The sequence below is a fragment of the Bradyrhizobium tropiciagri genome, from assembly GCF_001189845.1.
GTDB classification, from domain to species: Bacteria; Pseudomonadota; Alphaproteobacteria; order Rhizobiales; family Xanthobacteraceae; genus Bradyrhizobium; species Bradyrhizobium tropiciagri.
In genome coordinates, this window is sequence record NZ_LFLZ01000025.1 from 1 (window position 1) to 57,671 (window position 57,671).

Sequence of the window (57,671 nt, forward strand, 5' to 3'; positions counted from 1 at the left end):
AATGGCCGGACCGCCATTTGAAAACGAGATGAGGGGAGGGTCGGAGATATAGGGATTCCATAAAGATGGAACCGGCGCCGTTCTTACCCTCCCCTGGAGGGGGAGGGTCGCTTCACATCGCGTCAGCGATGCGAAGCGGGGTGGGGTGACGGTCCCTCCGCGTCCAACAGTGCCCGTGTTAAGAGATCACCCCACCCCGTTTCGCATTCCGCTTCGCTGCATGCGAACCGACCCTCCCCCTCCAGGGGAGGGTGGAAGCAAGCGAAAGCGTTTGCACAACCTATCGGGATTCGTTGCCACGTCAGGACGACAGCGCAGAGCGGCTCGGCACTTATACGATTCCTATAACGTCCTTATGCGCCACCTCTCGAAAACCTATGCCCCGGATGGCACCTCACGGCGATCCGGTGCGGAGCGCTTATACGGTCGCCCGCGCCCCTCGGATGCAAAGGAGTCTCTCATGATGGACATTCTTATGGCGGCGCTGGCGATCGGCTTCTTCGCGGCCGGCATCGGCTACGCCTACGCCTGCGAACGGCTGTAACGGAGGCGGCGATGATCTTCGATTACTCGCTCGCCGGCCTCGTTTCGCTCGGCCTGTTGTTCTACCTCACTTACGCATTGCTGCGGCCCGAACGCTTCTAGGCGGCCCGCGATGTCTGCGCTTTGCACGATTCTGTTGGCCGACGCGGCGCTGACCGGGCTGTTGCTCGGCATGTTCGCGTCGCTGCTGCGCTTCGCTCCCATTCGAAAGGTTTGACGCGATGACCGTCATCGGCTGGATTCAAATACTTCTGTTTTGCGCTGTTGTGATCGCGCTGGTCAAACCGCTCGGCTGGTACATGACCCGCGTGTTCAACGGCGAGCGCACCTTCCTCTCCCCGGTGCTGCGCCCGGTCGAGCGCGGCATCTACTGGGTTGGCGGCGTCGACGAACGGCGCGAACAGCACTGGCTGACCTATACCGTCGCCATGCTGCTGTTCCATGTCGGCGGCTTCGCCCTGATCTACGGCCTGATGCGGCTGCAGGCAGTGCTGCCGTTCAACCCGGCCGGACAGACGGCGGTTGCCGAGGATCTCTCCTTCAACACCGCGATCTCCTTCATCACCAACACCAACTGGCAGAACTACGGCGGCGAGAGCACGCTGTCCTATCTGGTCCAGATGCTGGGCCTGACCCACCAGAACTTCCTGTCGGCGGCGACCGGCATCGCGCTCGCGATGGCGCTGATCCGCGGCTTCACCCGTTCGTCGATGCGCACGGTCGGCAATTTCTGGGTCGATGTGACGCGCTGCACGCTCTATGTGCTGCTGCCGATCTGCATCGTCTACACGCTGTTCCTGGTCTGGCAGGGCATGCCGCAGGCGCTCGGCGCTTATGTCGATGCCGCCACGCTGGAAGGCGGCAAGCAGACCATCGCGCTCGGGCCTGTCGCCTCGCAGGTCGCGATCAAGATGCTCGGCACCAATGGCGGCGGCTTCTTCAACGCCAACGCCGCGCATCCGTTCGAGAACCCGACCGCGCTGTCGAACCTCGTGCAGATGATCTCGATCTTCGCGCTGGGCGCCGCGCTGACCAATGTGTTCGGTCGTATGGTCGGCAATCAACGCCAGGGCTGGGCGATCTTCGCCGTGATGGGCGTGCTGTTCGTCGCCGGCGTCGCCGTCACCTATTGGGCGGAAGCCAACGGCACTTCCATCCTGCATGCCTTCGATCTGACCGGCGGCAACATGGAGGGCAAGGAGGTCCGCTTCGGCATCGTCGCGTCCTCGCTGTTCGCCGTCGTCACCACCGCCGCATCGTGTGGTGCGGTCAACGCCATGCATGACAGCTTCACCGCGCTCGGCGGCATGATCCCGCTGATCAACATGCAGCTCGGCGAAGTCATCATCGGCGGCGTCGGTGCAGGTTTCTACGGCATGCTGCTGTTCGTCGTGCTGGCGATCTTCGTCGCCGGCCTGATGGTCGGCCGCACCCCGGAATATGTCGGCAAGAAGATCGAGGCGCGCGAGGTCAAGATGGCGATGCTCGCGATCCTGGTGCTGCCGCTGATGTATCTCGGCTGGACCGCGGTCGGCGTGGTGCTGCCATCGGCGGTGGCCTCGATGGCCAATGCCGGCCCGCACGGCTTCACCGAAGTGCTCTATGCCTTCACCTCGGCGACCGGCAACAACGGTTCGGCCTTCGCGGGCCTCACCGGCAACACCCTGTTCTACAATCTGACGCTCGCGATGGCGATGTTCGTCGGCCGCTTCTTCATGATCGTGCCGGCGATGGCGATCGCAGGCTCGCTGGTCGAGAAGAAGTCGATCCCGGCCTCGGCGGGCACCTTCCCGACCACCGGCGGGCTGTTCGTCGGCCTCGTCATCGGCGTGATCCTGATCATCGGCGGTCTGACCTTCTTCCCGGCGCTGGCGCTCGGGCCGATCGTCGAGCACCTCGCGATGAACGCCAGCACCCTGTTTTGATCAGATATGTCCGGAGTGACATCCATGGAAACCACAAGACTGCAGAAGCAGGTGACGGCGTCGACCATGCTCGACCCGAAGATCCTGGTGCCGGCGATCAAGTCGGCGTTCGTCAAGCTCGATCCGCGGTTGATGGCGAAGAACCCGGTGATGTTCGTGGTCGAGGTCGTGGCGGCGCTGACCACCCTGATCTTCGTGCGCGACCTCGTCACCGGCAACGCCAATCTCGGCTTCACCTTCCAGATCATCCTTTGGCTCTGGTTCACGGTGCTGTTCGCCAACTTCGCCGAGGCGGTCGCCGAAGGCCGCGGCAAGGCGCAAGCGGAGTCGCTGAAGAAGACCCGCACCGAGAGCCAGGCCAAGCTCCTGACCGGCACCGACCGGACCTATCGCATGGTGCCCGGCACCTCGCTGAAGGTCGGCGACATCGTGCTGGTCGAGGCCGGCGACAACATCCCGTCCGACGGCGAGGTGATCGAAGGCGTCGCGTCGGTCAACGAGGCCGCCATCACCGGCGAGTCTGCGCCCGTGATCCGCGAATCCGGCGGCGACCGGTCGGCGGTCACCGGCGGCACCCAGGTGCTGTCGGACTGGATCCGTGTCCGTATCACCGCAGCTCAAGGCTCGACCTTCATCGACCGCATGATCAAGCTGGTCGAGGGCGCCGAGCGGCAGAAGACGCCGAACGAGATTGCGCTCAACATCCTGCTGGCGGGCCTCACCATCATCTTCGTGTTCGCGACCGTGACGATCCCGAGCTATGCGGCCTACGCCGGCGGCTCGATCTCCGTCGTGGTGCTGGTGGCGCTGTTCGTCACGCTGATCCCGACCACGATCGGCGCGCTGCTGTCGGCGATCGGTATCGCCGGCATGGACCGTCTGGTGCGTTTCAACGTGCTGGCGATGTCCGGCCGCGCGGTCGAAGCCGCCGGCGACGTCGATACGCTGCTGCTCGACAAGACCGGCACCATCACGCTCGGTAACCGCCAGGCCACCGCGTTCCGCCCGATCCGCGGCGTCTCCGAGCAGGACCTCGCCGACGCGGCGCAGCTCGCCTCGCTGGCCGACGAAACGCCGGAGGGGCGTTCGATCGTGGTGCTCGCCAAGGAGAAGTACGGCATCCGCGGCCGCGACATGCACGAGCTTGCCGCGACCTTCGTGCCGTTCACCGCGCAGACCCGGATGAGCGGCATCGATGCCGGCGCGTCCTCAGTCCGCAAGGGCGCGGTGGACGCTATCCTTGCCTATGTCGACGGCGGCGCGCCGCGTGCGGTTGCTTCCGGCAATACCGTCCGCGCCGTCGCGGCGACGATGAGCGCCGAAGCGCGCGAGATCCAGGCCATTGCCGACGAGATCGCCAAGGCCGGCGGCACGCCGCTGGCGGTGGCCAAGGACGGCAAGCTGCTCGGCGTCGTGCACCTCAAGGACATCGTCAAGGGCGGCATCCGCGAGCGCTTTGCCGAATTGCGCCGGATGGGCATCCGCACCGTGATGATCACCGGCGACAACCCGATGACCGCGGCCGCGATCGCGGCCGAGGCGGGCGTCGACGACTTCCTGGCCCAGGCAACCCCCGAGGACAAGCTCAAGCTGATCCGCGACGAGCAGTCCAAGGGCAAGCTGGTCGCGATGTGCGGCGACGGCACCAATGATGCGCCGGCGCTCGCGCAGGCCGACGTCGGTGTCGCCATGAACACCGGCACCCAGGCCGCCCGCGAGGCCGGCAACATGGTCGACCTCGATTCCAACCCGACCAAGCTGATCGAGGTGGTCGAGATCGGCAAGCAGCTGTTGATGACCCGCGGCGCGCTGACCACGTTCTCGATCGCCAACGACGTCGCAAAATACTTTGCGATCATCCCGGCGATGTTCCTCGCGTTCTATCCGCAGCTTCAGGTGCTGAACGTCATGCATCTGGCCAGCCCGCAGAGCGCGATCTTGTCGGCGATCATCTTCAACGCGCTGATCATCATCGCGCTGATTCCCCTGGCGCTGAAGGGCGTCAAGTATCGCGCAGTCGGCGCCGGCGCGCTGCTCGGCCGTAACCTGATGATCTATGGGCTCGGCGGCATCATCATCCCGTTCATCGGCATCAAGGCGATCGACCTCATCGTCGCCGCCTTGGGCCTGGCTTAACCCCGTAACCGTCATTGCGAGGAGCAAAGCGACGAAGCAATCCATCCATCCTTTGTGCCGATCCATGGATTGCTTCGCTTCGCTCGCAATGACGAAGGAGACTTAGGAGAGTTATCATGCTGAGAGAAATTCGTCCCGCCATCCTCGTGCTGGTCCTGCTGACCGCGATCACGGGCTTTGCCTATCCGCTCGCCATGACGGCGATCGCCGGCGTCATCTTTCCGAAGCAGGCGCAAGGCAGCCTGATCGAGCAGGACGGCAAGGTGGTCGGCTCCGCCCTGATCGGGCAGGAGTTCAAGGAGGAGAAATATTTCCACGGCCGGCGTCGGCGACGGTCGCGCCCGATCCGAACGATTCCACGAAGACCGTTCCGGCCCCCTATAACGCGGCGAATTCCGGCGGCTCCAATCTCGGCCCGACCAGCAAGGCGTTGAACGACCGGGTCAAGGAGGATGTCGAGAAGCTGAAGGCGGAAAACCCGACCGCCAGCGTGCCGGTCGATCTCGTCACCACCTCGGCAAGCGGGCTCGATCCGGACATCTCGCCGGACGCAGCGCTGTTCCAGGTGCCGCGAGTGGCCAAGGCGCGCAGCATGTCCGAAGATGCGGTGCGTGAGCTGGTGACACGGAACACGCAGGGCCGCTTCGCCGGCGTGATCGGCGAGCCCCGCGTTAACGTTCTTGCGCTCAACCTGGCGCTCGACGCAGCCAAGGCGAAATAGGGGAGTAGGCCCGCTCTCGCAGGATGACTATATTGCGGTATGGCCAATCAGCGTGACCCCCATAAACGACCCTCGCCGGATGCGCTGCTGGAAGCGGCGCGCCGGGAGACCGATCGCTCGGGGCGGCTGAAGATCTTCATCGGCGCCGCCCCCGGCGTCGGCAAGACCTATGAGATGCTCTCGAGCGCCCACGCCCGCCTCAAGGCGGGCGTCGACGTCGTGGTCGGTGTCGTCGAAACCCACGGCCGGATGGAGACCGAGGCGCTGCTGAAAGGCCTCGAGGTGATACCGCGCAAGCGGCTGGCCTATCGCGACCAGACGCTGGAGGAGATGGACCTCGACGCCGTGATCGCGCGGCGGCCCCAGCTCGCGCTGGTCGACGAGCTTGCCCATACCAATGCGCCGGGCAGCCGGCACCCGAAGCGCTATCTCGATGTCGAGGAGCTGCTGTCGCACGGCATCGACGTCTACACCGCGATCAACATCCAGCACATCGAGAGCCTCAACGACGTCGTCGCGCAGATCACCCATGTGCGGGTGCGGGAGACTGTCCCCGACTCGGTGGTCGATCGCGCCGATGCCATCGAGCTGATCGACCTCACGCCCGACGACCTGATCCAGCGGCTGAAGGAGGGCAAGGTCTATGTGCCCAAGCAGGCCGAGCGGGCGCTGGAGCACTATTTCTCGCCCGGCAACCTGACCGCGCTGCGCGAGCTGGCGTTGCGCCGCACCGCCGAGCGGGTCGACGAGCAGCTGCTCAATCACATGCAGGCCAACGCGATCCAGGGGCCCTGGGCCGCAGGCGAGCGCATCCTCGTTTGCCTGAGCGAGGACCCTCGCGCGGCCGGCCTCGTGCGCTACACCAAGCGCCTGGCCGACCGGCTGCATGCGCAATGGACCGCCGTCAGCATCGAGACGCGGCGCAGCCTGCAACTGAGCGACGAGCAGCGCGACCGGCTTGCCGACACCATGCGGCTTGCCGAATCGCTCGGCGGCGAGGCGCTGACCCTTCCCGGCGTCGGCCGCCGCATCGCCGACGACGTCATCAATTTCGCCCAGGCCAACAACGTCACCCAGATCATCATCGGCAAGTCGACGCGCTCGCGCTGGTTCGAGCTGACCCACGGCTCCGTGGTGCACGATCTGGTGCGCCGCGCCGGCAATATCAGTGTCAACGTGATCGCCGGCGACGAGCTGCCGGTCGGCAAGGCCGCAGTGCAGACCGCGCAGCGGCAGGAGCCGTTCAATCCGCGGCCCTACCTGATGGCGCTGCTGCTGACGGCGATCGGGCTCGGCGCGGCCAAGCTGATCCAGCCGGTCTTCGGCATCGAGAATGTCGACCTCGTCTTCATCACCGTAGTGGTCGGCGCGGCGGCGCGCTACGGCCTGTGGCCGTCGCTGCTGGCCAGCGTCGCCGCCTCGCTGTGCTACAATTTCTTCTTCCTGCCGCCGGTCTACACCTTCACGATCACCGACCCGACCAATGTCGCGGCGTTCTTCTTCTTCATGCTGATCGCGCTCCTGGTCTCCAACGTCGCGGCGCGGGTGCGCACCCAGGCCGACACCGCGATCGGCCGCGTCCGCACCACCGAATCGCTCTACGCTTTCAGCCGCAAGCTCGCCGGCACCGCGACGCTCGACGACGTGCTCTGGGCGACAGCCTACCAGATCGCGCTGATGCTCAAGGTGCGCGTGGTGCTGCTGCTGCCGGAGGACGGGATGCTGACCGTCAAGAGCGGCTATCCGCCCGAGGATCAGCTCGATCAGGCCGATCTTGCCGCTGCCAATTGGGCCTGGGGCAACGACCGCCCGGCCGGCCGCGGCTCCGACACGCTGCCCGGTGGCAAAAGGCTGTTCCTGCCGATGCGCACCGGCCGCGGCCCGATCGGCGTCATCGGCATCGACGACGACCGCACCGGACCGTTGCTGACGCCCGACCAGCGCCGGCTGCTCGATGCGCTGGTCGACCAGGGGGCGCTCGCGATCGAGCGCGTGCTGCTGGTCGAGGACATGGACCGCGTCAAGCGCACGGTGGAATCCGACCGGCTGCGCGGCGCGCTGTTGACCTCGATCTCGCACGACCTCAAGACGCCGCTGGCCTCGGTGCTCGGGTCGGCCTCGGCGCTGCGCGATCTCGGGACGAACCTCAGCGACGCCCAGAAGCACGATCTGCTTGCCACCGTGATCGACGAGTCCGAGCGGCTCAATCGCTTCATCGCCAATCTCCTTGATATGACCAAGCTGGAATCCGGCGCCATCGTGCCGAACACGGCGCGGCACGATGTCGGCGAAATCGTCGGCAGCGCGCTGCGCCGTGCCGCCAAGATCCTGGTGCATCACCGGGTGTCGCTTGAGCTTGCGGCCGATTTGCCGATGCTGGAGCTCGACGCCGTGCTGTTCGAGCAGGTGCTGTTCAACCTGCTCGACAACGCCGCCAAATACGCCCCCTCGGATACCACGATCTCGATCCGTGGCGCGCGCGACCGCGACACCATCGCGCTGCAGATCCTCGATGAAGGCAACGGCATTCCGGCCGCCGAGCTCGAAAGCGTGTTCGACAAGTTCTATCGCGCCGAGAAGGGCGATCATGTTCGCCCCGGCACCGGCCTCGGCCTGGCGATCTCGCGCGGCTTCGTCGAGGCGATGCGCGGCACGATCGCGGCGGCCAACCGCTCCGACCGGAGCGGCGCCGTCATCACCATCCGCCTGCCGATCCCGGCCGACACCAACGCGCTGGACACTGCTGCATGAACGCGACGCCGATCAAGGTCCTGGTCATCGACGACGAGCCGCCGATCCGCAAGCTGCTGCGGATGGGACTGAGCACGCAGGGCTACGACATCCTCGAAGCGTCAAACGGCAAGATCGCGCTGGAGATGCTTGGCGAGGAGCCGGCGCTGATCATCCTCGATCTCGGACTGCCCGACATCCAGGGCCATGACCTCCTGCGCATGATCCGCGGCCGCAACGAGAGCGTTCCGGTCGTGGTGCTGTCGAGCCGCGGCGACGAGGCCGGCAAGGTGCAGGCGCTCGATCTCGGCGCCGACGACTATCTGACAAAACCGTTCGGCATGGATGAATTGCTGGCGCGGCTGCGCGCGGCGCTGCGCCACCAGCTGCAGGTGCAGGGCGAGCGGCCGGTGTTCCGCTCCGGCGATCTCTCGGTCGATCTGGTGCGCCGGATCGTCAAGGTCGCTGACCGCGAGATCAAGCTGTCGCCGAAGGAGTATGACCTGCTGCGCGTGCTGGTGCAGCATGCCGGCAAGGTGCTGACCCACCGCTTCCTCTTGAAGGAATTGTGGGACGAATTGACCGACGCGCAATATCTGCGCGTCTATGTGCGCCAGCTCCGTCAGAAGATCGAGGCCGATCCCGAGCGCCCGCAATTCGTGCTGACCGAGACCGGCATCGGCTATCGGCTGCGCGCGGCGGATTAGCTTCGGAACCTTCGCTCAGATCGAGGCTTGTTCTCCCTTACCGGGAGAGAAGCCATGGCAAGAAAATACTCGCGGAAGGCATCAAGCGATGTCGAGCGTGTGATGAAGAAGCGCAAGGCCGGGACGCTGCGCAGCGGCCGCTCGAAGAAGAAGGTGAAGAGCCGCAAGCAGGCGATCGCGATCGGCCTGTCGGAGGCGCGCGCCAAGGGCCGCAAGGTGCCGAAGAAGGCGTCCAAGAAGACGGCGAAGAAGAGGAAGACGGCCAAGAAGCGCAAGGCTGCGAAGAAGCGGTAACATCTATCGCCCCGTCATTGCGAGGAGCGAAGCGACGAAGCAATCCATCCCTCCAAGCGCGCGGAGAGATGGATTGCTTCGCGGAGCCTGTCATCCGGCGGCGCTGCGCGCCGACCGGGTGGCTCGCAATGACGTGGAGAGGGATTAGCCCGCCTTCCGCGACCGCGCGCTCGACCTGTGCGCCTTCTTGGCAGCACGACGATGCGAGGTCGGCCGGCGCGCCGTGGAACGCCGCGCGCCACCTTTCCGGTCCTTCAAGCTCTGCTTCAAGGCGTCCATCAGGCTCACCACATTGCTCGGCTTCTCCTCGCGCTCGGCCGCCTTGATCGGCTTGCCGGCGGCCTTGCGGCGGACCAGGGCCTTGAGCGCGGTCTCATACTCGTCCTTGAATTTCGACGGATCGAAATGCGCGGCCTTGCTGTCGAGGATGTGGCCGGCGAGCTCGATCATGTCCTTGGTCACCTTCGGGCTCTTGATGTCGTCGAAATAATCGTCGGCATCGCGCACCTCGTAGGGGTAGCGCAGGGTGGTGCCGAGCATGCCCTTGTCGAGCGGTTCGATCGCGATCACGTGCTCGCGGTTGGTCAGGACGATGCGCGCCAGCGCGACGCGGTCCTGGTCCTTCATGGCGTCGCGGATCACGGCGAAGGCATCGACGCCGGCCTTGCCATCGGGCCGGATGTAATAGGGATGGTCGAGATAGCGCTTGTCGATCTCGCCCTCGGGCACGAAACTGTCGATATCGATGGTATGGTTGCTCTCGATCTGCACCGCCTCGAGCTCGTCCTTCTCGATCTCGACATATTTGCCCTTGCTCACCTCGTAGCCACGGCCCTTCTGGTCGCCGTCGACGATATCGCCGGTCTCGGTATCGACCATCTGCTGCTTCAGCCGGTTGCCGGTCTCCCGGTTGATCATGTGGAAGCGGGTTTTCTCGACCGTGGTCGAGGCCGGATAGAGCGCCACCGGGCAAGACACCAGCGAGAGTTTGAGCGTGCCTTTCCAGTAGGCGCGGGGAGCGGCCATGATCGTCTCCAAACAGCTTGAGTTTGGAACTTGAACGGATACCGTAGGTTTTGGTTCCTGACGGCCGCGCGCCCGCGGCGGCCGCCATTTGCGCCGAGGCCTGCACGTGTCGCTGAGAAATCTCACCACCTATCGCAAGAAGCGCGACTTCGAGAAGACCAATGAGCCGTCGGGCGACGTCAAGGTCGCACCAGCGAAGCAGCGGCGCTTCGTGATCCAGAAGCACGACGCGACCCGGCTGCATTATGATTTCAGGCTGGAGTTCGACGGCGTCTTCAAGTCCTGGGCGGTGACGCGCGGGCCCTCGCTCGATCCGCATGACAAGCGCCTCGCGGTCGAGGTCGAGGATCATCCGCTCGACTATGGCGATTTCGAAGGCACCATTCCCGAGGCCAGTATGGCGGCGGCACCGTGCAGCTGTGGGATCGCGGCACCTGGGAGTCTGACGATCCCGAGCGCGGCTTCAAGAAGGGCGACCTGAAATTCACGCTGCATGGCGACAAGCTGCACGGCAGTTGGGTGCTGGTGCGGATGAAGAGCGACCGCTTCGGAGGCAAGCGCACCAACTGGCTGTTGATCAAGCACCGCGACGAGTACGCCGTCGAGGGCAATGGCGAGGCGATCCTCGACGAGGACCGCTCGGTCGCCTCCGGCCGCTCGATGGCAGAGATCGCGGCCGGCAAGGGCCGGGCGCCGAAGCCGTTCATGCTGGCCAAGGGGAACGGCAGGGCCAAGGCGGATGCGGTCTGGCAGTCCAATCACGGCGTGACCGCGGACGCGCGCGCGAAGACCAAGGCGCCGGCGCCCAAAGAAAAACTGAAGGCAAAGTTGAAGGCGCCGCCGAACGCGAAGCCGAAGCCGGTGTCCGACATGCCGAACTTCGTCTCGCCGCAGCTTTGCGCCGCGGTCGAGAGTCCGCCGAATGCTGCGGGCTGGTGCCACGAGATCAAGTTCGACGGCTACCGCGTGCAGCTGCGGATCGAGGATGGCGAGGCTGTGCTGAAGACCCGCAAGGGGCTCGACTGGTCCGACAAGTTCGGCGCCATCGTGAAGGAGGCCGGCAAGCTGCCGGATGCCCTGATCGACGGCGAGATCGTCGCGCTCGACAAGAACGGCACGCCGCATTTCTCGACGCTGCAGGCAGCGTTGTCGGACGGCAAGACGGACCAGCTGATCTTCTTCGCGTTCGACCTGCTGTTTGCCGGCAAGGAGGATCTCCGCCTGCTGCCGCTCACCGAGCGCAAGGTGCGGCTGAAGGCGCTGCTCGCGGCGCGCAAGGGCAGCAATCCCCTGGTCCGCTATGTCGAGCATTTCGAGGAGCGCGGCGATGCCGTGCTGGATTCGGCGCGCAAGCTCGGCCTGGAAGGCATCGTCTCCAAGCGGCTCGACGGCGCCTATCGCTCCGGCCGCTCCGACGACTGGACCAAGACGAAAATCCGCGCCGGCCAGGAGGTCGTGATCGGCGGCTGGAAGACCACCAACGGCAAATTCCGCTCGCTGATAGCCGGGGTCTATCGCGACGATCATCTCGCCTTCGTCGGCATCGTCGGCACCGGCTTCGGCCAGGACACCGTCCGCCGCATCATGCCGGCGCTGAAGGCGGCGGCATCAGACACCAGCCCGTTCGGCGGCAAGAATGCGCCGAAGAAGACCCGCGACGTGCACTGGCTGAAGCCCGAACTGGTCGCCGAGATCGAGTTCGCCGGCTGGACCGACGCTCAGAATATCCGCCAGGCGGCGTTCAAAGGCCTGCGCCGGGACAAGCCGGCGCATGAGGTCGAGGCCGAGCGGCCGGTCGTAACCAACGTGGTGAAGCCGATGGCGAAAGGGCGATCAGCAGGGAAACCATCCGGCGAGGTGATGGGTGTCACCATCTCCCATCCCGACAAGGCATTGTGGCCCGACGCCGGCGACGGCGCGCCGGTGACCAAGCTCGACCTCGCCAACTATTTCGCGGCGGTCGGCGAATGGATGATCGGCTATCTCAGGGGCCGGCCGTGCTCGATCGTGCGCGCGCCCGACGGCATCAAGGGCGAGACCTTCTTCCAGCGTCACGCGATGGCCGGCACGTCGAAGCTGCTGAAGCTCGCCAAGGTGTCCGGGGATCGCAAGCCGTATCTGCAGATCGACCAGATCGAGGGGCTTGCTGCGGTCGCGCAGCTCGGCGGCCTCGAGCTACATCCCTGGAATTGCGCGCCCGATGCCTACGACACGCCGGGCCGGCTGGTGTTCGATCTAGATCCGGCGCCCGACGTCGCATTCTCCGACGTGATCGACGCCGCCAAGGACATGCGGCAGCGGCTGACCGCGGTCGGCCTCGAGAGTTTCTGCAAGACCACCGGCGGCAAGGGCCTTCACGTCGTGGCGCCGCTGCTGTCAGGCGCGAAGGACAAGGTGACCTGGAAGGAGGCAAAGGCGTTCGCGCAAGGCATCTGCCAGTGGATGGCGCAGGATGATCCCGAGCGCTATCTGATCAACATGTCGAAAGCCAAGCGCACCGGAAAGATCTTCCTCGACTATCTGCGCAACGACCGGCTCTCGACCGCGGTCGCGGTGCTGTCGCCGCGGGCGCGTCCGGGCGCCACCGTGTCGATGCCGCTGACCTGGACCCAGGTGCGCGGCGATCTCGATCCGAAGAAATACACGGTGCGGTCGGTGCCGGGGCTGCTCGTGAAGACCAAGGCCTGGGACGGCTATGACGAGGCTGCGTCCTCGATCAAGGCGGCGATGAAGCAGCTCGCAGCACAGTGAGCGATTTCTCTTCGTCATACCCCGCGACCCGTCTTCGCCAAGCTTCGCCGGGGTAAAGGGGCTGGGCCCGCCGAACCTTTAGCGAAGGCGGCAAGCGGGGTATCCAGTACGCTGCGGCTGATCGATTCAATCGTTGGCGCCTCTGGAATACTGGATCACCCGCTTTCGCGCGGGTGATGACAGGTGTCGATGCGGATAGTCCGCGGTACGCGCGACGCTATAGCCGCCCGAGCAGCAGCAGGATCAGGAGGATCACGATCACGAGGCCGAGGCCGCCGCCGCCGTAATAGCCGGTGCCATAGAACGGTCCGCCGCCGATGCCGCTGAAGCCGCCGAGCAGTGCGATGATCAGAATAATAAGAATGATCGTTCCAAGTGACATCTCAATCCTCCTCAGCCCCGCGGGCCTGTCGTCTCTGCCTTCGGGGGAGGAAACAACCCGCAACTATGAAGGTTCCGGATTGAGCGGCGCGATAAAACTGTGTGATCTTCCATTTGCGGTGGAACGGAACTACATGAACGGAATCCATGGAGGAGTGCACCGCGATGTCGGCTCCGCTGATCGTCTCGATTCCCCACAGCCTCGGCCGCGACGAGGCCATGCGTCGCTTGAAAGCCGGTTTGTCGCGCGCAGCGGCGAACGTGCCGGTCATGAGCGTCGACGAGGAGCGCTGGGAGAACAACCGCATGATTTTTCGCGTCCGCGCGCTGGGGCAGGTCGCGGCCGGACATCTCGATGTCGAGGATACCAATGTGCGGCTGGAGGTGACGTTGCCGTGGCTGCTGCAACGCTTCGCCGAGGTTGCGCAGGCCGCCATTCAGAAGAGCGGGCAGTTGCTGCTGACCAAGCGCTGATGCGCTGCGCTAGCTGTGCAGGCGCGCACGCCTTGCGGCTTGCTTCGCTCCCGCCGCGGCCTTCGCTTTCAGCACCGCGACCGGCAGCTCGGCGAACAGCGTCGCGAGCTGAATCCTGCTGTTTCCGCCCGGGAGCGTGTATCCAGTCAGGTCGATCTCGCCTTCAAAGGCGTCCGCGCGCGGCCAGCTGCGTCCGCCCTGCGTGAACGGCGCAAATGATTTCGCCACTGCGACGATGACCGCTTCGCGGCCATGCCGCCTTGCGAAGGCGACGACATGATCGCGATGCGCGCCGCTGACGGTGAGCGGTTCGTAGGCGCCGCTGGTGAAGACTTCGCGAAGCTCGTTGCGCAGTCTCAGCAGATGCCGCGTCCACGCGAATTTCAGGCGGCCGTCGCGCCAGGTCTCTGTCAACGCGTCCCAATCCGGCGCTTCCAGCGCGGCGAGCAGCTCCGCACGTTCGGCAAAGTCGACCGGACGGCGGTTGTCGGGGTCGACGAGCGAAAGGTCCCAGCTTTCGGTGCCTGGTAGAAATCCGGCACGCCCGGCATCGTCGCCTTCAGCGTGATCTGGCTGAGCGAGTTCAGCGCGCCGATCAGCGCGGTACGCTCGGCCAGCGTATTCAGCGCGTCGAGGAATTCGGGCGAGGCCTTGCGATCGAGGATCCGGTCGATGAAGGTCTTCACGCCGGCTTCATAAGGTTCGTGCGGATTGAGCCAGCTGGTTTCCTGCTTGCCTTCGCGCGCCGCCTTCAGCGCATAGGCCTGGATGCGTCCGACCAACGATGGATCGTCCGGGTTCCAGGCGCCGAGCAGGGCCTGATACAGCATGTATTCGAACGTCGCCGACGGCGCCCGCATCTCGCCGTCCAGCACCAGATGCGGGGCGTTCAGCACCTTCCAGCGCGCCACCGCGCTGGTCCATTCGCCGGGGATTTCCGCAAGCGCCATGATCCTTGCGCGGGCGTCCTCGCCGCGCTTGGTGTCGTGGGTCGCCGTCGAAGTCATGCCGTGCGGCCATTCGCGGACGCGAGCCTGCATCATACTGTGGAAGGTCCCGGGCGCGATCGCGCTCGCCGCGGGATCGCCGCCGACCTCGTTGAGCGCGAGCAGGCGGTGGTAGCGGTAGAACGTCGTGTCCTCCAGCGACTTCGCCATCATCGGCCCGGTGAATTGCTGCACCTTCAGCGCGAAACGCCGCACCCGCGGCGCGCTGTGTGGCGGTCGGCCGGGATTCAGCAGGTCCATGGTCAAGGCATCGCGCAGGAAGTCGAAGATGCCTTCGTCGGCGGCGAACCAGTCGGCGCGGGCGCGCTCGATGGTCTCGCTGATCAGCGCGCGATCGTGCACTGTCGGGCCGGAGGCAGTGAGATAGGTGCGGTAGACCGGGAAGTGCAGCACATAGAGCTCGAGCGCCTGCCGCAGGCTGTCGGCGGAGAAGTCGCGGCTCGAATAGTGCCCGCTGGCGATGCGCGCCACGAGCCGTGCCAACACGGTGAACTCGCTGGTCAGCAAGGTCTCCAGCACGCGGCGTTTGGCCGCGCGCAGCACCGGCGTCAGGTTCGGCGACTGGTTGCTGATCTGGCGCCAGATCTCGCTCAGCGGATCGAGGCCGCTGCCATCGACCAGCACCTGGCTGATCGTGTTCATCCATTCATAGCCGGTGGTGCCGTGCACGCCGGCAAACTTGGTCAGCCTCTCATCCTCGCCGAGGATCTTCTCGATCACCATGTAGAACGGCTTGGCCTTGGCAGCCTGCGCTGATCGGATCAGGCGGCGCAGCCGCTGGAAATACTGGGCGGGATCGCGCAGGCCGTCGATATGGTCGAGCCGCAGGCCCTGCAGCCGGTCTTCCGCGATCAGCCGCTTGACGAGGCTGTGGCTCGCCTCGAAGGTTGAGGCGTCCTCGACCCTGAGGCCGGCCAGCGTGTTGACGTCGAAGAAGCGGCGATAGTTGATGTCGCTGGAGGCAAGCCGCCAGTGGCCGAGCTTGTAGTGCTGGCGTTCCAGGAGATGATGCAGCGCCAGCGTCTGGGTTGGCCGATCCTCGCCGGCGCGGTAGGCATCGAGCCCGCGCGCGACGGTCTCGGCACTGCCCTCGATCGCCTTGATCGCGGCCTTCAGGACCGGCGCTTCCTTGCGGTTCGGGTGACGCAGCCCGCGATACCTGGCGGCGAGCTCAAGCAGAGCGCGCCCGGCCGGGCTGTCTTCTGCGGCGGCCTCGCGGACGATAGTCCGCAGCACCTCGCCATAGCGCTCCGGCGCGATCGGCAGGCGATGCTCGAAATACCAGGCGGAGAAGCTGCCTTCGTTTGCGTCGAAGCGCAGTACGATCTCGCCGCGCTCCAGCGCCTGGCCATAGGACGAGCCGAGGATCGGCAGCAGCACGCCGCCGCGCGCGCGATAGGGCAGCTGGTCCCAGTCGATGTCGAAGGACACCGCGTGCGGCGACACCGGTCCCCATTCCAGCACGTCGAGCCACCACGGATTATCGGCGAAATGCACGCCGACATGGTTCGGTACGAAATCAAGGATCAGGCCGAGGCCGTTGCGCTTCAGTGCGGCGCTGAACCGCGCAAAGCCCTCCTCGCCGCCGAGCTCCGGATTGAACTTGGTGTGGTCGACGACGTCATAGCCATGGGTCGAGCCCTTGCGCGCCTTCATGAAGGGCGAGGCGTAGACATGGCTGATGCCGAGCGCCTTCAGATAGGGCGCCACATTGGCGGCGGCATCGAAGTCGAAATCGGTAGTGAGTTGCAGTCGGTAGGTCGCGATCGGGATCGCCGGAGGCATTGTGCTATCCGATGTGCCAGCGCACCGCCCAGCCGGGGAGGTCGCTCGACAACGCGCCGCCCCAGATCACGGTTCCCTTCGGTTCCGCCGCGCCGCTGATATCCCGATCCGACAAATTGGCCGTGAGCCACAGCGTGCGGCCGTCGCCCATCTGCCAATGCGCGGTCAGGAGATCGCCCGTGACACGGTCGCCGCCGAAGCGCGCCCCGGTCAGCCGCGGCGTGATCTCGCGCCGACGCACGGCGAGAAGGTTGCGCACCAGTACCAGCCGTGTGCGCGCCGGATCGTGGCCGAGTGCAGCCCAGTCGAGCACGGCCGACCGTGCCGTCTCCTCGGCAAGCGGATCGGGAATGTCGTTGCCATATTTGGCATAGGCCCAGGCGAACTCCTTGCGCCGCCCGGCGCGGACCGCGTTGGCGAGGTCGCCCTTGAAATTGCAGAAGAACGGAAACGGCGTCGTCGCGCCCCATTCCTCGCCCATGAACAGCATCGGTGTGTTTGGTGCGATCAACGTCACTGCCAGCGCAGCCTCGATCGCCTGCGGCTTTGCGATGCTCTCGAGCCTATCGCCGAGCGGCCGGTTGCCGATCTGGTCGTGATTTTGCAGGAAGTTGATGAAGCAGGTCGGCGGGAGCATGCCGCTCGGCTCGCCGCGGGCCTTGCCGCCCCAGAACTCCGAGACTTCGCCCTGGTAGATGTAGCCGGACGACAGCGCGCGTGCGAGATCCTGCTTCGGCGTCCGGTAGTCGCCGTAATAGCCCTGCTTTTCTCCGGTCAACAGCACGTGCCAGGCGTGATGATAATCGTCGTTCCACTGGCCGCGGAATTTGCCGTGCGGCGGGTCCTCGGCGGCATCGAGCAGGCTTGCGATGTTGTCGCCGTTCTCCAGCACGAGGTTGATCTGCCGGCCGGTCTCGGTGGCGAGCTGGCCGGCGGCCTTGCTGAAGTCGTGCAGGATGGAGACCTCGCCGGCTTCGACGATGGTGTTGACCGCGTCGAACCGCAGCCCGTCGAAGCGATAGTCGCGCAGCCAGGACACCACGCTGCCGATCGCAAACGCGCGCACTTCAGGCACGCGATAATCGATCGCGCTGCCCCACGGCGTATGCGCGTCGCTGAAGAACGTCGGTGCATAGCGGCCGAGATAATTCCCCTCTGGCCCAAAATGATTGTAGACCACGTCGAGCATCACCATCAGCCCGCGCAGATGCGCCTCGTCGATCAGGGTCTTGAGGTCTTCGGGCCGGCCATAGGCGCTGTCGGGCGCGTACCACAGCACGCCGTCATAGCCCCAGTTGCGCTTGCCTGCGAAATCCGCCAACGGCATCAGTTCGAGCGCGGTGATGCCGGCTTCAACGAGATGATCGAGCTTGTCGATCATGGCGCGGTAGGTGCCTTCCGGCGTGAAGGTGCCGACATGCGCTTCGAGAATTACGGCTTCATGCCACGGACGTCCACGCCACTCGGTTGCGCGCCATTTGAGGGCGGTGTGATCGATCACCTCGCTTGGGCCGAACACGTCGTCCGGCTGGAAGGCGGAGGCGGGGTCGGGGACATCGACGTCGTCATCGATGCGGAATTTGTAACGTGTACCGGCGCGCGCGCCCGGGATTTCGCCGACGTACCAGCCGGCCGCATCGCGCGTCAGCCTATGCGGCTTGTCGAGCAGGAGGTCGACGCGCTTTGCCGCCGGCGCCCAGAGCCGGAAGCGCGTGCCATCAGCGGTGAGTTCGGGTCCGAAATGCTGCGCGCTCATGCGGAGCCTGCAAATGCGAGTACCGAGCGCGGCGGTGCCGTGGTGTCAGCACCGGATGCGAATTGCTCGGCGGTCTGCTCCGCCTTGGTCGTGTTCAAGACCTGCTGCCAGCTGCTGTATTCCGCCATCCTCGGCATCCTGAACACGATCTCCTGCGGCGCGGCATTGAGCACGATAAAGATCGGCGCCTGCCCTTGTTCCATCGGCCCCAGCACGTAGGCGAGGAACCGGCTTTCCGGGAATTTCCAGTCGGACTCCTTCATCTCCTCCGCTGCCGGCGTCAGCCAGAGCACGCCATAGCTGCCGTCGGTGCGGCGGCCGTCGAGCCAGCTCTGGCAGCGGATCTGGCCGAAGCGCTGGCGCAGCGCCGTGAGGTGGCCGATGAAATCGATGGCGTCATCGTCGGTGCCGAGGTTCTCCCAGCCGATCCAGCCGGTCTCGTTGTCCTGGCAATAGGCGTTGTTGTTGCCGGTTTGGGTGTTGGCGACCTCGTCGCCGGCGAGGATCAGCGGTGTGCCCTGCGCGAGCAGCAGGCAGGCCAGCGCATTCTTTCTGAGCTGCCGGCGCAGCGCGATGATCGTGGGATCGTCGGTCGGGCCTTCATGGCCGCAATTGTTGCTGTGATTGTCGTTGGAGCCGTCGCGATTGTCCTCGCCATTGGCCTCGTTGTGCTTCTCGTTGTAGCTGAAGAGGTCGGCGAGCGTGAAGCCGTCATGCACCGTGATGTGGTTGATGCTGGCGCGGGTTGCGCGGTTGTCGTGGTGGAACAGATCCGATGACGCGGTCATGCGGCCGGAGATGTCGCCGATCAGGCTGCCTTCGCCGCTCCAGTAGCGCCGCATCGCGCTGCGATAGCGGTCATTCCACTCCGACCATTGCGACGGAAACGCGCCGACCTGGTAGCCGCCGAGACCGAGGTCCCAGGGCTCGGCGACCATCTTGGCGGTCGCCAGCACCGGGTCCTGGCGGATCGCGGTGAGGAGGGGATGGTTGCGGTCGAACCCGTTCGGCCCGCGCGCCAGCGTGGTCGCGAGATCGAAGCGGAAGCCGTCGACATGGCAGACCTCGACCCAGTAGCGCAGCGAATCCATCACCATCTGCAGCACGCGCGGATGGGTGAGATTGACCGAGCTGCCGCAGCCGGTGAAGTCGTCATAGAAGCGCGGGTTCTCGCGGTTCAGCCAATAATAGGAGGCGTTGTCGATGCCGCGGAAGCACAGCGTCGGGCCCATATGGTTGCCCTCGGCGGTGTGGTTGTAGACGACGTCGAGCAGCACCTCGATGCCGGCATCGTGCAACCGTGCGACTGTTGTACGAAACGAGTCCAGCGCATTGTCCTGGGCGTAGCGCGCCTCGGGTGCAAAGAAGGCGATGCTGTTGTAGCCCCAGTAATTCGACAGCTTCTTCTCGACCAGCACACGGTCGTCGATCAGGCCGTGGATCGGCAGCAGCTCGATGGTGGTGACGCCGAGCCGCTTGAGGTGGTCGATCATCGCTGGCGACGACAGCCCGCCATAGGTGCCGCGCAAATTCGGCGGCACGTCCTCGCGCTTCTGCGTCACGCCCTTGACGTGGGCCTCGTAGATGATGGTGTCGGCCCAAGGAATATGCGGCCGGATCTCGCGGCGGCCCCAGTTGAAGGTCTCGTCGACCACGACGGCCTTCGGCATGCCGCGGGCATTGTCGCGCCGGTCGAAGGAGAGATCCTCGCGCGCGCTGCCGGTGCGATAGGCGAAGTGGGCATCGCTCCACACCAGCCGGCCGGCGAGCCGCTTGGCGTAGGGATCGAGCAGCAGCTTGTTGGCGTTGAAGCGGTGGCCGCGCTCCGGCGCGTAGGGCCCGTAGACGCGGTAGCCGTAAAGCTGGCCCGGCGAGACGTCGTTGAGATAGCAGTGCCAGACGTCCTCGGTGCGCTCCGGCATCTCGATCCGCTCGAGCTCGCGGCGGCCCTGGCCGTCGAACAGGCACAGCTCCACCTTCTCCGCATTGGCCGAGAACAGCGCAAAATTGGTGCCTCTGCCGTCCCAGCTTGCACCGAGCCGTGCGGAGGTTCCCCCGGTCAGTCGCATGAATCAGCTTTCCGGTACGAGGAAGATCGCAGCCAGCGGCGGGATGGTCAGGCTCAGTTCCGGCGTGGCGCCTTCCGGGGCGCGCACTTCGCCGATATTGCCGACATTGGTGCCGCCGTAATGCGCGGAGTCCGAGTTGAACACCTCGTGCCACTTGCCCGCGAACGGCACGCGGACGCGATAGTTGCGATAGACGTTGGGCGAGAAGTTCGTGACCACGAGGCAGCGCGCGCGGGCATCATTGCCCTTGCGGATCCAGGCGAACACGTTGTTGTTGGCGTCGTCGGTGACGACCCATTCGAAGCCGGCCTGGTCGCAGTCGAGCTCATGCAGCGCCGGCAGCGCGCGATAGAGACGGTTGAGGTCGCGGACCAGGTTCTGGATGCCGCTGTGCCGCGGTTGCTGCAATAGATGCCAGTCGATCGAGTAGTCGTGATTCCACTCGCGCTCCTGGCCGAACTCGCAGCCCATGAACATCAGCTTCTTGCCGGGGTGCCCGAACATGAAGCTGTAATAGGCGCGTAAGTTCGCAAAGCGCTGCCAATCATCGCCGGGCATGCGGCCGAGGATCGAGCGCTTGCCGTGCACGACCTCGTCGTGGGACAGCGGCAGGATGAAGTTCTCCGAGAAGGCGTAGTGCAGGCCGAACAGGATGTCGCCGTGATGGAATTTGCGGTGGATCGGATCCTTGCCGATGTATTTCAGCGTGTCGTGCATCCAGCCCATATTCCACTTGTAGCCGAAGCCGAGCCCGCCATATTCGACCGGGCGCGATACCTGCGGCCACGCGGTGGATTCCTCCGCCGCGGTCGTCGCCTGCGGGAAGTGCGCGAACAGCTCGGTGTTGAAGCGGCGCAGGAAGTCGATCGCCTCGATGTTCTCGCGCGCCGCCATATTTGTTCGGGATCCAGCCGCCCGCGGGCCGGCTGTAGTCGAGATAGAGCATCGAGGCGACGGCATCGACGCGCAGCCCGTCGATGCCATAGCGATCGAGCCAGAACAGCGCGTTCGACACCAGGAAGTTGGTGACCTCGGTGCGCCCGTAATTGTAGATCAGCGTGCCCCAATCGAGGTGCCGGCCCTGCAGCGGATTGGCGTGCTCGTAGAGCGCGGTGCCGTCGAAATTGCCGAGACCATGCGGATCGTCGGGGAAATGTCCGGGCACCCAGTCCAGCAGCACGGCGAGACCGGCGCCGTGGCAGGCGTCGATCAGCGCGGCGAAATCATCTGGCGAGCCGAAGCGGCTGGTCGGGGCGAACATGCCGGTCGGCTGGTAGCCCCAGGAGCCGTCGAACGGATGCTCTGATATGGGCAGGAATTCGACATGGGTAAAGCCCATGTCGCTGGCATAGGCCGGCAGCTGCTCGGCCATCTCACGATAGGTCAGCCACTCATTGCGGCCCTTGCGCCGCCACGAGCCGAGATGGACCTCGTAGATCGACATCGGCGAGCTCAGCGCGTTGACGCGATCGGGCGCTGGGCGCGGGTGCGGGATCTTGCGCTCGTCGATCACGATCGAGGCGGTCTTCGGGCGCACCTCGGCGGCGAACGCCAGCGGATCGGACTTCAGCGGCAGATGCTGGCCGTTGCGCCCGATGATCTCGAACTTGTAGTGGTCGCCGACCCGCGCACGCGGGATGAACAGCTCCCAATAGCCGGGGCCGCGCACCCGCATCGGATGCCGCCGTCCGTCCCAGAAATTGAAGTCGCCGACCACGCTGACCCGCCGCGCATTCGGCGCCAGCACCACGAAGCCGATGCCGTCGACGCCGTCGAGCGTCATCGGATGCGCACCCAGCGTGTCATAGACGCGCTGATGCGTGCCTTCGCCGAGCAGGTAGAGATCGAAATCGCTCAGGATCGGCGGAAAGCGGTAGGCGTCCTCCAGTTCGACGACATTGTCGCCGAAGCGGGCGCGGAGCTGGTAGCGCCTCGAGCCGTTCGGCAGGGGACCTGCGAACAGGCCGGCGTCGTGGATCCGCGCCAGCGGTGCCGTCTCGCCGTGCTCGCCGATCGCCTCGACATTGGCGGCATCGGGCAGGAAGGCGCGCACCACGTTGCGATCCCCCTCGGTGTGGAGGCCGAGATAGTGGAACGGATCGGAGTGGCGGCCCTCGATGATGGCATAGGCCTCGGCGGGCAGTTTGCTCATGCAACCTCATGCGACTGTTGCGCCAAAATCCTTAACAGGCCGGTCAGCGGCACCCGCAGCCAATCCGGCCGGTTGGCCAGCTCATACTCGATCTCGTAGAAGGCTTTCTCAAGCAGGAAAAAGCTGAGCAGGCGATCGGCCGCCTTGGCGTCGGTGGGCCACAGGCGCTGGCCCGTGATGGTCTCGCGATAGGCGGCCAGCAGGGCGTCCGTGGCCTGGTCCCGCCATTCGGCCAAAGCGAGGCTCAACCTGCCGCTCTCATCGGGCGAAACCTTGAGCGCGCGTTCCAGCGCCGCCATGGCGGCATAGTCGATCGAGCGGATCAGGCCGGCGACGTCGCGTGCCGCCGGCGCCTTGCGGCGCCGCTCGGCGATGGTGCGGCCCGGCCCACCGTCGAAATCGATGATAAAGACGTCGTCCTTGACCACCAGCAGCTGGCCGAGATGCAGGTCGCCATGGTGGCGGATGTTGAGCCCGTCGCTCTCGCGCGGCAGCAGCGCCTTCAGCCGCTCCGGCAGCATGTCGTGCTGGGCCTGCAACTGATCGGCCAGCAGCCGGTCGGCCTCCTTCAGGGAGCCGCGCCGTTGCTTCAGCGTGTCGAACACGCGCTCGGCGCGCGCCATGATCTCGTCGTTCCAGCGTTGCAGATCCTCGGGCCTGGTCGGCTCGGGTGCGAAGTCCGGCAGGTCGCGGTTGCTGGCGAGCGCGACGTGCAGCTCGGCGAGACGCTTTCCGCCATGCGACAGGTGGCGCAGATAGGTGGCGTGATCGCCGTTCTCCTCCGGATGTTCGCTCGCCGCAAGCAGGCGCTGCCGCTCGATGAGGCGGTCGAGGTGCGAGGCGCCGACGTTCCAGAGGTCACCCTGGTTGACCACCATGGTGTGCAGCACCGCGATCGCGCTGCGATTGTCGCCGTCCACCAGTTCCGAGGTGCCGAGCAACGCGGGCGTGTTGGGGAAATTGACCACTTCCGTGAGGAAGCGGCCCATCTCGATTTCCGGATTGATGCCGACCTCGAGCTTCCGGTAGATCTTGGTGACATATTCGTTGTCGACCAGCGCGGTCGAATGCGGCTGATCGTTCTCGAAGACGCGGATGCGCTCGGGCTGCCGCACCGGGCGGTCGGAGAAGCGGCTGGTCGGCCGGAATTCGAGCTTCAGGCCTTGCTCGCTTTCGTTGACCGTGAGGTTTTCCCGCAAGTTGCGCAGGAACAGGCCGGTGAAGATCTGGTCGGTGGCGACATCGAGCAGCGTGCCCTCGCGCGCGCCCTGGCGGACGGCGGCGAAGGCGCGCGGGTTGTAGCGCTCGCGGTCGAAGCGCACCCACTCGATCTGCATCGGCAGCACGTAGCGGCTGGTATTGCCGCGCTCGGTGGTTTCGAAGAAGATCAGCCAGGGCCGGTTGTCGCCGATGTCGCAGAACGGGATCGCGGCCACCAGCGCCGGCTGGATCGCCTTGGCGGAATGCTCCGGGTACCAGCGCGTGCGGGCGAGATGGCCGGGCAGCACGTCGTGCTCGAACACGCCGCGCTCGCGCGCCAGCGACGTCCAGGTCGAATTGAGCGGCACCACCAGGGTCTCGAATTCCGGCACCGCCCGCGGCTTCACCGGCTCGGACTTGTCGCGCTCCTGCAACTGGAACCAGTAGAAGCCGTAGGGTGCCAGCGTGATCATGTAGGGCAGTTCGCCGATCGCGGGGAAGCGCGTGCGTCCCAGCATCTCGAGCGGGATGCGGTCCTTGAAGGCGGAGAGGTCGAGCTCGGTCGCCTGCGCCGAGCGTGACAGATTGGCGACGCACAGGATGACCTCGCCCTGGTACTGCCTGACATAGGCGAGCACCGAGCGGTTCTCGGGGCGGATGAAGGTCATGGTGCCGCGCCCGAACGCCAGCGTCGACTTGCGCACCGCGATCAGCCGCTTGGTCGCCGACAGCAGCGACGACAGGCTGCGCGACTGTGCCTCGACATTGACGGCCTCGTAGCCGTAGACCGGGTCCATGATCATCGGCGCGTAGAGCCGCGCCGGGTCGGCGCGCGAGAAGCCGCCGTTGCGGTCCGGCGACCACTGCATCGGCGTCCGCACCCCGTTGCGGTCGCCGAGATAGATGTTGTCGCCCATGCCGATCTCGTCGCCGTAATAGATGATCGGCGTGCCGGGGAACGAGAGCAGCAGCGAGTTCATCAGCTCGATCTTGCGCCGGTCATTGTCCATCAGCGGTGCAAGGCGGCGGCGGATGCCGACATTGATGCGGGCGCGCGGGTCGTTGGCGTAGGTCGACCACAGATAGTCGCGCTCGACGTCGGTGACCATTTCAAGGGTCAGCTCGTCGTGATTGCGCAGGAACAGCGCCCATTGGCACGCCGACGGGATGTCGGGCGTCTGCCGCAGGATGTCGGTGATCGGAAAGCGGTCTTCCTGGGCGATCGCCATGTAGATGCGCGGCATCAGCGGGAAGTGATAGGCCATGTGGCATTCGTCGCCATGGCCGAAATATTCCTGCACGTCCTCCGGCCATTGGTTGGCCTCGGCCAGCAGGACCTTGCCCTTGGCATAGGCGTCGAGCTCCTGGCGCAGCCGCTTGATGATGGCATGCGTCTCCGGCAGGTTCTCGTTGTTGGTGCCGTCGCGCTCGCACAGATAGGGAATGGCGTCGAGCCGGAAGCCGTCGACACCGGTGTCGAGCCAGCGCTTCATCACCTGCACGATGGCGCGCACCACGCGCGGATTGTCGAAGTTCAGATCCGGCTGGTGCGAGAAGAAGCGGTGCCAGTAGAATTGGCCGGCTTCCGGATCCCAGGTCCAGTTCGACTTTTCCGTATCGGTGAAGATGATCCGCGTATCGAGGTATTTCTGGTCGGTGTCGCTCCAGACGTACCAGCTGCGCGCGCTCGAATTCGGCGGGCTGCGGCGCGCGCGCTTGAACCAGGCATGCTGGTCCGAGGTGTGGTTGACGACGAGCTCGGTGATGACGCGCAGGCCGCGCTTCTTGGCTTCCTGGATGAAGCGCTTGAAGTCCTTCATCGTCCCGAAATCGGGATTGATGTCGCCATAGTCGCCGATGTCGTAGCCGTCGTCGCGGCCGGGCGAGGGATAGAACGGCAACAGCCACAGCGCGGTGACGCCGAGCTCCTGCAGATAGCCGAGCTTCTCCGTCAGCCCCGCGAAGTCGCCGATGCCGTCATTGTTGCTGTCGGAAAACGCCTTGACGTGCAGCTGGTAGATGATCGCGTCCTTGTACCACAGCTGGTCGGTGGTCTCGGTCGCGACCTTCGCCTCGGTATTGACGGAGGAGAATACGTTCATGACGGCTCCTTCAGGCGACACAGCGCAACAGCAACGCGGGATCGCGCGCAGGATCGAGACGCAGGCGGATGCCTCCCCATTCGAGCGCGTGGCGCTCGCCGGTGACAAGGTCTTCCAGTTCCGTGACGGGGCGGCGGGCATCGCCGCGGCCGACCATGACATCGCCGAGCGGAAGCCAGACCTCGCGCGGCTCGGGCGACAATGCAATCGCGACCGCAATCACATTGCCCTGATCGGCCGCCTCCTTGACGAAACCGATCACGCCGCCGTCATCGACATTGATAAAGCGCAGATCGGCGAATTGTTGCAGGGCCGGATTGCCGCGCCTGATCTGGTTGAGCGTCGCGATGTAAGGCTTGATGTTCCCGTGCTCGTTCCAGTCGCGCACCCTGATCTCGTACTTCTCGGAGTTGAGATACTCCTCGCGGCCGGGCACCGGCGTGTGCTCGAGCAGCTCGAAGCCGCTATAGATGCCATAGCTGCTTGAAAGCGCCGCGGCGAGCGCGAGACGCGACTTGAACATCCAGGATTCGCCGCTTTGCAGGTGGAAGGGCAGGATGTCCGGTGTGTTGACGAGGAAATTCGGCCGAAAGAAGTCACGCTCGGGATACGAGGTCAACTCGCCGAGATACTGTTCGAGCTCGGCGCGCTGCGTGCGCCAGGTGAAGTATGTATAGGATTGCGTGAAGCCGAGCTTGGCGAGGCCCTTCATCAGTTTCGGCCGGGCGAAAGCTTCGGACAGGAACAGCACATCGGCATCGCGATCCTGCACCTCGCGGATCAGCCATTCCCAGAATGCCAGCGGCTTGGTGTGTGGGTTATCGACCCGGAAGATTTTGACGCCCTGCTCGACCCAGAACACCATGACGTCGCGCAGCGCGCGCCATAGCGCAGCCGCGTCCTCGGATCCGAAATCCGGATTGACGACGTCATCCCAGCGCTGCGGCGGATGTTCGGCGCTGCGCATCGAGCCGTCCGGGCGCCGCTTGAACCACTGTGGATGCGCGGTCAGCCAGGGATGATCGGGCGAGCACTGCACGGCGAAATCGAGCGCGACCTCCATGCCGTGCGCCCGGCATGCCGCCACTAAGGCACGAAAATCGTCGAGCGTGCCGAGCTGCGGATGCACTGCGTCGTGGCCGCCCTCGGCCGCGCCGATCGCGTAGGGGCTGCCGGGATCGGCGGCCAGCGCGATGGCGGCGTTGTTGCGGCCCTTGCGATGCGTCCGCCCGATTGGATGGATCGGCGCCAGCAGCACGACGTCAAAGCCCATCGCGGCGATGTCGGGGAGCCGCGCGATGCAATCGTTGAACGTCGCGTGCACGCCTGGCGTCTTGCCCTGGCTGCGCGGAAACATCTGGTACCAGGCGCCGCTGCGTGCCCGCGGCCGGTCGGCGGTGAGGGGATAGAGCTGCGATCGCATCAGGTCGCGGCGAAACTGGCTGCCGGCCATCGCCTCGCGCAATTCGGGCGCCAGCAGCGCGCCCGGCTCGCCGCTCTGCAGAAAGATCTCGCACTGCCTGATGATGACGGCAGCCGCGGCAGGTCCGCCGGCCTGCGCCTGGGTCAGCATGCCGGCGCCTTCGAGCGCGTCCAGAGCGTGATCGCCGCCGTCGCGCTGCTTCTGCTCGAAGCGCTGCCGCCAGCTGGCGAATTCGTCGGTCCAGGCCTCGATCGCGAAGCTGTAGCGGCCGGGCCGGTCGGGCACGAAGGCGCCGCCCCAGCGGTCGTCGCTGTGCGGCGTCATCGGCGCGGATTGCCACGCATCGTCGCCTTCGCGCCGCCACACCAATGCCGCTGATATCACATCATGTCCGTCCCGGTAGATGTCGGCCCACACCTCGACCGGTTCACCCGCGATGCGCTTGACCGGAAAGCGGCCGCCATCAACCGACGGATAAACATCGGTGATATGAAAAGTGCCATGGGCGCTCTCGACAGGCCGGAGGGTTTTGTTCACGGTGATGCCGCCATTGAAAAAGCAAATGACGTCCCGGCGCCGGGAAGGAGGCGCGCCGGACCCATATAGAAAGCCGCTCGCCGGGCAATGGTTCCCGGTGGGAACGCCGGATAGGGTAGAGCGTTGAACATCAACTATCCCTTTCCCGTATCTGTACAATTTAGCAACGATCCCAATACCGTTGCGAGCAGGCAGCGTGCGAATGGACCTTTACGCCAAAGCCCAGACCCTGGGAATCCAGACCGAGTATATCGATGGTAGCCGTCACCGCCGTGTGACAACCCCCGAGGCGCTGACGGCGATCCTCGCCGCGCTGCCGCCCCAAACGCCGCGGCGGATCGTCATCGATCCCGTGGTCGTCAGAGGCGGCCATGGCGGGCAAACGCAGCTCTCGGAAGCGGCCCAGCTTCCGGTGCAGTGGAAGCTCACCGACGGCACCGCGGTGCTCGCGCAAGGCGAGGCGCATGCGCGGAGCGTGACGTGGCCGGCCGGCCTGCCCAAAGGCGTGCACCGGTTGCGGCTTTCGGACGCATCGGGCAGCGAGGAACTGCCACTGTTGGTGGCGCCGGACGGCGCGTTCGGTGGCGCGTTCGACCGCTGCTGGGTGATCGCGGTCCAGCTCTACGGCGTGCGGTCCGCGCGCAACTGGGGCATCGGCGACTTCACCGATCTGGAGGGCCTGCTCGAATTCGCGCATCGGTTCGGCGCCGACGGCGTCGGGCTCAATCCGCTGCATGCGCTGTTCGACGATCGGCCCGGCGATTGCAGCCCGTATTCGCCGAACAGCCGGCTGTTCCTCAACGCGCTCTATATCGACGTCGAGAAGATTCCCGAATTCCGCATCGATGCGGCGACGCAGGCCGCGCTTGCGCATCTGCGCAGCAACGACATGGTCGACTATGTCGGCGTTGCGGCGCTGAAGTGGCCGGCGCTGCGCGCGGCCTTCGCCGCCTTCAAGGCCAATCCAGGCCTCGGCCGCTGGCAGGATTTCGAGGCCTATCGCAAGGAGCAGGGCACGTTGCTGTCGCGCTTCGCCTGCTTCGAGGTGATGCGGCACAAGTTCAATACGCCGTGGTGGCAATGGCCGGATGAATGGCGGCAGCCCGACGATACGGCCTGCGCGAAATTACACCGGGCGCGCGACACCGCCGCCGAGGTCGAGTTCGTCGAGTTCGTGCAATGGACCGCGGACCGTCAGCTCGGTGCCTGCCAGGCACGCGCGCACAAGCTCGGCATGCGGGTCGGTCTCTATCTTGACGTCGCTGTCGGCGTGCAGTCCGACGGTTTCGACGCCTGGAATGAGCAGACCGCGATCTCGCGCCATCTCGGCGTCGGTGCGCCGCCGGATCCGCTCAACACCGCGGGCCAGGATTGGGGACTGGCCGGCTTCAATGCTGCGGGTCTCGAGCAGCGCTCGTTCGAGCCGTTCAGGCAGATGCTGCGCGCCTCGATGCGCCATGCCGGCGCGATCCGGCTCGATCACGCCTTCGGGCTGAAGCGGCTTTATCTCGTGCCGCGCGGCTTCGGCCCGGCCAACGGCGCCTATGTGCTGATGCCGTTCGAAGCGCTGCTGGCGGCGACCGCGCAGGAGAGCACGGCGAGCCGCTGCGTCGTGATCGGCGAGGACCTCGGCACCGTGCCGCCGGGATTCCGCGAGCAGATGAACGGCTGGGGCATCTGGTCTTATTTGGTGATGATGTTCGAGACCGACGACCAGGGCGTGTTCCGCAACGCCGACTATTATCTGCCGGACGCGCTGGTCACCTTCAACACCCACGACCTCTCGACCTATGCCGGCTGGCGCTCGTTCAGCGACCTCAAGACCAAGCGCGCGCTCGGGATCGATCCCGGCGAGACCGACGAGGGGCGCTGGCACGCGCTCGGCCAGCTCGACGACGTGCTGCGCCGCCACGACATCCACCACAACGATTTCTACTCGGTGGCGAGCTTCCTGGCCCGAACCCGATCGCGGATGATGGCAGTCTCGATGGAGGACCTGCTCTGCATCGTCGAGCAGCCGAACATCCCCGGCACCGTCTACGAGCATCCGAACTGGAAACGGCGGCTGCCGGTCTCGATCGAGCATCTCGCCTCGGCGATCGACGTCGACGCGCTCAGGCGCGCAACCCGCGAGCGGTCGCATGCCTGACAACGCGGAGCACGGCGCGTGGCTTCTCGGATCGAAGACTATGGACTGATCGGCGATTGCGAGACCGCGGCGCTGGTCGGCCGCGACGGCTCGATCGACTGGCTGTGCTGGCCGGCGTTCGATTCCGACGCCTGCTTCGCCGCGCTGCTCGGCACATCGCGGAACGGCCGCTGGCTGCTGGCTCCCGCCGGGGAGATCAAGCGGACCACGCGCCGCTATCGGGACGATACGCTGATCCTGGAGACCCGGTTCGAGACCGACGGCGGCGTGGTCGATCTGATCGACTTCATGCCGCCGCGCGGCAAGGCGTCCGACGTGGTCCGTCTCGTTCGCGGTGTCGGCGGCCGCGTCAAGATGCACATGGAGCTGGTGATCCGCTTCGGCCTGGGCGTCGATGTCCCCTGGGTGAAGAAGAACCCGGACGGCGAGGGGCTGCTGGCGATCAGCGGGCAGGACATGACCGTGCTGCGCACGCCGGTCGAGACCCGCGGCCAGGACCTGACCACGCTCGCCGATTTCGAGATCGGCGAGGGCGACACCCTGCCGTTCGTCCTGACCTACGGAGCGTCGTTTCAGCCGGTGCCGGAGCCGATCGATCCCGAGGCGGCGCTCAGGGATACCGAGGACTACTGGACGGAATGGTGCAGCCGTTCGACCTATGACGGCAGCGTGCAACGCGACCTCGTGATGCGCTCGCTGATCACGCTGAAGGCGCTGACCTTCAGGCCGACCGGCGGCATCGTCGCGGCGCCGACCACCTCATTGCCGGAAAAGCTCGGCGGCGCGCGCAACTGGGACTACCGGTTCTGCTGGCTGCGCGACGCCACCTTCACGCTGCTGGCCTTGATGAATTCGGGCTACACCGAGGAGGCGGCGGCCTGGCACAATTGGCTGCTGCGGGCCGCGGCCGGCGCGCCGGCCAACATGCAGATCATGTACGGCATCCTGGGCCAGCGGCGCCTGTTGGAATGGGAGGCCGGATGGCTGTCCGGCTATGAAGGGGCGCAGCGGTCCGCGTCGGCAACGCCGCGCATGCGCAGCTGCAACTCGACGTCTATGGCGAGTTGATCGACGCCTTCCACCAGTCCCGCATGGCCAGGCTAAAGCTCGACGAGGAGAACTGGTCGCTGGAATGCACCGTCGTCAATCATCTCGCCGAGGTCTGGGACCAGCCGGATCACGGCATCTGGGAGCGCCGCGGCGTGCCCCGGCACTATGTGTTCTCCAAGGTGATGTGCTGGGTCGCCTTCGACCGTGCCATCAAGAGCGCGGAGCGGTTCGGCTTCAAGGCGCCGCTGGTCAAGTGGCGGGTGCTGCGCGAGGCCATCCATCGCGACGTCTGCCAACGGGGCTTCGATCCCGGCCTCGACAGCTTCGTCGAGAGCTATGGCTCAAAGCTGCTCGATGCCAGCCTGCTGCTGCTGCCTTCGGTCGGCTTCCTGCCGCCGGACGATCCGCGCATCCGCGGCACCATCGCGGCGGTCGATCGGCACATGATGCGCGACGGCTTCGTGCTGCGGCACGATCCGCGCGAGGCGTCCGGTGAGGTCCAGCCGATCGAGGGCGCGTTCCTGGCCTGCAGCCTGTGGCTCGCCGACGCCCATGTGCTGGCAGGAGATATCGACAAGGCGCAGACCATGTTCGACCGCGTGGTGGCGGTCGCCAACGATCTCGGGCTGCTGGCGGAGGAGTTCGACCCCGGCGCCGGCCGGCAGACCGGCAACTTCCCGCAGGCGCTGACCCATATCGCGCTGATCAACACCGCGCACAATCTCAGCGCCGCCAGAGCCGACGCCGAGAAGCCCGCGGTGCAGCGGTCGAGCTGAAGCACGGGGCCAAAATATCGAAAACAACCCCATGCAAAGGAGCCGGCGGCGGCCGGCGTCCGACACGGCAACTTGACACGTCGGGCAAATCAGGGGTACATTTCCAATATTCCGAAATCGTGCAAGCGCCCTGCGTCGCTCGTCTCGACTCCGCAAGCGGGCATTTCCAATATCCAGAGCAAAACGCCAATCTGCCGGCGCGAAGATATTGAGAGATTGGGCAGGCCAATCGAATAGCGCGGGTCCCCGCGCATGCCGCGGCGTGGCCTCCGCCTCGATCCCCCGGTGCCGCAGATCGGCGGTCACCGGAGGGAACGTCTGAGCGCGGTCAAGACGCTAGGTCCTCGGACGACGGTACCGCTGCCGCAATACGGACAAGTTGCGTTCTGCCTCCAGGAGCAGTTGTTGCTCATGGTGTTTGTAGTAGGTCCACAGGTAGAAGATAGTGATCCCCGCCGCTGCGAGCGTCAGCCAGCCGAGCGGGCCCGTTACGCGACCGAAGCTGTGGCCCAACAGATACCCGCCGACGCCGAAGACTGCTGCCCAGGTGATCGCGCCCAGTGAGTTGAAGAGCAAGAATCGCCATAGCGGGAAACGATTGGCGCCGGCGAGCACCGCGGCAAACACGCGGAGCACCGCTATGAAGCGTCCGAGAAAGACGATCTTGCCGCCATGGCGCAGGAAGAGATACTCGCCCAGATCGAGCTTGCGCTGGTCCAGGCCGATCCAGTTGCCCCATTTAAGCAGCGCCTTGCGCCCGATCGTGCGGCCCACCCAATAGCCGATATTGTCGCCCAGAATCGCGGCGCCGGCCGCAGTCGCGATGATCCACCGAATATCCAGACCATGATGCGAGCCAGCGTAAATGGACGCCGCGACGAGCGTGGTTTCGCCTGGCAAAGGTACGCCGGCACTCTCGAGTAGGATGATCGTGAAGATCGCGATGTATCCATAGGACGCGATGAGTTCGTCAGTCGCATGGTTCAGTAGGGGCAGCAAATCCAGAGGCACTCCTTCGATAACCCGGTAGGATACGAGCACGACGCCGAGGCCGGGCTGCGATCGAGGTCTGTGGCAACATGCCCGCGAGCCATCGGGTTGAACACGCAGACCCGCCACTGGCCCGTGGTTGGGTGCAACACCCTCCGCAAAGCCGACCGCTAGACCGTAATCAGGGCATATGGCAAGTGATCAGGCTTCTGCACGTGCACGGCGACATTGTACACGCGCGCTCCGGCCGGGGTGCGCCCCTCATACTTGCCGCGGTGTGCATGGCCATGCACCACCGCGCTCACTCTGAAGCGGTCAATGGTCTCGGCAAGGCGCGAGCATCCGAGAAACGGATAGATCTCCAGCGGTTCGCCTTCGACCGTTTCGACGATCGGCGCGTAATGCAGGACGACAACGGCACGCTGACTGTTCACGGTGCGCATGACATTTTCGAGTCGCATCGCTTCGTTCACTGCTTCAGCAACGAACGTCTTGATCGCGAGTTCTCCGAATGAACTGAGCATGCGCGGTCCGAACCCGCCCGCGAAGCCCTTTACTCCCACAAATGCCACACCATTTACTTCGGTCGCCTGCCCGTCCAGCAGGCGTAGGCCCGCATCGCAAAGAATCTGCTTCACCTCGTCGACATGCCCCGACTCGTAGTCGTGGTTTCCGAGAACGCCGATCACCGGGACGGTGCACGCACGCAGTTCCTCCGCCAGAACGCGCGCCTGACTCGGAGTTCCGGTATCGGTAAGATCGCCGCAAAGAACCAGTGCCGCGGCGCTCTTTGAGATTTGGCGGAATACTTCGCGAAGCGAGCCCGGCTGGCCATCCTTCACATGAAGGTCGCCCATGCTCGCGAATGTGAATGATGTGTCATTGGTCATCGTCGCATTTGCCTTTGGCTTCCAAAAATCCCCACACTTCGACGGCGTTCTGGTAATCGGAGCGCGACAACATTCGACCGCGGCATATCCTGGCTGCTGTTGGCGGAAGTTCGCGCTGCCGATTCAGTCGTTCGAGAAGTTCGTCGAGCAGCCATGACGGAATGGCATCCCGCTCACTCGGGTAGATCCATCGGAAGATCAGCAGATGAGAGAGCAGCACTTCCCAATGAGCATCGAAATAGGCCACGAGGCGTTGCCAATCGATTCGGCTGCTCTGCTTCAATATAATGTTCGCGATATCCGAGCCATCATGGCGAAATCGCTTTTGGATAAAAGCCTTCGACCAGATGAGCTCGGTGGGATCGATAACCAGTACGCCAAGCCCCAGTATTTGAGCTTCGCGAGCGTGGTGAAACCATCCTTCCTGGACCGGAACCATGCCATTGCTCGATCCGAAGATGACATCCACGAAATACTCGCCGTAGTAGATCTTTCCGAGCCACTTATCGTCGACGATTGACACTCGGCGACCACCGCGATTCAGGTGAGCGAGTAGTCGTTGCAGTTCAGCCCTGGTCGTGAAGATGTCCAGGTCCTTCGTCGGAATTCTTGCGCCAGTGTGGGCATTAACGGCGTACCCGCCCCCAACCAGGAACGGAAGCTTGGCGTCAAGCAGTTCCGCGAGAATTTCCCTGTAGAACCGCTCCGCCTGCGCTTGACGAACTCGCCTGTACTCCTTGCTATCCTCCGAAGGCTCCGAAGACCGTCTTGGAATGTAGGGACCTCGGACGCGCACGATCTCTTTTCCAGTCTTTTGGCCGACTACTCATCAATTAATGCCAAGAATAATTGATGCCAAGAATGGAAGTTCCTTCCGGGCGAGGCGCCCAGAGTTCCCGTCCACCGCCCCTTGGCACTCACACTCTCGCCACGTCGACCTGAATCCTGACCGGAATGGAAACGTTCTCTGCGGCTTATGGGGATGCCTCCGAAATACTCAGCCTGATTTTTGGCTTCGTTAGCGCGAGCGAATGAAGCCACTCAACCGGTTCGCCGGCATGCTGGAGGCTGATCTTGAGCGACGCGAGAAGGCCGCGCTACAGGTTCCGGCCGCCGCGGTGCGGTTCAGGCTCAGTTCATGCTGCCATCCTTAGCCTGCGGATGGGGCGATGGCAGAACGAGGTCGGTGATGTCGAACACATCAGAGGTTTTCGATGCTGTAGCGATCGTAGTCGATTGGCTGGACGCTTGCAGACGGGTGCGCCTGCCGGACCTGCTCGAACTGTACGATGACGATGCCACGGTGGACTGCGGCGAAGGCGGCCGGTTCGAAGGACGGTGTGCGTTGCGCGCATACTGGACGCTGAAGCTGCTCGATCAGGGCCCCGGCGCCTTCGAGATCAAGGCAGTCGTGCCGGAAACGAGCGGCGTTTGTCTCGAGTACCGCGCTTGCGGTGGGCAGACCTTTCGGATGCGCTTCCGTTTCAACTCGGCGGGAAAGATCGCTCAAACGACCTGCGACCCGCTGGTCGGCAAAGGTGATGCGTTGGCTGCCTGACGCAGCGATCCGCTGCCAAGCGGGCATTTCCAATATCCAGAGCAAAACGCCAATCTGTCGGCGCGAAGATATCGAGAGATTGGGCCAAGGCCTATCGAATAGCGCGCGTCCCCGAATAACCGCTATTGGCCGATCGTGACATGTTGCGCCGCCACACGACTTCGGTCGCAAGGGGGAGCATAGCGGAAGTCGACGGGTAATTCGCGATTGCGGAGCGCGACGCTGGTGACCCCAACGGAGACATTCCGGCCCTAGCGTTTGTTGCTATAATTAGGCACCAACGGCAGTGCAGCATCTGGATTTCGGAGGCTCCCATTGGCGCCTAAAAGCGAGTCAGGACTTCAACGCAAGCCTTTCGTCAGCGAGCCGGCTCTAGAACGTGCCGAGCGCTTGGCCAATCTGCTGGCCTCCATAGTTGAATCCAGCGATGATGCGATTGTTAGCAAGAATCTAGATGGCATTATTACAAGCTGGAACAAGGCGGCTGAGCGCATCTTCGGCTACTCAGCCTCCGAGGCAATCGGTCAGCCCATTACGCTTGTCATCCCTCAAGACCGGCAAAGCGAGGAAATTGCGATTCTAACGCGCATCAGACGCGGTGAGCGCATCGACCATTTTGAGACTGTGCGGCAACGTAAAGATGGCAGCTTAATCAACATCTCGCTGACCGTTTCTCCTGTCAAAGATGCCAACGGCATAATTGTTGGCGCATCAAAGATCGCGAGAGATATCACCGAGCAGAACGAACTCAGGAACAGATTAGCGTTCTGGCTCGCGAGGCGGAGCACCGAACCAAGAACATCCTCTCGAACGTACAGGCAATCATCAATCTTTCTCAATCCGACACGTCCGAGAGCCTCAAGGAAGTAATCAGCGGGCGCATCCAAGCGATGGCAAATGTTCACTCGCTGTTTGTTGAAACACGATGGATAGGGGCCGAAGTCTCGGCGATCGCCAAGCAGGAGCTGGCCCCTTATCTCCAAGAGGGCCACGACAACCGCGTCAGGGTTCAGGGTCTGCAAACAGTGTTAGAACCCGCCGCTGCGCAGGCGATTGCTGTGGCCTTGCATGAATTAGCAACCAATGCTTCCAAGTATGGAGCGCTATCTAACGCGAAAGGCCGGATTGGATTGGCGTGGTCGCACAGCGAGGATAGAAAGCTAGTGCTCCGCTGGACCGAATTGGGCGGTCCGAAGGTAAATGCGCCCGAACGCAAGGGCTTTGGTAGCCGCCTCATCGAAGGAACTATCAGGCAACTTGGCGGCGAGGTGCTCTTCGACTGGCGCGCGGAAGGGCTTGTGTGCGAAATCGCCCTTCCGACGTAAAATCTCGCAACTTGGCTTTGCTGCCCTCACTCGGCAACTTCGGCTCCTGGGCCCATACCGACGAAATCCGGCGCTCCTCCGCCTGTCGGCTGCCAAGGGTAAACCGGACCTCACCGAGCATCGGCAAGACGCGACTGACCCCGGATCAGACATCAGCTAGGCCAATGAGGTTCGATCACGGTCGTGCCTGTCAGGCCAACTGAACGGGCCCGTGGTCATCGCAATGATCGCCATGCGGATGGTGCAGCCGACCGTCCACGAGATAGTCGACATGATCGCCATGCGGCACCTGTTCATGTCCGCAATTTGGACCGTGTACGTGTGAACAGTGGACTTGAGGCGTGCACTTCACGGGATTTGCTGTGCTGACCGGAATGACATGTTCGTCCACGTGATCCCCGTGCATGTGATGGAGATGGCCGTCGTGAAGATAATCCACGTGGCCGTCATGACGGATCCCGGTGTGCCCGCAGTTGGGGCCATGCTTGTGGGGATGATTGGCATGATGCTTCTCGGTGCAGGTTTCCATCACTATGTCCTTTCTTCGCTCAGGAACCAGCTAGGGCCTCACTGCTTCTCCTGTAGGCTCCTCGATCGGCGCACTGCAAAAATCCAGAAATGTGCTTCGCCGCCTGCCGGAGTATGGCTCCGCCTCTCGTGTTTGGAGACGAAGCTGGGCCCGACCGCCAAGCGCCCGGAACATTGGTGAAGCGCCATTTCGGCCCCAATACGCTCCGTAGCTTCGGCCCTGCACGAATTGGAAATGCTTTTTGCAGGCGCCTGGTTCCTCTCCCGGATTAATCACCCTTCACATTTGAAGGACGAATTTGGCTGCGCACGACACCTATGGCGGTTTCTGCATCAGTGGCTGGCTTGTCCCAATGTCCCAGTTTGGCCCATACCGACGAATTCCGGCGCTCCTCCGCCTGTCGGCTGCCGAGGGTAGGCCGGACCTCACCGAGCATCGGCAAGATCGACGCGACTGACCCAAAAGCGGAATCGAGCGGCGTTTGCTTAGCGGCCCAAGAGTTTCGCTGTCAGCATACTGAGCCAGATGATGCAGAGAAAGCCAGAGACACTGGCCGAATAAACGATCATCTGTCGATCCTCTCGCGTCCCAAACGGGAGGCAGGCGAGACTTCCAAGACAGACGAGGCCGAAGAACGTGCTTAGCGCGGACTGGGCCTTGACCGACATCGCCTTCGACTGCTGCCGGTGCATGCTGACCAAAGTCATGCGCTCGGCAGCGAGTGGAAGTGTTGCGATGAGAGGCCGTATCATCAAATACTCGACGAAGTGTGAGAGCGCGATGTAGGCGAGCAAGCTAGCCATCGTGACTTCGAGGAGAGAGTAGCCATTTGCGTGATGCGGTAACCAGACGATGGCGACAACCATCGGGACTGCCAGGGGCAGGCGGAGGTAACGGCTCAGCCTGATGCGGTTAACGGTGCAATTTTCGTTCGGAATGACCTGACCCGGTAGCGTCAAGCCGGTTGCAATGTCCGCTGTCCGGCGAACCGGAAATGGTGCCGCGGAGGTGTCAGATCTCCCTTTGACCCATTTGAGACAATCACCCCTCCGGCACCCCGGCCATGCGCATCCCTCGAGTGAGGCGCTTAGCGCCAGCAAGAAACGTCGGATTGTCGCTAAATTGAAGTCTTTTCAAGCGACGGATAGTGAAAGTGGGATCAAGCGCAAGTCCCTCTTTCGCAGCAGCTCGCGCTTCATCCAGCTTCCCGAGATGGGCGAGCGCAGCAGCGAGTTCGAAATGCGCCACGGGATAATTTGGGTTGGCCTTCAAGCATCGACGAAACCACTCAACTGCTTCAGCATCCGCCATGAGGTGCAATTTGGCGAAACCGACCCAGCTCATCCACCGATGTGCACCTTCATCGCGAGGAGAAAAACGTAGCGCTTCGTGTATATGTGACTCGGTTTCTACGGCGCGACCGACGAAAACTTTGGCAACACCGATGACGGCATGAGCCTCCGCTAAATTCCGGTTCAAAGCCAACGCATGCTCGCATTCCGCTATGCCCTGCGCGGCGCGGTTAGTAGCCAATTGGACGATACCTAGATACATGTGAGCAGGGGCGTGCTGCGGATCCAAAGATAGCGCCTTGATCAAAGCCGCTTCGGCCGCGGCAAGGCGTTCATCAGGGTCATCGGCGACAAAAAGGGTCGCGCTTGCCTGATCAACTGCCGCGACGCCCACCAGGGCGTCAACGTTATCTGGTTCGATCTTCAAGGCGCGTTCGAAGAAGCTCCGCGCCTGCATCATGTGCGCCGGGGTCCAGCGGTTCCAAAGGGCCATCCCTTGGAAATACAAGTCTAGAGCATCTGGATGCGACGAGCGTTCCGCTCGTCGTGCCTCGACCGCGATGAGTTCGGCGTCAAGCGTGTTGACGAGCCTCGATACAATTTCGTCCTGCATATCAAATAGATCGACGACGGGTCTGTCAAAGCGCTCGGCCCACAAGTGATTAGCGGTTTGGGCATCGACAAGCTGCACGTTCACCCGAAGCCGGTTGACGCTACGCTGTACAGAGCCTTCGAGCACGTAGCGGATGTTCAGCTCACGTCCGAGCTTCTTTACGTCGATGGCTTTGCCCTTGAACGTGAACGCGGTGTTCCGCGCGATCACGAACGCGCCCGCGATGCGCGAAAGGTCCGTAGTCAGGCTCTCAGTCACACCATCAACAAAGTAGTCCTGCTCGGGGTCACCGATGAGATTGGCGAAAGGCAGCACAACGATGGAAAGACGAGGTGGCGAAACCTGGCCGCCTTGCCTTGCGCGCTCAACATGTGTCGCCGAGCTTGGCCTATCCCGGACAACCGCATAGGTCCGGACCGGAAGGGCGATGTTTTTGAAGTTCTGCTCGCCAAGATCGACGAACTCAACCCCGACCTTGCCTCGGACGTGGTCGTAGGCAGAAGACGAGATGCAGATACCACCGGGCTCCGCGATGCTTTCAAGGCGCGCTGCAATGTTCACGCCGTCCCCAAAAATGTCGTGTGGCTCGACAATCACGTCGCCGATATTGACGCCCACGCGGAAAGCAATGCGCCTGTCTTGCACATCGCCGCTAGTCAGGTCGTTGATGCGAGCCTGGAATTGCACAGCTGCTCGAACTGCTTCGACCGAGCTTGGAAATTCCGCCAAGACTCCATCGCCGGTGTTTTTCACAATGCGGCCGCCGTGCTCAGCAATTGCCGGGGCGACAGCGTCGGTCAGGAGGGCTGTCAGTTTGGCGTGCGTAGCCTCTTCGTCATTGTGCATGAGCCGCGAGTAGCCAGCCACGTCGGCGGCCAATATCGCCGACAACCTGCGTTCGACCCGGACTGGCCGCTCCTGCACCATGACCCGTAATCCAACCCACAGCACATTGTAGGACGGATCAGATGCTGGTGCCAGACGCGCCTTTATGTCCACGGGGGGTGATGTCGGTTATTGGCCCATCGCGTCATTTGCTGCGGTTGCGCAACAGTGGTCGTTATCGGAGCGAAGCGGACATGGCCGAAGTTTATGAGTCCACATCCTGGTCCTTCAGTGCAGGTCGACCGGCGGGTACGGGGTTCCCGGCGGCACGCCGAGATAGAGATATTCCAGGCCATATTTGGCTGCGAATGCAGAAGCCGTGTCATCAAGCAGGATTTGCCCCGATCCGTTCAGGTGCAGTTCGGGCCGGGTGAAGCCGTTCAGCGTGAACGCCGGCAGCGTATTCTCGTTGACGAACAGATTGTCGAACGTGTGCGACACATGGCCAAGGTCGGCAAGGTTTCCGGCGAGGTCGGTCACGACAGCACCGTCGGCGTTGAAGCCGGTGATCGCCAGCGGTGACGTCGGCGGATTGCCGGCTGTGACCACATGGTCGAACACCAGCTTGCTCCGATCGCCAAGCAGGGCGGTTGCCGCGGCATCGAAGGTCGCGGTGCCGCCATCGTTCAGCGACAGGGCCGGCGATCCGCCCGCGAGGTGAACCGCCTCGTCGAAGCCGAGGGTGAACTGGATCAGCGATCCGGCCGTCTGGGTGCCGCTTGTGGGCAGGGCGGTGATGTCGGTCAGATGGGGCGCGATCGTATCGATCTGGAGGACGCCGGCCGGGTTGCCGACGGCGCCGGCAAGGTCGGCGTCATTGCCGGCCTGGTCCTTGATCGTGCCGCCGCCGGCTCCGATGACGGCAAGGTCGGGGGTGTTGTCATGCGCTCCGACAACATAGCGATAGACGAGCGTGTCTGTGCCGCTGCCGCCTGCATAGACAGCGGCTCCGCCATCGTTGAGAAGCAAAATCGGGTTGCCCGCGACGGTCACGTTCTCATCGAACTTCAGCGCAAAATCGACCTCCTTGTTGGCATTCAGATCGCCTGACCCGGCGGTGATCCCGGGGCCCGAGGTGGTGACGGCGGTGATAAGTGGAACCTTGAAGATGAAATCGTCGGCGGCGAGATTGGCCTTGGTGACATGCTCGAGTGTCAGCGTGCTGCCGCCCCCGAAGTCGATGATGGTGTCGGTGCCGGATTGGGTCGCAAGTGAGAGGATGTCAGCGAGGCCGTGGACGCCGGCACCAGCAAAGGCGCGGACGTCGATCTTGTCGGGCGTGCCTGCCCCGGCAACGAAGTCGGTGATGGTCTCGGCGCCGGCCCCGGGTTTGTAGATGTAGGTGTTGTCACCGCCATCGCCGTCAATCACCAGCTTGATCTGGTTGGGCCCGAGTGCCGATCCGTCAATGGTGTCGTTACCGGCCCCTGCGTGAATCTCGAGCGTGTCGTTCGCGGCTTCCTGACCGGTGATCGTGACGTCGGCATGCAGGCCATCGACAACAATGCGTCCGCCGCTTTCCGTGACGGTGATGTGATCGGCGCCGGCCGTGCCGGCGACGATCACTGTATCCGCGGCGCCGTCGCCACCGCCTCCGCTGGCCAGCAGGTCGACGGTCACGTGCCTGACGTCGGTGCCACTGAGGTCGTTGACGGTGACCCGGTCGGCGCCTCCCAGCGCCTTGACGTTGATATTCTCGATGCTGTTGAGGTCCATCGTGACGTTGGCGACGTCACGGGTGAGCCGTACCCGGGATCCGTTGGCCGAGATGTCGATCTTTTCGGCGATATCGGCGCCGTTGAACTGCAGGGTATCGTTGCCGGCCCCGCCGTCGACCGTGTCGCTGCCGTCGCCGGGATTCCAGATGTAGGCATCGTCGCCGTCGCCGAGCAGGGCGGTATCGTTGCCGCGTCCGCCGGTGACGATGTCGTCGCCGGCGCCGCCGATCAGCAGATCGTTACCGTCGCCGCCGGTGATGGTGTCGTTGCCGTCGCCGCCATCGAGCGTGAGCGAGATCAACGCGCTCAGCCCGTTGCCGGCGGTGATGATGTCGTCTCCGCCGCCGGCGTGGATGACCTGGTTTTCCGTCGCGCTGATATCGACGGAGAATGGATCGGGGCTGGTCCTGAGAACGCTCACATGGCTGCCGTTGGCTGCGATGACGAAGGTCTCGCTTGTGTCCTCGCCCTCGATCACGGCGGTATCGCTGCCCGCTCCGCCGTTCAATGTGACCGGCGGCAGCGCGCCCTGGCTCGCATCGAGCGTGACGGTGTCGTTGCCATCCTGGCCGAGGACGTCGACGGCGGTCGTGCTGGCCGCCGTCGCAGGCCCGCCCGTGATCGGAACCGCGCCTCCGTTGACCGCGATGACCCCACCTGCGTCGCGGCTGGTGGTGATGGTGTCGTCGGCGGCATCGCCGAGGACGGTGAGGACTCCAGCGGCGAGGTTGGCGGTGACGGCCATGAATTGCACTCCAGTCAATATTGGCGTGTCCCAGGCCGGACTCGCCGAACTGATGTGATCGGTTGCCTCCTGAAAAATTCCTGGATGTGGGCGGCCGCGCGCGAACGTGAAGGAAGGGCATGCGAAATTGACAGCCGATTGATCGGTCGAGCAGAGCCGGGGCTGACCGGGCGGCAGACATCGCCGCGACAAATGGCCGCGTCGTCACTGTGATGCGATCACATGATCAGGGTGACTTGGATCGGATGTGACGGACAGCAATGGCGATCACACCGCCATCCGCGTTCGATCGCGCGGAGCGGGTGATCGTCCGAACGCTTCAGCGAAGCTGCAGCACCGTGTCCATCGCGCGCGCGAAGCCGTCGTGCTCGTTGGTTTCGGTGACATGCGTGGCGCGCGCCTTCACGTCATCGCTGGCATTGCCCATCGCGAAGGAGACGCCGCTTCTTGCGAACATCGGCAGATCGTTCTGCATGTCGCCGATCGTGGCGACATTCTCCAGCGACACGCCGAGACGCTTGGCGATGCCCTCGACGAAGGTGCCCTTGTCGTGGCCGGGCGGGGTGACGTCGAGATAGTAGGTCTGCGAGCGCACCGCGGTTGCATTATTGCCGACCATCTGCTGCATGTCAGCCTCGCAGCGCTGCAGCAGGGCCGCATCCGAGCTCGCGCCGACGATCTTGCAGGCCTGGTCGAGATAGGGTGTGAAATCGTCGACGATGGTCGGATCGTGCTTGATCGTGTTCGCTTCGTGGGCGGTATACTCGCCGTCAGGATTCCGGGTCAGCCAGCGGTCGTTGGTGAACAGCCAGATGTCGACGCCGCGATCGCGCAGCAGATCGACGCAGCGCTTGGCCACCGCTGCCGGAATCAAATGCTGCTCGATCGCCTTCAGTTGCGGATCGACGATCGAGGAGCCGTTGAAGGCGCCGATCGGCAGCGTGATTTCGAGCGGCGCGACCAGGAAACCCATCCCGATCGTCGGCCGGCTGGAGACGATGGTGAAACCGATGCCGGCTTCGTGCAGCTTGCGCACCGCAGCCCTGGCGCCGTCGGTCAGGGTCTTGTCCTTGGTGAGCAGCGTGCCGTCGACGTCGGACACGACGAGGGCGATGCGGGTCGCGATACTGCTCATGGGCGGTCCAGCTTCAGTTGATTGACGATGTCTTCGATGATGGTGTCGACGGAACGGTCGATCGCAACCGTGATCGGGCGTTCGTCCGGCGTCGGCGGCTCCAGCGTCTTGAACTGGCTGGCGAGGAGTCCCGGCGGCATGAAATGGTCCTTGCGCGCGGCCAGTCGTGTCGCGATCAGCTCCTGCGTGCCGTCGAGGAAGACGATGCGGATATCGTTGCGGCCGTGCACCAGGATGTCGCGATAGCTGCGCTTCAGCGCGGAGCAGGCGATGACGGCGCGTTCGCGGATGCCGCAGGTGCGGTCGATCTCGGCGGCGATCGCGCGCAGCCAGGGCCAGCGATCCTCGTCGGTGAGCGGCTGTCCGGAATGCATCTTGGCGACATTGCTCGGCGGATGAAAGCTGTCGCCGTCCTCGAAGCGCCAACCGATCCGGATCGCCAGGCGGTCGGCGATGGTGCTCTTGCCCGAGCCGGAGACGCCCATCACGACCAGCGCGCAGGGGTTTTGCCCGTCATCCAAGAAAGTCACCCAGGGAAGTCATCCACCAAAATCCTCCGGCAGCGCGGCCTGATCGATCAGCCAGACGGTTTCGCCCAGCGATCGCGCGCGGTTTGCCGGCAGGTTCTCGCCTGCGAACAGGCGCGTCAAGATCGCGCGCTTGTTTTCACCGGACACCTCGAACAGCATCTCGCGGCAGGAGGCGAGGGCTGGCAGTGTCAAGGAGACGCGCGGCACGAACGGCTCGACATTGGCCTTGGGCACCCCGACCACCCAGCGCTGGGTTTCCTCGACCGCGGGATAGCCGGGAAACAGCGAGGCGGTGTGGCCGTCGGGGCCGATGCCCATCAGCACCAGGTCGAACAGCGGCCGCTTCGGATCGAGCTGCTCGGCGCCGTAGAACGCCATCAGCTCGTTCTCGTACAGTGCCGCGCTGACGTCGGGATCCCTGAGATCGGCGGTGTCGGTTGCGATCGGGTGGACATTGGCGGCCGGCGCGCAGCGGTCGAGGAAGGCCTGGCGCGCCATGCACATATTGTGCAGCGGGTCCTTGCGCGGCACCAGGCGTTCATCGCCGATGAACCAGTCGATGCGGTCCCACGGAATCCTCGCCCGATAGTCCGGCGTCGCCAGCAGCTGGTAGAGCGCCTTCGGGCTGGAGCCGCCGGTGAGGCAGATCGCGATCCGGCCGGGGTTCTCGTCGATCCCCGCGATCACCCGCTCGGCGGCCGTCGTCGCCAGCGCCGCCGGATCGGCGACGGTGATGATCTTGCGCTGGTGGCTCGTGGTCATCTTAACCCAGCTTCCGCCAGCTGCGGCCGTCGCGCGTCAGCAGCGCGTTGGCCGCCTCCGGGCCTTCGCTGCCGGCCTTATAGGGTTGCAGGCCGCGGCCGCCGGCGCTCTTCCAGGCGTCGATGAAGGGCTGCACCGCCTGCCATCCGGCCTCGACGCTGTCGGCGCGCTGGAACAGCAGATTGTCGCCGATCATGCAGTCATAGATCAGCGTCTCGTAGCCGGTCGACGGCTCGGCCTTGAAGTAGTCCTTGTAGCGGAACTTCATCTCGACGCCGTCGATGTTGATCGCCGGGCCCGGGACCTTGGTGTTGAACTGCAGCTCGATGCCTTCGGTCGGCTCGGTCGAGATGACCAGGTAATTCTGCGACAGGCGGTCGACCGCAGTGTCGCGGAACATGGCGAACGGCGCCTGCTTGAACTTGATCGCGATCTCGGTGCGCTTGGTGGTCAGCGCCTTGCCGGTGCGCAAATAGAACGGGACGCCGGCCCAGCGCCAATTGTCGATGGTCAGCTTCAGCGCGGCATAGGTCTCGGTCGAGCTGTCGGGCCTGACGTCGGGCGTGTTGAGATAGTTGTCGATCTCGGTGTCGCCGATCCTGCCGGCGCGATACTGGCCGCGTACCGAGTTGTATAGTGCCTCCTGCTCGGTCTGGGTCTGGATCGCGCTCAGCACCTCGGCCTTCTCCGAGCGCACCGCGTGGGCGTCGAAGCGCGCAGGCGGCTCCATCGTCACCAGCGACAGCAGCTGGAACAGATGGTTCGGCACCATGTCGCGCAGCGCGCCGGTTGCGTCATAGAAGCTGCCGCGATGGCCGACGCCGAGCTTCTCGTCCACCGTGATCTGGACATGGTCGATGTGGTTGCGATTCCAGATCGGCTCGAACATGCCGTTGGCGAAGCGCAGCACCAGGATGTTCTGGACGGTTTCCTTGCCGAGGTAATGGTCGATCCGGTAGATCTGGTGCTCGTCCATCAGCTTCAGCAGCGCTGAATTCAGCGCCCTGGCCGAAGGCAGATCGGTGCCGAACGGCTTCTCGATGATCAGCCGCCGCCAGGCGCCGTTCTCCTCCAGCATGCCGGTGCGTCCGAGCTGCTCGCTGATCGGCAGGAAAGCGCTCGGCGGGGTCGCAAGATAGAACAGCCGGTTGCCGCCGGTGCCGCGCGCCTTTTCCAGCTTGTCGAGCCGTTCGTTCATCGCATCGAACGACGCGGGATCGCGCGGATCGGCCTCGACCGAGGTGACGCATTCGAACAGCCGCTTGGCGACCGCCTCGTCCACCGGGCGGGTGGCGAACTTGCGCAGCCCCTGCAGCAGGCTGTCGCTGAGCTGCTCGCTCGACATGCCCTTGCGGACAATGCCGACGACGCAGAATTTGTCCGGCAGCAGGTTGCCGGCGGCGAGATTGTAGAGCGCCGGGACGACCAGGCGGTGGGTCAGATCACCGGTGGCGCCGAAGATGATGAAGGAGCAAGGATCGGGTTTCTTCTGCACGTGACCTCGTTCGATTTAAGCCTTTTTCGGCGGTTCCTTGTGGCCGCCGAAACCTGCACGCATCGCCGAGAGGATCTTCTCGGCGAAGGTGTGATCCTTGCGCGAGCGGAAGCGGGTGTAGAGCGCGGCGGTCAGGACTTCGGCCGGCACCGCCTCGTCGACCGCGGCATTGACGGTCCAGCGGCCTTCGCCGGAATCCTCGACAAAGCCGGAATAAGTGTCGAGCGTGTGGTTCTGCGCCAGCGCCGAAGCGGTGAGGTCGAGCAGCCAGGACGGGATCACGCTGCCGCGCCGCCAGACTTCGGCGATGTCGGCGATATCGAGATCGAAGCGGTGATCCGCCGGCAGCGCCTCGATATTGGCGTTCTTCAGGATGTCGAAGCCTTCGGCATAGGCCTGCATCAGGCCGTATTCGATGCCGTTGTGGATCATCTTGACAAAATGCCCGGCGCCAACGGGACCGGCATGGATGTAGCCCTGCTCGATGCGCGGATCGCGGCCGTCGCGACCCGAGGTGCGCGGGATGTCGCCGATCCCTGGCGCCAGCGCCTTGAAGATCGGGTCGAGCCGGTCGACCACCGGCTTGTCGCCGCCGATCATCATGCAGTAGCCGCGCTCGATGCCCCAGATGCCGCCGCTGGTGCCGACATCGACGTAATGCAGTCCGCGCTCGCGGAGTGCCTTGCCGCGGCGGACGTCGTCCTGCCAGAAGGTGTTGCCGCCATCGATGATGACGTCGCCGGGCTGCATCAGCTTGGCGAGCGCCTCGATGGTGGCTTCGGTGATCTTGCCGGCCGGCAGCATCACCCAGGCGGTGCGCGGCGCCTCCAGCTTAAGGACGAAATCCTCCAGCGACGAGGCGCCGGTGGCATTGTCCGCGACCAGCGCGGCGACCGCCTTGGGATCCTTGTCGTAGACACGGTGGTGTGGCCGTTGCTCATCAGGCGGCGGACGATGTTGCCGCCCATCCGCCCGAGGCCGATCATGCCGAGTTGCATCCTGGCCTCCGTCAGTTCAATGCGGCCGAGATCGCGGCATCGAGCGCCGCGAGCCCGGAGCTGAGATCGCCCTTGAGATGCACGCGCAGCGCCCTTCGGCCGCGCTCGGTGAGCACGTCGAAATCGCCGCGCGCCTGCGCTGCCTTGATGACGCCGAAGCTCGCCTTCTGGCCGGGCACCGGCAGATCCTGGCTATCGTCGGTCGTGACCTGCAGGAACACGCCGCTGTCAGGGCCGCCCTTGTAGGCCTGTCCGGTCGAATGCAGGAAGCGCGGGCCGAACTCGGCGCAGGTTGCAAGGTGTTTTGCATCACGCAGCTTCAGCCGCATCGCCTGCATCGCGTCGATGGTGTCGCCGTCGCGCTCGATATAGGCGAGCAGGGCGACATAGTCGCCGCGGCCGGAGCGCGAGAGGTGGGCCTTGATCCAGGAATTGAGGTCGCCATTGGCGCCGGCCCTGCGCAGCTCCTGGGCGTTCTGCGTGTCGGTATAGAGCTCGACCCCGTCCGCCGACACCACCGGCTGCTCGGCCGGCAGCGACCCGGTCTTCTCGAACGCCGCCGTCAGCTCGCGGGTCTTGATCTTGGCGGCCTCGACGTCGGGCTGGTTGAACGGATTGATGCCGAGGATCGAGCCCGCCACCGCGGTGGCGATCTCGAAGCGGAAGAACTCCTGGCCGATATGGTCGATCGACTTCATCACGATCCGGACCACGGGATGGCCCGCAGCCTCGAGCGCCGCGAGCTTGGCCTCATGCGTGGCGTCGTGCTCGGCCTCGGTGCGGAGGTCGATGAAGAAGCGGTCGTTGCCGTAGACCGCGGCGTCGCCGATGGTCTCGCCCTCGATCGGGATCAGACCCTTGCCGTCCTTGCCGGTCGATTCCGCGATCAGCTGCTCGGCCCAGGCGCCGAAATCGGCGACCTCGGGCGAGGCGAAGATCGTGACCTTGTCGCGGCCCTCGAGCCCGGCGATGCCCATCGCAAGCCCGAGCTGGACGCCGGGGTTTTCCTGCGGCGGCACGTCGGCGCCGCAGGAGCGCACCATGGCAAGGGTATGGCCGAGCAGGCTGCGGACGTCGATGCCCGCGGCGGCCGCCGGCACCAGGCCGAACGGCGACAGCACGGAATAGCGGCCGCCGATCGCGGGATCCCCGTAGAAGATCCGGGCGAAGCCCTGCTTGATCGCGACCTTCTGCAGCGAGGAGCCCGGATCGGTCACCGCGATGAAGCGGTGGCCGGCCTTGTCCTTGCCGATCGCCTTGGCCACCCGGTCGAAGAAATAGTCCTTCATGACGTTCGGCTCGGTGGTGCCGCCGGACTTGGAGGAGACGATGAACAGCGTCTTGGCGATATCGACATACTCCTCCATCGCGCGCACCTGCGCCGGGTCGGTGGAATCGAGCACGTGCAGCCGCGGGAAGCCGGATTTGTGCGGGAAGGTTTGCGCCAGCACCTCCGGGCCGAGGCTCGACCCGCCCATGCCTAGTACGACGCGTCGGTGAAGTTCTGTCCCTTCACGCGCTGCGCGAAATCCTCGTAGTCGGCGACATCGGCGGTTGTGGCGCTGGTCAGCCAGCCCAGCCATTTGTCCTCGTCATCGCCGGTCCAGACCGACTTGTCCTTGTGCCAGAGCCTGCGGATCTTGGCGGAGGCGCGCCATTCCTCGGTGCTCTTCTCGACCGCCTTCTCGATGGTGGCGCCGAGCGCCAGCTTCTGGTGGTCGATGCCGCCGCCGAGCGAGGTGGCGCGCTTGTGGGCGACCGCGCCGTACAGCTTGTCGGCAGCGTCGGCGAACAGCTTGACGCCGTCCTTGACCAGTTCCTCGGTGATCGCATCGAGCGAGATGCCGGACTTCTCCAGCTCGTCCAGCACGCGGCGGGCGTCCTCGACATTCTCCTCGAGGCTGTCGCGGACCTTGCCGTGGTCGCGGAAGGCGTCGAGCGTTGCCGGCGGCACGGTATTGACGGTGTCGGGGCCGATCAGCTCCTCGACATAGAGCACGTCGCTGTAGTCCTTGTTCTTGGTGCCGGTGGATGCCCACAGCAGCCGCTGCGGCTTGGCGCCCTTGGCGGCGAGCTTGTCCCAGCGCGCGCCCGAGAACAGGCGCTTGTAATCCTGGTAGGCAAGCTTCGCATTGGCGATCGCGACCTTGCCCTTGAGCGCGGCAAGCCGCTCCTTCTCGGAGGGGTCGTTGGCGCGCGCGATCTTCTCGTCGAGTTGCTTGTCGACGGCGCTGTCGATGCGGCTGACGAAGAAGCTCGCGACGCTCGCCACATGGGAGGGATCGCCGCCCTTGGCGACGTACTTCTCCAGGCCCTTGAGATAGGCCTCGGCGACCTGGCGGTAGACCTCCTGCGAGAACAGCAGCGTGATGTTGATGCTGATGCCTTCGCCGATCAGATACTCGATCGCCGGTAATCCCTCCGGCGTCGCCGGCACCTTGACCATCAGGTTCTTGCGATGGACGTCCTTCCAGAGCCGCTCGGCCTCCGCGATCGTGCCCTTGGTGTCCATCGCGAGATAGGGCGACACTTCGAGGCTGACGAAGCCGTCGCCGCCATGGCTCTGGTCGTAGACCGGGCGCAGCACGTCGGCGGCATGCTGGATGTCCTCGATAGCAAGATGTTCGAACAGGTCGGCGACCGAGCGGTCGCCCTTCTTGAGGGCCTGGCCGATCGCCCCGTCATACTCGTCCGAAGAGCCGATCGCCTTCTCGAAGATCGAGGGGTTGGAGGTGACGCCCTTGACGCCGTCGGTCTCGATCAGCCGCTTCAGGTCCCCCTTGGCGACGAAGCCGCGGGCAAGGAAGTCCAGCCAGACGGCCTGGCGGTGATTTTCGAGTGCTTTGACGGGGTTCATGGGTGCCTGTTCTCGTTCGATCGAGGGTCGATTTTTGGGTTCCCGGGCAGCTTTCGGGGACGGCGGAGGATTGTCAACATGGGGGTGGAGCCCGGGCGGAATATCAGCATTCCCAAGGGATAACGCCATTCACAACCGTTCGATCCCCTCGGACGCGGGTGCGAGCAGACCCCGAACTCAGCACATTTTTATGACGCGTTGCGGCGCATGCCGCACGTCAGGGCCGCAGGTAGAGGTAACCCTGGGATTGCAGCTCGGCGAGCCGCACGACGCCGCCGCGCTCGGCGGCGACGAAGCCGGGCAGCAGGTCCTTCAGGCCGATGTTCTGCGATTTCATGGTGTTGCCGCAGGCGGCAAGCTCGATCCCGTCCCTGGTGAACTGCCCGACATGCTTCGACAGGTCGGGATTGGCCGCGGCCGAATGAAACGCCTTCAGCGCCTGGCCATGCACCACCAGCGCGATCGTGACATTGCCGGGGCCGCCGACGCCGTCGAGATGGTTCTGGATGTTGCCGATCACGAAACCGACCTTGTCGAGGTCGTCGAGGTGATAGACCACCTTCAGCTTTTGCGGCGGCGCCTCGGCGGTGGCGTTCGCCCGTGACGCCGTAAGCGCGGCGCCGATCGCCGAGAGCGTGCCCCACAGGATGCTGCGTCGGTGCATGGCGTCCCTCGCGGAATTATTGTTGATCTGACCGAGCCTATCACTTGTGGCGAAGCGCAGCGAGTTCCTTGCGGTCGGTCACAAGTTCGGCGCATTCGCGGGTGTCCACGCGATCGACCCGAAATATCTTGTCGTCGGCGCCGGCGAGCAGCGCTTCGCTCGCGTCATCGTCGGGCTTGTTGCGATTCCACATCCTGATGCTGGCGAGGCGTGCGATCGCGGATTTATCGTCCTTCGACAGCGCCACGCTGATACCGCCGCCCTCGCAATCCACGCCGCATTCGAAGCGGATTTCGTGCCCGGAGTCGGTCGCGACCGCGTGGTTGCAGTAGCCGCTGGAGTCGAAATTGCCGGAGCGGTGGCGGTAGGTGACGCCGAGGCGGAATGAGTAGTTGGTGGTCTTGTCCTCCGGCGCGTCTTCCGCCGACACCAGAAGCTTCATCGCGCTGACCTTCTGCTTCGGATGCTGCGCCAGATGATTTGCATCGTATCGCCGCACGAAGCAGGCATAGGCTTTCGCCCCTAGCGGGCCTGCGAACATCCTGTTGTCGAAGGCGGCTGCCGTGGCCTTGTCGACCGCTTCCTGTGCCTGGACGGCTGACGACGCGCCGGCGCAGGCCGCGGCGGCAAGTGCGACAACAAGGAGCGTCTGCTTCATGGCGGCCTCGGGAATAGCCTGCGCCTCCAAGGTGTCATCTTTACAGCGCGGCAATGGCGCCGCGCGGAACTGCGCGGGCTCGTTGCCTTAGTCGCGGCGACAAGGAGGCACGTTCAACGGCAAATAAACCTTTGTTTATGCGGCCCCGTGAAGTGCCCATCTTGACGCCAAGGCTGGACAATCACACCTTTTCAGGGAAGCCCAACGTTCATCTTCGGACGGGGAAGTTGCCCCGCTCGGATGTCCGCTTCGGAGGCGCTGTTGGAGGCTCGGGCCCCGGTAAACCACGGATGTGGCGGAGGGGCTACAACCGTCAAAAACAGGCCACCAAAAGGGGATATTGATGAACCATTAAGCTTCCTGCCTGTTGATAAGGCAGAGGCTGCACGCGCCGTGCATTGCCGAAGTGAGTCGGTCGAGTGTCCAATGGACCCAGCGTGCCGACGCTGATTCGATCCTAGGACGCTCTGGTTACGACTCGTGTCAGTCGTGCGGCGATACATATCGTGGAGATAGGGATCATGTACAACGATTCTTTGTTCAACGCCTTCGCAAGGTCGTTTGAAGCGCGAAGCCAGACCGACATGTCGATGGCCGAGTATCTGGAGTCGTGTCGAAGTGATCCGATGCGATATGCCAATGCGGCCGAGCGGTTATTAGCGGCAATCGGTGAGCCCCAGATGATCGACACGGCCAAGGACCCACGCCTTGGCCGTATCTTTTTGAACCGCACGATCCGGTCGTATCCGGCCTTCGCCGGCTTCTACGGCATGGAGGACACGATCGAACGCCTCGTCGGCTTCTTCCGCCACGCCGCGCAGGGCCTCGAAGAGCGCAAGCAGATCCTCTATCTGCTCGGACCGGTCGGCGGCGGCAAGTCATCGCTCGCCGAGCGCATCAAGTCACTGATGGAAGTCCACCCCATCTACGTGCTGAAAGCCGGCGATGAGCTCTCGCCCGTGTTCGAGAGCCCGCTCGGCTTGTTCGATCCGGAAACGCTCGGGCCGATCATCGAGGAGAAGTACGGCATTCCGCGGCGGCGCTTGAGCGGACTGATGTCTCCGTGGGCCTACAAGCGGCTCGAGCCTTCGGCGGCGACATTTCGCAATTTCGCGTCGCGCGCATCCAGCCGTCGCGGCTGCGCCAGATCGCGGTTGCCAAGACCGAGCCCGGTGACGAGAACAACCAGGACATCTCCTCGCTGGTCGGCAAGGTCGATATCCGCAAGCTCGAGACCTACGCCCAGAACGACCCGGACGCCTACAGCTATTCCGGCGGCCTCAATCGCGCCAACCAGGGCGTGCTCGAGTTCGTCGAGATGTTCAAGGCGCCGATCAAGATGCTGCATCCGCTGCTGACCGCGACGCAGGAGGGCAACTACATCGGCACCGAGAACATCGGTGCGATCCCGTTCACCGGCATCATCCTCGCGCACTCCAACGAAGCCGAGTGGCAGAGCTTCAAGACCAACAAGAACAACGAGGCTTTCATCGACCGCATCTGCGTCATCAAGGTCCCCTACGTGCTGCGGGTGACCGAAGAACAGAAGATCTACGAGAAGCTGATCCAGGGTTCCGAGCTTGCCGCCGCGCCCTGCGCGCCGGCAACGCTGGAAACGATGGCCCGCTTCTCGGTGATGTCGCGCCTGCGCAAGCACGAGAACTCGACGCTGTTCGGCAAGATGCGGGTCTATGACGGCGAGAGCCTGAAGGAATCCGATCCGAAGGCGCGCAGCGTGCAGGAGTACAAGGACGCCGCCGGCGTCGACGAAGGCATGGACGGCGTCTCCACCCGCTTTGCCTTCAAGGTGTTGGCCTCGACCTTCAACCACGACACGACAGAGGTCGGCGCCGACGCGGTGCATCTGATGTATGTGCTGGAGATGGCGATCCGCCGCGAGCAACTGCCTGACGAGACCGAGAAGCGCTATCTCGAATTCATCAAGGCCGACCTCGCGCCGCGCTACGCCGAGTTCATCGGCAACGAGATCCAGAAGGCCTATCTGGAATCCTATGCCGACTACGGCCAGAACCTGTTCGATCGCTATGTCGACTACGCCGACGCCTGGATCGAGGATCAGGACTTCAAGGATCCCGACACCGGCCAGCTGATGAACCGCGAGCTCTTGAACCAGGAGCTGACCAAGATCGAGAAGCCGGCGGGCATCGCCAACCCGAAGGACTTCCGCAACGAGGTCGTCAAGTTCTCGCTGCGTTCGCGGGCGCACAATGGCGGCAAGAACCCGAGTTGGACCTCCTACGAAAAGGTTCGCGACGTGATCGAGAAGCGGATATTCTCGCAGGTCGAGGATCTGCTTCCGGTCATCTCGTTCGGCTCCAAGAAGGACGGCGAGACCGAGAAGAAGCACGGCGAGTTCGTCGAGCGGATGGTGGAGCGCGGCTATACCGAGCGCCAGGTCCGCCGGCTCGTCGAGTGGTACATGCGGGTGAAGCAGGCCGGCTAGAGCATGATCCGGAAAAGTGCGAAGCGGTTTTCCGAAAAGATCATGCTTAAGCAAGAATCCGGTGCGCGATCCGGAAAGCCGGCAGTGGCTTTCCGTCTCGTCCGGTTCCGTCCAATAAGAATGCGATGCGACTTTGATCGCATCCGGCGCGAGGCAGATGCAAAGTGGTCATGCACATCGTCGATCGGCGGTTGAATCCGGGTAGCAAGAGCCTGGAGAACCGGCAGCGCTTCCTGCGGCGCGCCAAGGCGCTGGTGCAGGGAGCCGTCAAGAAGTCGTCGCAGAACCGGGACATCAAGGATGTCCTGGAGGGCGGCGAAGTAACCATCCCGCTGGACGGCATGGATGAGCCGCGGTTCCGGCGCGAGGGCGGCACGCGTGACATGGTGCTGCCCGGCAACAAGAAGTTCGTCGAGGGCGACTGGCTGCAGCGCCCGAACCAGAGCGGCGGCAAGGGCTCCGGTGCGGGCGAGGGCGACAGCGAGGACGCCTTCCGCTTCGTGTTGAGCCGCGAGGAGTTCGTCGACCTTTTCCTCGACGACCTCGAACTGCCTGACCTTGCCAAGCGCAAGCTCGCGGAAACCGAGAGCGAGGGCCTCCAGCGCGCCGGTTATGCGACCTCGGGCTCGCCGGCCAACATCTCGATCAGCCGTACGGTGAGCCGGGCGTTGGCGCGACGCGTTGCGCTGCGCCGGCCGCGCAAGGACGACATCGAGGCGCTCGAGGCGGAGCTTGCGGAATGCGACGACGAGACGCGCCGCCGCGAGCTGCTCACGCTGCTCGAAGCGCTGAAGGCCAAGGCCAAGCGGATCCCGTTCATCGATCCGATCGACATCCGCTACCGCCGCTTCGAGACGGTGCCGAAGCCGGTGGCGCAGGCCGTGATGTTCTGCCTGATGGACGTCTCGGGCTCGATGTCCGAGCACATGAAGGATCTCGCCAAGCGGTTCTACATGCTGCTCTACGTCTTCCTGAAGCGGCGCTACAAGCATGTCGAGATCGTGTTCATCCGGCACACCGACCGCGCCGAGGAGGTGGACGAGGATACGTTCTTCCATGGGCCGGCTTCCGGCGGCACGCTGGTGTCGAGCGCGCTGGTTGCGATGAACGACATCGTGCGCACCCGCTTCCGCCCGGCCGACTGGAACATCTACGCCGCACAGGCTTCGGACGGCGACAACATGACCTCCGACAGCGGGCTGACCGGACTTCTGCTGACCGACAAGATCCTGCCGGTCTGCCAGTTCTTCGCCTATCTCGAGGTCGGCGAAGCCGCCAACTACACCTTCGATATGCCGGACTCCTCGCTCTGGACGCTCTATGAGCGTCTGCGCAACGACGCGCGCCGTTGTCGATGCGCAAGGTGAGCGAGCGCGGCGAGATCTTCCCGGTGTTCCAGGACCTGTTCAAGCGCCGCACCACCAGTCAGGAAAGGGTATAGTTTGATGGGATCTTCCGGGGGACGGCTGTTCGAGGGCGCCGACTGGGATTTCCAGACGCTGCAGCGAGTTCACGACGCCTGCGAGAAGATCGCGCGCACGGAGCTCGGGCTCGACGTCTATCCCAACCAGATCGAGGTGATCACCGCCGAGCAGATGCTCGACGCCTATTCCTCGGTCGGCATGCCGCTGTTCTACAAGCACTGGTCGTTCGGCAAGCAGTTTGCCTTCCAGGAGGCGTCCTACCGCAAGGGCCTGATGGGCCTCGCCTATGAGATCGTGATCAACTCCTCGCCGTGCATTTCATATCTGATGGAGGAGAACACGGCGACGATGCAGACGCTGGTGATCGCGCACGCGGCGTTCGGGCACAATCACTTCTTCAAGAACAACTATCTGTTCAAGCAGTGGACCGACGCCGACGGCATCCTCGACTATCTCGAATTCGCCAAGGGCTACATCTCCGCCTGCGAGGACCGCCACGGCCGCGAGACCGTGGAGCGGACCATCGATGCCGCGCATGCCTTGATGTCGCATGGCGTCGACCGCTATCCCGGCAAGAAGATCCTCGACCTGCGCGCCGAGGAGAAGCGTGCCGGCGAGCGCCGCCAGCACGAGGAAAGCGTGTTCAACGATTTGTGGCGGACAGTGCCCAACACCAAGCACAAGAGCAAGGCTACGCTCACCGTCGAGCGCCGCCGCGCGCTGCTCGGCCTGCCGCAGGAGAACATCCTCTATTTCCTCGAGAAGACCGCACCGCGCCTCGCGCCCTGGCAGCGCGAGCTCATCCGCATCGTTCGCCACATCGCGCAGTATTTCTATCCGCAGGGCCAGACGAAGGTGATGAACGAGGGCACCGCGACCTACGTCCATTACCGCATCATGAGCCGGCTGCATCAGCAGGGCCGGATCACCGACGGCAATTTCCTCGAATTCCTGCAGTCGCACACCAACGTGGTGTTCCAGCCCGAGTTCGACGACCGCCGCTATTCCGGCTTCAATCCCTACGCGCTCGGCTTTGCCATGATGCAGGACATCGAGCGGATCGTGAAGAACCCTGAGGACGAGGACCGCGACTGGTTCCCCGATATCGCCGGCAAGGGCGACGTCGAGGGCGTGCTGCGCGAGATCTGGAGCAACTACCGCGACGAGAGCTTCATCAACCAGTACCTCAGCCCGGCGCTGATCCGGCGCTTCCGCATGTTCCATCTGCACGATGATCCCGCCGAAAGCCAGGGGATCAAGGTCGATGCGATCCATGACGAGCGCGGCTATCGCCGGGTGCGGCGCGAGCTGGCGCGGCAATACGACGTCGGCTTCGTCGACGCCAATATCGAGGTCATGGATGTCGATCTCGACGGCGATCGCCGCCTGATGCTGCGTCACACCACCGTGAAGGGCGCGCAGCTCAACGAGACCGACACGCGGCGCGTGCTGCAGCATCTCGCCGATCTGTGGTCCTACGACGTCGCGCTGACCGAAGTCGACGGCACCGACAAGGTGCTGAAGGAATACGTGGTCAGCCCGCGCGCCGCTGCGGTCGCCGCCTGAGCATCACATAATCGAGAACAGCAACGCGCGGTGACTGCCGCGCGGAATGCGTGTCTCGCTTGGTGAACCTTCATTTCCATCGAAGGCTCACATCATGAACATCACGGCAACATTCGAAACTCTCGAAGCGCATCATGTTCTGCTCGAACGTGATGGCCGGCATGCGGAGTGGTCTTGGTGATTGCTTGCGGGGGCGCGATTGATAAGGTGCGCCGCGTCAAGAAGACCAAGAAAAGGATATGCCCTTGCCAATTCGCTCCCGCCTGACGGGCCTTCTCGCCGTCACCGCGCTCACGGCCTCGTCGATCTCGCCATCCGTCGCTGCCGATTCCGCGATCAGAATAGGCAACACCGCGCCCTATAGCGGCCCGGCGTCCGCCTACGGCACGATCGCGCGCGCCGAAGCCGCCTACTTCCAGATGCTCAACGATCAGGGCGGCATCAACGGCCGCAAGATCGAGTTCGAGAGTCTCGACGACGCCTATTCGCCGTCGAAGACCGTCGAACAGACTCGCAAGCTGGTCGAGCAGGACGAGGTGCTGGCGATCTTCAGCGCGGTCGGCACCGCGCCGAACATCTCGGTGCAGAAATATCTGAACATCAAGCATGTGCCCCAGTTGTTCGTGTCGTCAGGCGCGACGCGCTGGAACGATCCGAAGCAGTTTCCGTGGACGGTCGGCTTCAATCCGACCTACGAGCTCGAAGGCCGGCTCTACGCAAAATACATCCTGAAGACCAAGCCGGACGCGAAGATCGCGGTCATCACGCCGAACGAAGACGCCGGCAAGGACTATCTCAAGGGCTTCAAGAACGGACTTGGCGAGCATGTCGGCCAGATCGTCGCCGAGACCACCTACCTCACGACCGACCCGACCATCG

At 64.2% G+C, this 57,671-nt stretch carries 32 protein-coding genes and 9 pseudogenes (1 of these 41 running past the window's edge); 18 read left to right on the top strand and 23 right to left on the bottom strand.

What is annotated here, in order from left to right; genetic code table 11:
- The first annotated feature begins 555 nt into the window (after positions 1-555).
- From AKN84_RS20540 to AKN84_RS20570, 7 genes and pseudogenes are all read left to right on the top strand, one after another.
- Positions 556-645 (top strand): K(+)-transporting ATPase subunit F, encoded by a 90-nt coding sequence (locus AKN84_RS20540; protein WP_016846764.1) that lies wholly within the window; start codon positions 556-558, stop codon positions 643-645.
- Between the two features lie 119 nt (positions 646-764).
- On the top strand, positions 765-2,468 hold the full coding sequence (gene kdpA / locus AKN84_RS20545) for a potassium-transporting ATPase subunit KdpA (RefSeq protein ID WP_050422466.1): 1,704 nt from the start codon (positions 765-767) through the stop codon (positions 2,466-2,468).
- Positions 2,469-2,492: 24 nt separating this feature from the next.
- Positions 2,493-4,604, top strand: a complete 2,112-nt coding sequence (gene kdpB, locus AKN84_RS20550; RefSeq protein ID WP_050422467.1) for a potassium-transporting ATPase subunit KdpB — start codon at positions 2,493-2,495, stop codon at positions 4,602-4,604.
- A 116-nt stretch (positions 4,605-4,720) separates the two neighbouring features.
- Positions 4,721-5,325 (top strand): annotated as a pseudogene (locus AKN84_RS20555) (K(+)-transporting ATPase subunit C).
- Positions 5,326-5,364: 39 nt separating this feature from the next.
- On the top strand, positions 5,365-8,076 hold the full coding sequence (locus AKN84_RS20560; RefSeq protein WP_050422468.1) for a sensor histidine kinase: 2,712 nt from the start codon (positions 5,365-5,367) through the stop codon (positions 8,074-8,076).
- A complete protein-coding gene (locus AKN84_RS20565) occupies positions 8,073-8,762 on the top strand; it encodes a response regulator (RefSeq protein ID WP_050422469.1) in 690 nt (229 codons plus the stop codon). Before AKN84_RS20560 ends, AKN84_RS20565 begins: the two co-directional genes overlap by 4 nt.
- Before the next feature lie 54 nt (positions 8,763-8,816).
- Entirely contained in the window at positions 8,817-9,056 is a 240-nt protein-coding gene (locus AKN84_RS20570; RefSeq protein ID WP_050422470.1) for a DUF6496 domain-containing protein, read from the top strand.
- A gap of 144 nt (positions 9,057-9,200) precedes the next feature.
- Here the strand turns inward: AKN84_RS20570 and ku are convergent, their stop codons facing one another.
- Positions 9,201-10,082, bottom strand: coding sequence for a non-homologous end joining protein Ku (gene ku / locus AKN84_RS20575; protein WP_050422533.1), 882 nt, complete (start codon positions 10,080-10,082; stop codon positions 9,201-9,203).
- A gap of 181 nt (positions 10,083-10,263) precedes the next feature.
- On the opposite strand from ku, the pseudogene AKN84_RS20580 reads away from it, so the two are divergent.
- A pseudogene (locus AKN84_RS20580) lies at positions 10,264-12,830 on the top strand (DNA polymerase ligase N-terminal domain-containing protein); the annotation flags it as partial.
- Positions 12,831-13,050: 220 nt separating this feature from the next.
- Here AKN84_RS20580 and AKN84_RS45790 read toward each other — a convergent pair.
- Positions 13,051-13,215 (bottom strand): DUF3309 family protein, encoded by a 165-nt coding sequence (locus tag AKN84_RS45790; protein ID WP_074125080.1) that lies wholly within the window; start codon positions 13,213-13,215, stop codon positions 13,051-13,053.
- A 164-nt stretch (positions 13,216-13,379) separates the two neighbouring features.
- Here AKN84_RS45790 and AKN84_RS20585 point away from each other — a divergent pair, with 164 nt between their 5' ends.
- A complete protein-coding gene (locus tag AKN84_RS20585) occupies positions 13,380-13,688 on the top strand; it encodes a polyhydroxyalkanoic acid system family protein (RefSeq protein ID WP_050422534.1) in 309 nt (102 codons plus the stop codon).
- Positions 13,689-13,697: 9 nt separating this feature from the next.
- On the opposite strand, the pseudogene treY reads toward AKN84_RS20585, so the two are convergent.
- The 6 genes and pseudogenes from treY to AKN84_RS20615 form a co-directional block, all read right to left on the bottom strand.
- A pseudogene (gene treY / locus AKN84_RS20590) lies at positions 13,698-16,480 on the bottom strand (malto-oligosyltrehalose synthase).
- Positions 16,481-16,484: 4 nt separating this feature from the next.
- Complete coding sequence (treZ, locus tag AKN84_RS20595) at positions 16,485-18,236, bottom strand: malto-oligosyltrehalose trehalohydrolase (RefSeq protein ID WP_050422471.1); 1,752 nt, start codon at positions 18,234-18,236, stop codon at positions 16,485-16,487.
- Positions 18,233-20,305 carry a glycogen debranching protein GlgX gene (glgX, locus tag AKN84_RS20600; protein ID WP_050422472.1) on the bottom strand — a complete coding sequence of 691 codons (2,073 nt, stop codon included), beginning with the start codon at positions 20,303-20,305 and terminating at the stop codon, positions 18,233-18,235. The genes treZ and glgX overlap by 4 nt, the downstream gene beginning before the upstream one ends.
- Before the next feature lie 3 nt (positions 20,306-20,308).
- Positions 20,309-22,457: pseudogene (glgB, locus tag AKN84_RS20605) on the bottom strand (1,4-alpha-glucan branching protein GlgB).
- Positions 22,454-25,759, bottom strand: a complete 3,306-nt coding sequence (gene treS, locus AKN84_RS20610) for a maltose alpha-D-glucosyltransferase (protein WP_050422535.1) — start codon at positions 25,757-25,759, stop codon at positions 22,454-22,456. The pseudogene glgB and the gene treS overlap by 4 nt, the downstream one beginning before the upstream one ends.
- Before the next feature lie 10 nt (positions 25,760-25,769).
- Positions 25,770-27,719: an alpha-1,4-glucan--maltose-1-phosphate maltosyltransferase gene (locus AKN84_RS20615; protein ID WP_050422473.1), complete on the bottom strand. Its 1,950-nt coding sequence runs from the start codon at positions 27,717-27,719 to the stop codon at positions 25,770-25,772.
- Between the two features lie 202 nt (positions 27,720-27,921).
- Here AKN84_RS20615 and malQ point away from each other — a divergent pair, with 202 nt between their 5' ends.
- A complete protein-coding gene (gene malQ, locus AKN84_RS20620) occupies positions 27,922-29,868 on the top strand; it encodes a 4-alpha-glucanotransferase (RefSeq protein WP_050422474.1) in 1,947 nt (648 codons plus the stop codon).
- 18 nt (positions 29,869-29,886) lie between these two features.
- Positions 29,887-31,694 (top strand): annotated as a pseudogene (locus tag AKN84_RS20625) (glycoside hydrolase family 15 protein).
- A gap of 336 nt (positions 31,695-32,030) precedes the next feature.
- On the opposite strand, the gene AKN84_RS20630 reads toward AKN84_RS20625, so the two are convergent.
- From AKN84_RS20630 to AKN84_RS20640, 3 genes are all read right to left on the bottom strand, one after another.
- Positions 32,031-32,693, bottom strand: coding sequence for a DedA family protein (locus AKN84_RS20630; protein WP_050422536.1), 663 nt, complete (start codon positions 32,691-32,693; stop codon positions 32,031-32,033).
- Between the two features lie 161 nt (positions 32,694-32,854).
- Positions 32,855-33,574 (bottom strand): metallophosphoesterase family protein, encoded by a 720-nt coding sequence (locus AKN84_RS20635; RefSeq protein ID WP_050422475.1) that lies wholly within the window; start codon positions 33,572-33,574, stop codon positions 32,855-32,857.
- Positions 33,564-34,097, bottom strand: coding sequence for a hypothetical protein (locus tag AKN84_RS20640; RefSeq protein ID WP_244485334.1), 534 nt, complete (start codon positions 34,095-34,097; stop codon positions 33,564-33,566). The genes AKN84_RS20635 and AKN84_RS20640 overlap by 11 nt, the downstream gene beginning before the upstream one ends.
- A 666-nt stretch (positions 34,098-34,763) precedes the next feature.
- Here AKN84_RS20640 and AKN84_RS20645 point away from each other — a divergent pair.
- The 3 genes from AKN84_RS20645 to AKN84_RS49170 all read left to right on the top strand — a co-directional run bounded on the left by AKN84_RS20645 (position 34,764) and on the right by AKN84_RS49170 (position 36,457).
- Positions 34,764-35,132: a nuclear transport factor 2 family protein gene (locus AKN84_RS20645; RefSeq protein ID WP_050422476.1), complete on the top strand. Its 369-nt coding sequence runs from the start codon at positions 34,764-34,766 to the stop codon at positions 35,130-35,132.
- Positions 35,133-35,447: 315 nt separating this feature from the next.
- Positions 35,448-36,002 (top strand): PAS domain-containing protein, encoded by a 555-nt coding sequence (locus AKN84_RS49165; protein WP_050422477.1) that lies wholly within the window; start codon positions 35,448-35,450, stop codon positions 36,000-36,002.
- On the top strand, positions 35,957-36,457 hold the full coding sequence (locus AKN84_RS49170) for an HWE histidine kinase domain-containing protein (protein WP_244485349.1): 501 nt from the start codon (positions 35,957-35,959) through the stop codon (positions 36,455-36,457). Before AKN84_RS49165 ends, AKN84_RS49170 begins: the two co-directional genes overlap by 46 nt.
- A 190-nt stretch (positions 36,458-36,647) precedes the next feature.
- Here the strand turns inward: AKN84_RS49170 and AKN84_RS45800 are convergent, their stop codons facing one another.
- The 12 genes and pseudogenes from AKN84_RS45800 to AKN84_RS20715 form a co-directional block, all read right to left on the bottom strand.
- Positions 36,648-36,986: a hypothetical protein gene (locus AKN84_RS45800; protein WP_128971032.1), complete on the bottom strand. Its 339-nt coding sequence runs from the start codon at positions 36,984-36,986 to the stop codon at positions 36,648-36,650.
- Between the two features lie 485 nt (positions 36,987-37,471).
- Complete coding sequence (locus AKN84_RS20665) at positions 37,472-37,852, bottom strand: hypothetical protein (protein ID WP_128971033.1); 381 nt, start codon at positions 37,850-37,852, stop codon at positions 37,472-37,474.
- Positions 37,853-38,027: 175 nt separating this feature from the next.
- Positions 38,028-39,818: an adenylate/guanylate cyclase domain-containing protein gene (locus AKN84_RS20670; protein ID WP_050422481.1), complete on the bottom strand. Its 1,791-nt coding sequence runs from the start codon at positions 39,816-39,818 to the stop codon at positions 38,028-38,030.
- A gap of 186 nt (positions 39,819-40,004) precedes the next feature.
- Positions 40,005-42,239, bottom strand: a complete 2,235-nt coding sequence (locus tag AKN84_RS20675) for a calcium-binding protein (RefSeq protein ID WP_050422482.1) — start codon at positions 42,237-42,239, stop codon at positions 40,005-40,007.
- A 319-nt stretch (positions 42,240-42,558) separates the two neighbouring features.
- The gene (locus AKN84_RS20680; RefSeq protein ID WP_050422483.1) at positions 42,559-43,374 is read right to left on the bottom strand and encodes a Cof-type HAD-IIB family hydrolase; all 816 of its coding nucleotides are present in this window, start codon (positions 43,372-43,374) and stop codon (positions 42,559-42,561) included.
- On the bottom strand, positions 43,371-43,859 hold the full coding sequence (locus AKN84_RS49175) for a gluconokinase (RefSeq protein ID WP_050422538.1): 489 nt from the start codon (positions 43,857-43,859) through the stop codon (positions 43,371-43,373). The genes AKN84_RS20680 and AKN84_RS49175 overlap by 4 nt, the downstream gene beginning before the upstream one ends.
- A 54-nt stretch (positions 43,860-43,913) precedes the next feature.
- A complete protein-coding gene (gene pgl / locus AKN84_RS49180; protein WP_050422484.1) occupies positions 43,914-44,666 on the bottom strand; it encodes a 6-phosphogluconolactonase in 753 nt (250 codons plus the stop codon).
- Position 44,667: 1 nt separating this feature from the next.
- Positions 44,668-46,161, bottom strand: coding sequence for a glucose-6-phosphate dehydrogenase (gene zwf / locus AKN84_RS20695; protein WP_193399671.1), 1,494 nt, complete (start codon positions 46,159-46,161; stop codon positions 44,668-44,670).
- 15 nt (positions 46,162-46,176) lie between these two features.
- Positions 46,177-47,159 (bottom strand): annotated as a pseudogene (gnd, locus tag AKN84_RS20700) (phosphogluconate dehydrogenase (NAD(+)-dependent, decarboxylating)).
- 11 nt (positions 47,160-47,170) lie between these two features.
- A pseudogene (locus AKN84_RS50730) lies at positions 47,171-50,016 on the bottom strand (bifunctional transaldolase/phosoglucose isomerase).
- A 217-nt stretch (positions 50,017-50,233) separates the two neighbouring features.
- Positions 50,234-50,680: a DsrE family protein gene (locus AKN84_RS20710; protein ID WP_050422486.1), complete on the bottom strand. Its 447-nt coding sequence runs from the start codon at positions 50,678-50,680 to the stop codon at positions 50,234-50,236.
- A 40-nt stretch (positions 50,681-50,720) separates the two neighbouring features.
- On the bottom strand, positions 50,721-51,338 hold the full coding sequence (locus AKN84_RS20715) for a hypothetical protein (RefSeq protein WP_050422539.1): 618 nt from the start codon (positions 51,336-51,338) through the stop codon (positions 50,721-50,723).
- 521 nt (positions 51,339-51,859) lie between these two features.
- On the opposite strand from AKN84_RS20715, the pseudogene AKN84_RS20720 reads away from it, so the two are divergent.
- The 4 genes and pseudogenes from AKN84_RS20720 to AKN84_RS20735 all read left to right on the top strand — a co-directional run.
- A pseudogene (locus tag AKN84_RS20720) lies at positions 51,860-53,802 on the top strand (PrkA family serine protein kinase).
- 170 nt (positions 53,803-53,972) lie between these two features.
- Positions 53,973-55,243, top strand: a pseudogene (locus AKN84_RS20725) (YeaH/YhbH family protein).
- Between the two features lie 4 nt (positions 55,244-55,247).
- Positions 55,248-56,792, top strand: a complete 1,545-nt coding sequence (locus AKN84_RS20730) for a SpoVR family protein (protein WP_050422540.1) — start codon at positions 55,248-55,250, stop codon at positions 56,790-56,792.
- A 239-nt stretch (positions 56,793-57,031) separates the two neighbouring features.
- On the top strand, positions 57,032-57,671 hold the 5' portion of the coding sequence (locus AKN84_RS20735; protein ID WP_050422487.1) for an ABC transporter substrate-binding protein. 557 nt of this gene lie beyond the right edge of the window; 640 of the gene's 1,197 nt are visible here — the first part of the coding sequence; it begins with the start codon at positions 57,032-57,034; its stop codon lies off the right edge, out of view.

Excerpts from the sequence above, each read along its gene's own strand:
- AKN84_RS20540 (WP_016846764.1), top strand. The coding sequence starts at position 556 with ATGATCTTCGATTACTCGCTCGCCGGCCTCGTTTCGCTCGGCCTGTTG.
- kdpA (WP_050422466.1), top strand. The coding sequence starts at position 765 with ATGACCGTCATCGGCTGGATTCAAATACTTCTGTTTTGCGCTGTTGTG.
- kdpB (WP_050422467.1), top strand. The coding sequence starts at position 2,493 with ATGGAAACCACAAGACTGCAGAAGCAGGTGACGGCGTCGACCATGCTC.
- AKN84_RS20560 (WP_050422468.1), top strand. The coding sequence starts at position 5,365 with ATGGCCAATCAGCGTGACCCCCATAAACGACCCTCGCCGGATGCGCTG.
- AKN84_RS20565 (WP_050422469.1), top strand. The coding sequence starts at position 8,073 with ATGAACGCGACGCCGATCAAGGTCCTGGTCATCGACGACGAGCCGCCG.
- AKN84_RS20570 (WP_050422470.1), top strand. The coding sequence starts at position 8,817 with ATGGCAAGAAAATACTCGCGGAAGGCATCAAGCGATGTCGAGCGTGTG.
- ku (WP_050422533.1), bottom strand. The coding sequence starts at position 10,082 with ATGGCCGCTCCCCGCGCCTACTGGAAAGGCACGCTCAAACTCTCGCTG.
- AKN84_RS45790 (WP_074125080.1), bottom strand. The coding sequence starts at position 13,215 with ATGTCACTTGGAACGATCATTCTTATTATTCTGATCATCGCACTGCTC.
- AKN84_RS20585 (WP_050422534.1), top strand. The coding sequence starts at position 13,380 with ATGTCGGCTCCGCTGATCGTCTCGATTCCCCACAGCCTCGGCCGCGAC.
- treZ (WP_050422471.1), bottom strand. The coding sequence starts at position 18,236 with ATGAGCGCGCAGCATTTCGGACCCGAACTCACCGCTGATGGCACGCGC.
- glgX (WP_050422472.1), bottom strand. The coding sequence starts at position 20,305 with ATGCGACTGACCGGGGGAACCTCCGCACGGCTCGGTGCAAGCTGGGAC.
- treS (WP_050422535.1), bottom strand. The coding sequence starts at position 25,759 with ATGAACGTATTCTCCTCCGTCAATACCGAGGCGAAGGTCGCGACCGAG.
- malQ (WP_050422474.1), top strand. The coding sequence starts at position 27,922 with ATGGACCTTTACGCCAAAGCCCAGACCCTGGGAATCCAGACCGAGTAT.
- AKN84_RS20635 (WP_050422475.1), bottom strand. The coding sequence starts at position 33,574 with ATGACCAATGACACATCATTCACATTCGCGAGCATGGGCGACCTTCAT.
- AKN84_RS20645 (WP_050422476.1), top strand. The coding sequence starts at position 34,764 with ATGTCGAACACATCAGAGGTTTTCGATGCTGTAGCGATCGTAGTCGAT.
- AKN84_RS45800 (WP_128971032.1), bottom strand. The coding sequence starts at position 36,986 with ATGGAAACCTGCACCGAGAAGCATCATGCCAATCATCCCCACAAGCAT.
- AKN84_RS20665 (WP_128971033.1), bottom strand. The coding sequence starts at position 37,852 with ATGGTTGTCGCCATCGTCTGGTTACCGCATCACGCAAATGGCTACTCT.
- AKN84_RS20670 (WP_050422481.1), bottom strand. The coding sequence starts at position 39,818 with ATGGTGCAGGAGCGGCCAGTCCGGGTCGAACGCAGGTTGTCGGCGATA.
- AKN84_RS20675 (WP_050422482.1), bottom strand. The coding sequence starts at position 42,239 with ATGGCCGTCACCGCCAACCTCGCCGCTGGAGTCCTCACCGTCCTCGGC.
- AKN84_RS20680 (WP_050422483.1), bottom strand. The coding sequence starts at position 43,374 with ATGAGCAGTATCGCGACCCGCATCGCCCTCGTCGTGTCCGACGTCGAC.
- AKN84_RS49175 (WP_050422538.1), bottom strand. The coding sequence starts at position 43,859 with ATGGGCGTCTCCGGCTCGGGCAAGAGCACCATCGCCGACCGCCTGGCG.
- pgl (WP_050422484.1), bottom strand. The coding sequence starts at position 44,666 with ATGACCACGAGCCACCAGCGCAAGATCATCACCGTCGCCGATCCGGCG.
- AKN84_RS20710 (WP_050422486.1), bottom strand. The coding sequence starts at position 50,680 with ATGCACCGACGCAGCATCCTGTGGGGCACGCTCTCGGCGATCGGCGCC.
- AKN84_RS20715 (WP_050422539.1), bottom strand. The coding sequence starts at position 51,338 with ATGAAGCAGACGCTCCTTGTTGTCGCACTTGCCGCCGCGGCCTGCGCC.
- AKN84_RS20730 (WP_050422540.1), top strand. The coding sequence starts at position 55,248 with ATGGGATCTTCCGGGGGACGGCTGTTCGAGGGCGCCGACTGGGATTTC.